Annotated in this window: 56 protein-coding genes, 1 tRNA gene, 1 rRNA gene and 1 pseudogene (2 of these 59 running past the window's edge); 34 read left to right on the top strand and 25 right to left on the bottom strand. The window is 67.7% G+C overall.

Annotated elements, in window-relative coordinates; genetic code table 11:
- Positions 1-255: ribosomal RNA gene (locus CTP10_RS15935) — 16S ribosomal RNA — on the bottom strand; it reaches 1,279 nt to the left of the window's first position.
- Between the two features lie 633 nt (positions 256-888).
- Here CTP10_RS15935 and CTP10_RS15940 point away from each other — a divergent pair.
- The 4 genes from CTP10_RS15940 (at position 889) to CTP10_RS15955 (ending at position 5,567) form a co-directional block, all read left to right on the top strand.
- Positions 889-1,275: a DUF488 domain-containing protein gene (locus tag CTP10_RS15940; protein WP_116320124.1), complete on the top strand. Its 387-nt coding sequence runs from the start codon at positions 889-891 to the stop codon at positions 1,273-1,275.
- Positions 1,276-1,332: 57 nt separating this feature from the next.
- On the top strand, positions 1,333-2,577 hold the full coding sequence (locus CTP10_RS15945) for a nucleoside recognition domain-containing protein (protein WP_116319908.1): 1,245 nt from the start codon (positions 1,333-1,335) through the stop codon (positions 2,575-2,577).
- A 390-nt stretch (positions 2,578-2,967) separates the two neighbouring features.
- Positions 2,968-5,109 (top strand): FUSC family protein, encoded by a 2,142-nt coding sequence (locus CTP10_RS15950; protein ID WP_116319909.1) that lies wholly within the window; start codon positions 2,968-2,970, stop codon positions 5,107-5,109.
- A 179-nt stretch (positions 5,110-5,288) separates the two neighbouring features.
- Positions 5,289-5,567, top strand: coding sequence for a DUF1488 domain-containing protein (locus CTP10_RS15955; RefSeq protein ID WP_029046679.1), 279 nt, complete (start codon positions 5,289-5,291; stop codon positions 5,565-5,567).
- A gap of 77 nt (positions 5,568-5,644) precedes the next feature.
- On the opposite strand, the gene CTP10_RS15960 is transcribed toward CTP10_RS15955, so the two are convergent.
- Positions 5,645-6,115, bottom strand: coding sequence for a universal stress protein (locus CTP10_RS15960; RefSeq protein ID WP_116319910.1), 471 nt, complete (start codon positions 6,113-6,115; stop codon positions 5,645-5,647).
- Between the two features lie 221 nt (positions 6,116-6,336).
- On the opposite strand from CTP10_RS15960, the gene paaA reads away from it, so the two are divergent.
- The 7 genes from paaA to CTP10_RS15995 all read left to right on the top strand — a co-directional run bounded on the left by paaA (position 6,337) and on the right by CTP10_RS15995 (position 11,906).
- Entirely contained in the window at positions 6,337-7,353 is a 1,017-nt protein-coding gene (gene paaA / locus CTP10_RS15965; protein ID WP_116319911.1) for a 1,2-phenylacetyl-CoA epoxidase subunit PaaA, read from the top strand.
- 41 nt (positions 7,354-7,394) lie between these two features.
- Positions 7,395-7,682, top strand: a complete 288-nt coding sequence (gene paaB / locus CTP10_RS15970) for a 1,2-phenylacetyl-CoA epoxidase subunit PaaB (protein WP_022536879.1) — start codon at positions 7,395-7,397, stop codon at positions 7,680-7,682.
- 12 nt (positions 7,683-7,694) lie between these two features.
- The gene (paaC, locus tag CTP10_RS15975; RefSeq protein ID WP_116319912.1) at positions 7,695-8,537 is read left to right on the top strand and encodes a 1,2-phenylacetyl-CoA epoxidase subunit PaaC; all 843 of its coding nucleotides are present in this window, start codon (positions 7,695-7,697) and stop codon (positions 8,535-8,537) included.
- Between the two features lie 31 nt (positions 8,538-8,568).
- Positions 8,569-9,129 (top strand): 1,2-phenylacetyl-CoA epoxidase subunit PaaD, encoded by a 561-nt coding sequence (paaD, locus tag CTP10_RS15980; protein WP_116319913.1) that lies wholly within the window; start codon positions 8,569-8,571, stop codon positions 9,127-9,129.
- Positions 9,130-9,156: 27 nt separating this feature from the next.
- Positions 9,157-10,245: a 1,2-phenylacetyl-CoA epoxidase subunit PaaE gene (gene paaE, locus CTP10_RS15985; RefSeq protein ID WP_116319914.1), complete on the top strand. Its 1,089-nt coding sequence runs from the start codon at positions 9,157-9,159 to the stop codon at positions 10,243-10,245.
- Between the two features lie 225 nt (positions 10,246-10,470).
- On the top strand, positions 10,471-11,265 hold the full coding sequence (locus tag CTP10_RS15990) for a DUF1835 domain-containing protein (RefSeq protein ID WP_116319915.1): 795 nt from the start codon (positions 10,471-10,473) through the stop codon (positions 11,263-11,265).
- A gap of 23 nt (positions 11,266-11,288) precedes the next feature.
- Positions 11,289-11,906, top strand: a complete 618-nt coding sequence (locus CTP10_RS15995) for a TetR/AcrR family transcriptional regulator (protein ID WP_116319916.1) — start codon at positions 11,289-11,291, stop codon at positions 11,904-11,906.
- Between the two features lie 9 nt (positions 11,907-11,915).
- Here the strand turns inward: CTP10_RS15995 and kefC are convergent, their stop codons facing one another.
- Entirely contained in the window at positions 11,916-13,730 is a 1,815-nt protein-coding gene (gene kefC / locus CTP10_RS16000) for a glutathione-regulated potassium-efflux system protein KefC (RefSeq protein WP_116319917.1), read from the bottom strand.
- Entirely contained in the window at positions 13,727-14,281 is a 555-nt protein-coding gene (gene kefF, locus CTP10_RS16005) for a glutathione-regulated potassium-efflux system oxidoreductase KefF (RefSeq protein ID WP_199414595.1), read from the bottom strand. The genes kefC and kefF overlap by 4 nt, the downstream gene beginning before the upstream one ends.
- 333 nt (positions 14,282-14,614) lie before the next feature.
- On the opposite strand from kefF, the gene CTP10_RS16010 reads away from it, so the two are divergent.
- Complete coding sequence (locus tag CTP10_RS16010) at positions 14,615-15,313, top strand: GNAT family N-acetyltransferase (RefSeq protein ID WP_116319919.1); 699 nt, start codon at positions 14,615-14,617, stop codon at positions 15,311-15,313.
- A 97-nt stretch (positions 15,314-15,410) separates the two neighbouring features.
- On the opposite strand, the gene CTP10_RS16015 is transcribed toward CTP10_RS16010, so the two are convergent.
- The 5 genes from CTP10_RS16015 to CTP10_RS16035 all read right to left on the bottom strand — a co-directional run bounded on the left by CTP10_RS16015 (position 15,411) and on the right by CTP10_RS16035 (position 19,649).
- Positions 15,411-15,905: an Lrp/AsnC family transcriptional regulator gene (locus CTP10_RS16015; RefSeq protein ID WP_010813460.1), complete on the bottom strand. Its 495-nt coding sequence runs from the start codon at positions 15,903-15,905 to the stop codon at positions 15,411-15,413.
- Positions 15,906-16,322: 417 nt separating this feature from the next.
- On the bottom strand, positions 16,323-16,922 hold the full coding sequence (locus CTP10_RS16020) for an EF-hand domain-containing protein (protein ID WP_116319920.1): 600 nt from the start codon (positions 16,920-16,922) through the stop codon (positions 16,323-16,325).
- A 154-nt stretch (positions 16,923-17,076) separates the two neighbouring features.
- Positions 17,077-17,787: a type II secretion system protein N gene (locus CTP10_RS16025; protein ID WP_116319921.1), complete on the bottom strand. Its 711-nt coding sequence runs from the start codon at positions 17,785-17,787 to the stop codon at positions 17,077-17,079.
- Between the two features lie 93 nt (positions 17,788-17,880).
- The gene (locus CTP10_RS16030; protein WP_116319922.1) at positions 17,881-19,101 is read right to left on the bottom strand and encodes a globin domain-containing protein; all 1,221 of its coding nucleotides are present in this window, start codon (positions 19,099-19,101) and stop codon (positions 17,881-17,883) included.
- Positions 19,102-19,196: 95 nt separating this feature from the next.
- Entirely contained in the window at positions 19,197-19,649 is a 453-nt protein-coding gene (locus CTP10_RS16035; protein ID WP_116319923.1) for an RrF2 family transcriptional regulator, read from the bottom strand.
- 206 nt (positions 19,650-19,855) lie between these two features.
- On the opposite strand from CTP10_RS16035, the gene gspG reads away from it, so the two are divergent.
- The 11 genes from gspG (at position 19,856) to gspF (ending at position 31,525) form a co-directional block, all read left to right on the top strand.
- Positions 19,856-20,329, top strand: a complete 474-nt coding sequence (gene gspG, locus CTP10_RS16040) for a type II secretion system major pseudopilin GspG (RefSeq protein ID WP_116319924.1) — start codon at positions 19,856-19,858, stop codon at positions 20,327-20,329.
- A gap of 31 nt (positions 20,330-20,360) precedes the next feature.
- Positions 20,361-20,858: a prepilin-type N-terminal cleavage/methylation domain-containing protein gene (locus CTP10_RS16045; RefSeq protein ID WP_116319925.1), complete on the top strand. Its 498-nt coding sequence runs from the start codon at positions 20,361-20,363 to the stop codon at positions 20,856-20,858.
- Positions 20,855-21,262 (top strand): type II secretion system minor pseudopilin GspI, encoded by a 408-nt coding sequence (gene gspI / locus CTP10_RS16050; protein ID WP_116319926.1) that lies wholly within the window; start codon positions 20,855-20,857, stop codon positions 21,260-21,262. Before CTP10_RS16045 ends, gspI begins: the two co-directional genes overlap by 4 nt.
- Positions 21,240-21,947: a PulJ/GspJ family protein gene (locus tag CTP10_RS16055; protein WP_116319927.1), complete on the top strand. Its 708-nt coding sequence runs from the start codon at positions 21,240-21,242 to the stop codon at positions 21,945-21,947. Before gspI ends, CTP10_RS16055 begins: the two co-directional genes overlap by 23 nt.
- Positions 21,944-22,972 (top strand): type II secretion system minor pseudopilin GspK, encoded by a 1,029-nt coding sequence (gene gspK, locus CTP10_RS16060; RefSeq protein WP_116319928.1) that lies wholly within the window; start codon positions 21,944-21,946, stop codon positions 22,970-22,972. Before CTP10_RS16055 ends, gspK begins: the two co-directional genes overlap by 4 nt.
- Positions 22,973-23,302: 330 nt before the next feature.
- Positions 23,303-24,784, top strand: coding sequence for a type II secretion system protein GspL (gspL, locus tag CTP10_RS16065; protein WP_116319929.1), 1,482 nt, complete (start codon positions 23,303-23,305; stop codon positions 24,782-24,784).
- A 19-nt stretch (positions 24,785-24,803) separates the two neighbouring features.
- A complete protein-coding gene (locus CTP10_RS16070; protein WP_116319930.1) occupies positions 24,804-25,412 on the top strand; it encodes a type II secretion system protein M in 609 nt (202 codons plus the stop codon).
- Positions 25,412-26,251: a type II secretion system protein N gene (gene gspN, locus CTP10_RS16075; protein ID WP_116319931.1), complete on the top strand. Its 840-nt coding sequence runs from the start codon at positions 25,412-25,414 to the stop codon at positions 26,249-26,251. The genes CTP10_RS16070 and gspN overlap by 1 nt, the downstream gene beginning before the upstream one ends.
- Positions 26,252-26,285: 34 nt before the next feature.
- Positions 26,286-28,742 (top strand): type II secretion system secretin GspD, encoded by a 2,457-nt coding sequence (gspD, locus tag CTP10_RS16080; protein WP_116319932.1) that lies wholly within the window; start codon positions 26,286-26,288, stop codon positions 28,740-28,742.
- A gap of 8 nt (positions 28,743-28,750) precedes the next feature.
- Positions 28,751-30,292, top strand: a complete 1,542-nt coding sequence (gene gspE, locus CTP10_RS16085; protein ID WP_116319933.1) for a type II secretion system ATPase GspE — start codon at positions 28,751-28,753, stop codon at positions 30,290-30,292.
- Positions 30,293-30,307: 15 nt separating this feature from the next.
- Complete coding sequence (gspF, locus tag CTP10_RS16090; RefSeq protein ID WP_116319934.1) at positions 30,308-31,525, top strand: type II secretion system inner membrane protein GspF; 1,218 nt, start codon at positions 30,308-30,310, stop codon at positions 31,523-31,525.
- Positions 31,526-31,621: 96 nt separating this feature from the next.
- On the opposite strand, the gene CTP10_RS16095 is transcribed toward gspF, so the two are convergent.
- Positions 31,622-32,989, bottom strand: a complete 1,368-nt coding sequence (locus CTP10_RS16095; RefSeq protein WP_116320125.1) for an NYN domain-containing protein — start codon at positions 32,987-32,989, stop codon at positions 31,622-31,624.
- 339 nt (positions 32,990-33,328) lie between these two features.
- On the opposite strand from CTP10_RS16095, the gene CTP10_RS16100 reads away from it, so the two are divergent.
- On the top strand, positions 33,329-36,934 hold the full coding sequence (locus CTP10_RS16100; protein WP_116319935.1) for an indolepyruvate ferredoxin oxidoreductase family protein: 3,606 nt from the start codon (positions 33,329-33,331) through the stop codon (positions 36,932-36,934).
- Between the two features lie 66 nt (positions 36,935-37,000).
- On the opposite strand, the gene CTP10_RS16105 is transcribed toward CTP10_RS16100, so the two are convergent.
- Positions 37,001-37,612: an HD domain-containing protein gene (locus CTP10_RS16105; protein ID WP_116319936.1), complete on the bottom strand. Its 612-nt coding sequence runs from the start codon at positions 37,610-37,612 to the stop codon at positions 37,001-37,003.
- 139 nt (positions 37,613-37,751) lie between these two features.
- Here CTP10_RS16105 and CTP10_RS16110 point away from each other — a divergent pair, with 139 nt between their 5' ends.
- The 5 genes from CTP10_RS16110 to CTP10_RS16130 all read left to right on the top strand — a co-directional run bounded on the left by CTP10_RS16110 (position 37,752) and on the right by CTP10_RS16130 (position 41,692).
- On the top strand, positions 37,752-38,171 hold the full coding sequence (locus CTP10_RS16110; protein WP_116319937.1) for a GNAT family acetyltransferase: 420 nt from the start codon (positions 37,752-37,754) through the stop codon (positions 38,169-38,171).
- A gap of 30 nt (positions 38,172-38,201) precedes the next feature.
- Positions 38,202-38,552, top strand: coding sequence for a GFA family protein (locus CTP10_RS16115; RefSeq protein ID WP_116319938.1), 351 nt, complete (start codon positions 38,202-38,204; stop codon positions 38,550-38,552).
- 8 nt (positions 38,553-38,560) lie between these two features.
- Positions 38,561-38,989 carry a VOC family protein gene (locus CTP10_RS16120; protein ID WP_116319939.1) on the top strand — a complete coding sequence of 143 codons (429 nt, stop codon included), beginning with the start codon at positions 38,561-38,563 and terminating at the stop codon, positions 38,987-38,989.
- A gap of 97 nt (positions 38,990-39,086) precedes the next feature.
- The gene (locus CTP10_RS16125) at positions 39,087-40,385 is read left to right on the top strand and encodes an MFS transporter (RefSeq protein WP_116319940.1); all 1,299 of its coding nucleotides are present in this window, start codon (positions 39,087-39,089) and stop codon (positions 40,383-40,385) included.
- Positions 40,386-40,471: 86 nt separating this feature from the next.
- Positions 40,472-41,692, top strand: coding sequence for an MFS transporter (locus tag CTP10_RS16130; RefSeq protein ID WP_116319941.1), 1,221 nt, complete (start codon positions 40,472-40,474; stop codon positions 41,690-41,692).
- 18 nt (positions 41,693-41,710) lie between these two features.
- On the opposite strand, the gene CTP10_RS16135 is transcribed toward CTP10_RS16130, so the two are convergent.
- On the bottom strand, positions 41,711-42,604 hold the full coding sequence (locus CTP10_RS16135; RefSeq protein ID WP_116319942.1) for a DODA-type extradiol aromatic ring-opening family dioxygenase: 894 nt from the start codon (positions 42,602-42,604) through the stop codon (positions 41,711-41,713).
- Positions 42,605-42,874: 270 nt separating this feature from the next.
- Here CTP10_RS16135 and CTP10_RS16140 point away from each other — a divergent pair, with 270 nt between their 5' ends.
- Both CTP10_RS16140 and CTP10_RS16145 read left to right on the top strand, forming a co-directional pair.
- Positions 42,875-43,231: a hypothetical protein gene (locus tag CTP10_RS16140; RefSeq protein ID WP_199414596.1), complete on the top strand. Its 357-nt coding sequence runs from the start codon at positions 42,875-42,877 to the stop codon at positions 43,229-43,231.
- A 139-nt stretch (positions 43,232-43,370) separates the two neighbouring features.
- Entirely contained in the window at positions 43,371-44,372 is a 1,002-nt protein-coding gene (locus tag CTP10_RS16145) for a hypothetical protein (protein WP_233528146.1), read from the top strand.
- Positions 44,373-44,395: 23 nt separating this feature from the next.
- Here the strand turns inward: CTP10_RS16145 and CTP10_RS16150 are convergent, their stop codons facing one another.
- The gene (locus tag CTP10_RS16150; protein ID WP_116319943.1) at positions 44,396-44,752 is read right to left on the bottom strand and encodes a DUF2314 domain-containing protein; all 357 of its coding nucleotides are present in this window, start codon (positions 44,750-44,752) and stop codon (positions 44,396-44,398) included.
- A 114-nt stretch (positions 44,753-44,866) separates the two neighbouring features.
- Between CTP10_RS16150 and CTP10_RS16155 the strand changes: the two genes are divergently transcribed.
- A complete protein-coding gene (locus tag CTP10_RS16155) occupies positions 44,867-45,502 on the top strand; it encodes a DNA-3-methyladenine glycosylase I (protein WP_116319944.1) in 636 nt (211 codons plus the stop codon).
- Positions 45,503-45,867: 365 nt separating this feature from the next.
- Here the strand turns inward: CTP10_RS16155 and CTP10_RS16160 are convergent, their stop codons facing one another.
- Positions 45,868-46,875, bottom strand: a complete 1,008-nt coding sequence (locus tag CTP10_RS16160; RefSeq protein WP_116319945.1) for a cation diffusion facilitator family transporter — start codon at positions 46,873-46,875, stop codon at positions 45,868-45,870.
- Between the two features lie 36 nt (positions 46,876-46,911).
- Positions 46,912-47,049, bottom strand: a pseudogene (locus CTP10_RS16165) (MarR family transcriptional regulator); the annotation flags it as partial.
- A gap of 320 nt (positions 47,050-47,369) precedes the next feature.
- Between CTP10_RS16165 and CTP10_RS16170 the strand changes: the two are divergent.
- Together CTP10_RS16170 and CTP10_RS16175 are read left to right on the top strand one after the other, a co-directional pair.
- Positions 47,370-47,621: a hypothetical protein gene (locus CTP10_RS16170; RefSeq protein WP_116319946.1), complete on the top strand. Its 252-nt coding sequence runs from the start codon at positions 47,370-47,372 to the stop codon at positions 47,619-47,621.
- A gap of 240 nt (positions 47,622-47,861) precedes the next feature.
- The gene (locus CTP10_RS16175) at positions 47,862-48,272 is read left to right on the top strand and encodes a calcium-binding protein (RefSeq protein ID WP_233528147.1); all 411 of its coding nucleotides are present in this window, start codon (positions 47,862-47,864) and stop codon (positions 48,270-48,272) included.
- An 87-nt stretch (positions 48,273-48,359) separates the two neighbouring features.
- Here CTP10_RS16175 and CTP10_RS16180 read toward each other — a convergent pair.
- From CTP10_RS16180 to CTP10_RS16225, 10 genes are all read right to left on the bottom strand, one after another.
- Positions 48,360-48,435: transfer RNA gene (locus CTP10_RS16180), tRNA-Ala, on the bottom strand.
- 84 nt (positions 48,436-48,519) lie between these two features.
- The gene (soxB, locus tag CTP10_RS16185) at positions 48,520-50,241 is read right to left on the bottom strand and encodes a thiosulfohydrolase SoxB (RefSeq protein ID WP_116319947.1); all 1,722 of its coding nucleotides are present in this window, start codon (positions 50,239-50,241) and stop codon (positions 48,520-48,522) included.
- Positions 50,242-50,298: 57 nt separating this feature from the next.
- Positions 50,299-50,793: a TlpA disulfide reductase family protein gene (locus CTP10_RS16190; RefSeq protein WP_116319948.1), complete on the bottom strand. Its 495-nt coding sequence runs from the start codon at positions 50,791-50,793 to the stop codon at positions 50,299-50,301.
- A 5-nt stretch (positions 50,794-50,798) separates the two neighbouring features.
- Complete coding sequence (gene soxX, locus CTP10_RS16195; protein WP_116319949.1) at positions 50,799-51,461, bottom strand: sulfur oxidation c-type cytochrome SoxX; 663 nt, start codon at positions 51,459-51,461, stop codon at positions 50,799-50,801.
- Positions 51,462-51,480: 19 nt separating this feature from the next.
- Positions 51,481-52,308, bottom strand: coding sequence for a sulfur oxidation c-type cytochrome SoxA (gene soxA / locus CTP10_RS16200; protein WP_116319950.1), 828 nt, complete (start codon positions 52,306-52,308; stop codon positions 51,481-51,483).
- A 78-nt stretch (positions 52,309-52,386) separates the two neighbouring features.
- Positions 52,387-52,851 (bottom strand): DsrE family protein, encoded by a 465-nt coding sequence (locus CTP10_RS16205; protein WP_116319951.1) that lies wholly within the window; start codon positions 52,849-52,851, stop codon positions 52,387-52,389.
- Between the two features lie 112 nt (positions 52,852-52,963).
- Positions 52,964-53,275 carry a thiosulfate oxidation carrier complex protein SoxZ gene (gene soxZ / locus CTP10_RS16210; protein WP_116319952.1) on the bottom strand — a complete coding sequence of 104 codons (312 nt, stop codon included), beginning with the start codon at positions 53,273-53,275 and terminating at the stop codon, positions 52,964-52,966.
- A 58-nt stretch (positions 53,276-53,333) separates the two neighbouring features.
- Entirely contained in the window at positions 53,334-53,789 is a 456-nt protein-coding gene (soxY, locus tag CTP10_RS16215; RefSeq protein ID WP_063240926.1) for a thiosulfate oxidation carrier protein SoxY, read from the bottom strand.
- Positions 53,790-53,986: 197 nt separating this feature from the next.
- Positions 53,987-54,313, bottom strand: a complete 327-nt coding sequence (locus CTP10_RS16220; protein ID WP_035826540.1) for a c-type cytochrome — start codon at positions 54,311-54,313, stop codon at positions 53,987-53,989.
- 127 nt (positions 54,314-54,440) lie between these two features.
- Positions 54,441-55,233, bottom strand: the 3' portion of a protein-coding gene (locus CTP10_RS16225; RefSeq protein WP_116319953.1) for a c-type cytochrome. The gene runs 257 nt beyond the window's last position; 793 of the gene's 1,050 nt are visible here — the last part of the coding sequence; its start codon lies off the right edge, out of view — the gene reads right to left on this strand; its stop codon occupies positions 54,441-54,443.

Raw genomic sequence — 55,233 nt, forward strand, 5'->3', positions numbered from 1 at the left:
CCCACCAACTAGCTAATCAGACATCGGCCGCTCCTGTCGCGCGAGGCCGTTACCGGTCCCCCGCTTTCACCCTCAGGTCGTATGCGGTATTAGCTAATCTTTCGACTAGTTATCCCCCACGACAGGGCACGTTCCGATGTATTACTCACCCGTTCGCCACTCGCCACCAGGCCGAAGCCCGTGCTGCCGTTCGACTTGCATGTGTAAGGCATGCCGCCAGCGTTCAATCTGAGCCAGGATCAAACTCTTCAGTTCAATCTCTGTGTGGAAGCCTCGCGGCTCCCTCGCTCTTTCGAGCGGTCGCTCACTCTCAGAAAACTGACTGACCAGATCCGAAGACCCAGTCACGTTTTGCTGTGCGAGCACTGTATAACTTGTGAAGCAGCACCGTCCGAAGACAGTGGCGTCCGCTACCCAGCGCCCACACTTATCGGTTGTTTGTTTGTTAAAGAACTTCGCTCACCGGCTTTGCCGTTCAGCGCGCTGCGTTGTCTGCAGCAGAGAAACGAGATTATGCAGAGCTTTCTTCGTTTCGTCAACCGTTTCAGCAAGCTTTTTTTGCTGCGGTCAGCGCTGCAAACTTCGCTGCGCCAACCTCCCGGTCGACCCCGCAACCCTTGCCAGTGCTGCCTTGCAGCGCCGCGTTGTGTTGCGAGGGGGCGAATATTAAGCGACGCCAACGGGCTTGGCAAGGGGTTTCGGGAAATAATTCGAATCGACCGTATAAGCGGTGAAAGCGGCGCTGCCAAGGGCGGCAGCCGATGCTGCCTCCTCCTATATATGGATGTCACAGAAAGGTGCAGATGTTTGTCATGCACGACCCGTTGATTCATGATCTGGGCTTCAGCCTCGCGCAGCCGCGCAGGCAAGCCGGACTGCGGGATCTCCATGACCATCCGAATCGTAAGACTGGGAACGCCACGCGCAAGCGACGAAGGCCTGCGTATCGGTACTGTGCGCCGGCCACCACGCGGCGTGCCAAAGTCCGAGTTCGCCAGCCGTGACTATTACGATGTCTGGTACCCCGCCCTGTCTCCTACCCCAGAGTTGGTCTCGCAGGCGCAGGGCGCTACGGACGACAAGGCATGGCGGGCATTCGTCCGGCATTTCCGCAAGGAAATGGCCGATCCGGAGCCAAGCCGCACGCTCGACCTGCTGGCTGCGCTTTCGCACCAGACCAATTTCTCACTCGGCTGCTATTGCGAAGAAGAGGCGCACTGCCACAGGTCGGTGCTGCGCGAACTGCTGGCCGAGCGCGGCGCCAAGATCGCCTGATCCGCCCTTGCCTGGCGGGAGACTTTCCCGCTTTGACCTTTTCGTTTGCGCAATCCGATGGCCCTGAACGTTGTCTGGCTCGGCTTTTTCCTGGTTTCCTTTGTCGCCGCATGCATCCGGCTCGCCAGTGGCGACCTGACCGTCTTCCCTGCCATGCTGGCGAGCCTGTTCGACAGTGCCCGCACGGCCTTCGAGATCGCGCTTGGGCTGGCGGGGGTGATGAGCTTGTGGCTTGGCATCATGCGCATCGGCGAACGCGCCGGGGTCGTCGATGCCTTTGCGCGGCTGGTGAATCCGTTGCTGCGGCATTTCTTTCCCGGCGTGCCGCAGGGCCATCCGGCGCAAGGCGCCATGATGATGAATGTGTCGGCTAACCTGCTCGGTCTGGATAACGCGGCGACGCCGCTTGGCCTGAATGCCATGCGCGAGCTGCAGACGCTGAACCGTCGCCCGGACGTGGCCACCGACGCGCAAATCATGTTCATCGTGCTGAATACAGCTGGGCTGACATTGATCCCGACTTCGGTCATCGCGATCCGTCAGGCGATTGCCGTCAAGCAAGGGCTGGTGGGCTTCAATGCGGCGGACATCTTCCTGCCGACGCTGCTGGCCACCGGTGGCTCGTGCCTTGCCGGTCTGCTGGCTGTCGCCTGGGTACAGCGGCTCAATCTGCTGCGGCCCGCCGTGCTGGTCGCATTCAGCATGGTTGCGGCGGCGCTCGCCGGCATGTTTGCCTGGCTGAAGCATGCGCCGCCCGAGCAAGTGGGCAGCGTGACAGCATTGGCCGGCGCAGGCTTTATCCTGTCGCTGATCACGCTGTTCCTGGTCTGCGGCGCACTGCGACGGGTCAACGTCTACGAAGCCTTTATCGATGGCGCCAAGGAAGGATTTGGCGTGGCGGTGCAGATCATTCCTTATCTGGTCGCCATCCTGGTCGCGATCGGATTGTTCCGGGCGACCGGCTGCATGGACGTGCTGATGGGCTGGCTGACGCTGGGATTTGCGCATCTCGGCATCAATACGGATTTCGTACCCGCCTTGCCGGTCGGCCTGATGAAGATCCTGTCAGGTGCCGGTGCGCGCGGGCTGATGGTCGATGTGATGACGACTTATGGGGTCGACTCATTCCAGGGACGCCTTGCCGCCATCATCCAGGGCTCGACCGAAACCACTTTCTATGTGTTGGCGGTCTACTTCGGCAGCATCAATGTGCGAAATACCCGGCACGCGCTTGGTTGCGCGCTGGTGGCAGATGCCGCGGGCATCTTTTGTGCCGTTGGCGCCGCATATCTGTTCCGCTAGAAGCTACGATTCGATCCTTGTTGTATGCACACAACATCATTGTGCGTATCACCAGACATTGACACATTGCACTTGGTGCGACGCAACAAACCATGTAATATGAAGTCTGTCTCCTCCACCACCTCGGTGGATTCCAACCCACGCACAACCTGCGTGGGTTTTTTTTGCCCTGAGCCCGGGCCACTGCAACAATCGTTGCGCAAGAAGCGCTGCGCCGGCTTGCTCGCTGTGCACCGCGCACCACTAGAGCCCGGTTGGCGCCCCTGAACAGGGCATCACATGACTGGGCCCTCCTGCTTTTCCGCTTTTGTTGCGACGCAGCAATCCGTGTCGTAGAGTGGCAACACGAAGGTCATGCCAACCAGGCGTACCCGTCCTGTCCAGCTTCGCATGTCGCCCGCCGCCTCCCTGATCCGCTACTGGCCAGAACCCGCGCTGCTCCGGCGCGGGCTTATCTATGCGCTCTCGTTCCTCGCGCTTGCCGGCGTCGGCTGGCTTACCGGCGACCAGGGCTATCTCTGGTCGGCCACCGCGTCGATCTGGACTTGTCTGGCAGACCGGCAAGGCACCGCATCCGCACGGCTGTCGAGCCTCGGCGCAGTCGGTATTGGCGGCGCGTTGGCCAGCGCGTTGGGCACGGTCGTGGCGCCGACCCCCTGGCTGGCCTTGCCGGTGGTCATGGCGGCCGGCCTGGCCGCAGGACTGGCCGAAATCCGCGGCACGGCGACCGCCCTGGCAGCCAAGCTGCTCTATGTAGTGCTGGTCGCCGCCTGCCTGCAGCCGGGCGCAGTCGGTGATCTGGCGCCGCTGGCCCTGCTCAGCGGATTGGACTATCTCCGCGGCGGCATGTTTGCCTGCCTGGTTTGCCTGGCGCTGATCCCGTCCGAACGCGATGAGCGGCCGCGACGCGAAGTGCTAGCCGCCTATGAGGCGTTGGTACGGTTCGCCGCCGTGCTTGCGGACAGTGCGCAAGGGCACGATCTGGCCGCCTGCAAGCAGGATCTGCGCAACCGGATCGAGGCTGCCCGCGAGGCGATCGAAGCGCGCCGCAGCCTGCGCGACGCCACCCAGCTGCTGCACCACAGCTATGCCCTCGGCATCGCCGACGCCCTCTTCGCAATGCTCATCGTGGCAGGCGAATTGCGAGACCGTGCCGGCCCTGGCGGCCATGGGCTACCGCTGCGCCATATTGCGCGCAGCGTGGCCGACGCCCGCGACCAGGTCAGGGAAGCCCTGGCGCGGCATGCGCCCGACCTGCCCGCCTTGAGCGCCGCGCTGCGCCATGACCTGCACAGGCTGACTGCGCCAGGTGCCAATGCCGGGGCCCCGCCGTCATACCAATCCGCCGTGTCGGCACTGGCCCGCTACCCCGCCTTTGAGGCCTGGCGCGCTGCCTTCGCGTGGCCGCGGCGCGGCGCGGGTCACGGCGCCGCGCGCTTGCTGGGCAGCGTGGCGGATCACCTGGCACGCGATGCTGTCGCGGCCCGCCATGCATTGCGCCTGGCGCTGGCCGGCAGCCTCTGCCTGATGCCGGCGCAGTTGTGGCAGCTCGACCACGGCTATTGGGTCGCCGTCACGGTGATCATGGTGCTGAGCCCGCGCCTGCAGACTACGCGCCAGGTGTCGCTGAAGCGCTTTGCCGGATCACTGGCGGGTGCGCTGTGCGCCTGCGTGATCGGCCTGTTCCACCCAGCGCCGGCCATCGCCCTTGGCATCAGCGCCGTTTTTCTTGCCGGGGCCTATGCCAACCGGCTGGCCGGCCAGCCTGGCGCGTTCGCGTTTTGCCTGACGCCGGCCGTCATCCTGTTCTCCTGGATGGGCGCGCCAATGCTCGACAGCAGCCACTTTGCGGCGCTGCGCGGCATCGACACGGCTGTCGGCTGCCTGATCGCACTGGCCACCTACTATGTGCTGGCGCCGCGCGTGGAAATGTCGCGCGTGTTCCGCCATGCGGTCGATGCCGTGACGGTCAACGCCGTCTACCTGCGCGCCGCGCTTGCCGCTGCGCGTGTGGCAGAGGGCAAAGCCACCCCCGGCGCGGCGCGCCTGGAGGCCTTGCGCATCGCCGCCGGCCGTGCCTCGAGCCGTGCCGAGCACACGCTGGAGCAGTCCGCCGGCGCGCTGGCAACTGCCCATGGGCACTCCTACCGGCAGGCCCATGCCACGGCGCGACGCATGGCGGCGCTGGCTGGCGTGGTGCGGGCCGGGATCGAATCCGGCGCGTTCGCCCTGCCAGCGAGCGCCGGGTCGCGCGCGCTGATGGCCTGGCTGGAGGCAAGACTGGCGGAACTGGCGATACGGCCTGGCAGCACGGGCGACGCGGTAGCTGCGGGCGATGCCAGCGACGGAAAAAGGCCCGAAGCGCCGCCAGGGCCGGAAGCCACACCCGGCGCCATCGATGTATTCCTGGCCGAGCAGGCCGACTATGCCCGCGCGCATATCGCCGCCGCGCATGCCGCGGTGGCCGGCCTGCGCGTGCTCGGGACAACGGCCCGCAAGCCGGTGGGACGCTGGCGCGTACGCCGTAGCTGACCTGCGTGGCTGACCCGAGCCATTGCATGGAAAAGCCGGCGTCCACGCCGATTTGCAGTTTTTGACGCCCCTTTTACCGCCCCTTTTGCCCCCCTTTACGAACCCGTTACTGACCCTTTACGGCAGGCCGCAATGACCTAGAATGATTGAATACGTCCGTCGCCAGCACGAGGCACGCCATGCCTGAGATCACGTTCCCTCGCAGCGTCCCGACCTACTGCGCAGCCAGCCTCACGCTGTCCTGCCCCGCTACGGTCAATGGCAGTCCGACTCAGTATTCCGTCACCGCGGAAGCCCTTGAGGCCCACTTCGGTGCGCGCTCGCCGCGCGAGGAAGACCTGGTTGCCGCCTTCACCAGCAATCGCCAGCGCATCGAAAGCCTCGCCGAAAGCCTGTTCGAGCTGACGCAGGCGCGGGAGATCGTGCTGCGCAGCGGCCATTTCCGTTTCGCGGGCTGAGCGGCCGGCTGGCCAGCCGCCGCGATTCCACAGCATCCACGCCGAGACGCCGGGCCAGCCCGGCGTCTTGCGCATGCTCAGTCGGCCCTGGCTTCGCCGCGCACCAGCAGCACCGGCGTGGTCGACTGCCGGATCACCGCTTCCGCCACGCTGCCCAGTACCAGCCGGCGCACGCCGCGCCGCCCATGCGTGCCGATAACGAGCAGATCCGCACCCCACTGGCGCGCGGCTTCGTTGATCGACGCGCCGATATCGCCGGGCACCGGCGCCTGGCTGACCAGTCTGGTTTCATGCGGCACGCCGGCCGCGGACAGTTGCTGCGCGGCGTCCTGCAACGCGCGCTGGCCGCTTTCCTCGAATGCCTTCTGCAACTGGCTCGGATCGTAGTAGCCAACGTCGAACATCGGCGTACCCGTATCGACGACATAAAGCGCCAGCACCGTGGCGCCGCCTGGCGCCGCTACGCGGATGGCTTCGGCCAGTGCCAGTCCGGACGTGCTGCTGCCATCCACCGCCACCACGATCTTGCTATATGCCGCGCTTGCCATTTGCGTTACCTCCGTAGACAAAGGGAATAAGGGGTCGGACGACTGGAGGCCGTCCGCCTTCGATACTACACATGCGCAGTCCGTCACGTGGCGCTGACTCCGGCAACAGTCCATGCAAACCCGTCGCGCTTAAATTGACCGACCGGTCGGCTTATATATAATAGGGCCAGCCGCCGTGCCAACGGTCCCCCACCGGCTGCGGCCCCGCCAGAGGAGGCGCTATGTACACCCAAAGCCTGGATGTTCCCGGCCACGCTGACTCCGCTCTAAGCGCCGCCCCCCAGGACGACAACGTCCGCCAGGCCGCTTTCGACGCCCGTATGGCTGCAGACGGCAAGATCGAACCGCAGGACTGGATGCCGGCGGCCTACCGCAAGACACTGGTACGGCAGATTTCCCAGCACGCGCACTCCGAGATCGTCGGCATGCTGCCTGAGGGCAACTGGATCAGCCGCGCGCCGTCCCTCAAGCGCAAGGCGATCCTGCTGGCCAAGGTGCAGGACGAAGGCGGCCACGGCCTGTACCTGTACTCCGCGGCCGAAACGCTGGATGCCTCGCGCGACGATCTGGTCGACGCGCTGCACAGCGGCAAGGCCAAGTATTCGTCGATCTTCAACTACCCGACGCTGACCTGGGCCGACGTTGGCGTGATCGGCTGGCTGGTGGACGGCGCGGCGATCATGAACCAGATCCCGCTGTGCCGCTGCTCCTACGGCCCGTATGCGCGCGCCATGATCCGCATCTGCAAGGAAGAGTCGTTCCACCAACGCCAGGGCTTCGACGCGCTGCTGGCGATGATGCGCGGCACCGACGCCCAGCGCGAGATGGTGCAGGACGCGGTCAACCGCTGGTGGTTCCCGGTGCTGATGATGTTCGGCCCGCCCGATGCGGCCTCGACCAACAGCGCGCAGACCATGGCCTGGGGCATCAAGCGCATCTCGAATGACGACCTGCGCCAGAAGTTCGTCGATGCCACGGTGGAACAGGCACGGGTGCTGGGCGTGACCCTGCCCGACCCGGGACTGCAATGGAACGCCGAGCGCGCCCACTATGACTACAGCCCGCTGGACTGGAACGAGTTCTGGCGCGTGATCAACGGCGACGGTCCGTGCAACAAGGAGCGCCTGAAAACGCGCGTCAAGGCGCACGAGGACGGCGCCTGGGTCCGCGAAGCCGCTTTGGCCCACGCCGCCAAGGTGGCCGAACGCGAAGCGGGCGAGCGCCGCACGGCTGCCTGACCCCACGCCGCAGCCCGCGCGCAAGGATCGAGGAGAGAACGATGAATCGCAAGGAATGGCCGCTGTGGGAAGTATTCGTGCGCAGCAAGCAAGGCCTGGAACACAAGCATTGCGGCAGCCTGCACGCCGCCGACGCGCAGCAAGCGCTGCACATGGCGCGCGATGTCTACACGCGGCGCCAGGAAGGCGTGTCGATCTGGGTGGTGCCGTCCGCTGCCATCACGGCGAGCGTGCCGGAGGAAAAGCCGGAACTGTTCGACCCCATGGCCGACAAGATCTACCGGCATCCGACGTTCTACCAGCTGCCCGACGAAGTCAACCACATGTAAGGGCCACGCACGATGACCGCGTCCCCGCAACCCGCCTCCCTGGATCACCTGCCGCCGGCACGCACCGCCGCGCTGCGCTACATGCTGCGCCTCGCCGACAATGCGCTGGTCCTTGGCCAGCGCAATGCCGAGTGGTGCGGCCACGGCCCGGTGCTGGAAGAAGACATTGCGCTGGCCAACATCAGCCTCGACCTGATCGGCCAGGCGCGCCTGCTTTACGGCCGCGCCGGCGAACTGGAAGGCGAGCTGACCGGCCTGCCGCGCCATGAAGATGACTATGCCTACTGGCGCGCCGAGCGCGACTTCCGCAACTGGACGCTGGCGGAACTGCCCCACCGCGGCCCGCTGGCCGGCAATGCCGCGGCGGAGCGCGACTACGCCGTCACCATCGTGCGCAACTTCCTGTACGGCGCGCTGATGGTCGAGTTGTGGGAAGCGCTGCAGTCCAGCAGCGATGCGCAGCTTGCCGCCATCGCCGCCAAGTCGGTCAAGGAGGCGCGCTACCACCTGCACCATGCCGCCGGCTGGGTGGTGCGCCTGGGCGACGGCACCGAGGCGTCGCACGCACGCATGCAGCGCGCCCTGGACCACCTGCTGCCCTATATGAATGAGTGCTTTGCCGAAGACCCGATGGAAGCCGAGGCCGCGGCGCAGGGCATTGGCGTCGTCACCGCCTCGCTACGGGCGGCCTGGGACGCGACCGTGGCCGAAACCCTGCAAGCCGCGACACTGGCGCTGCCGGCTGCGACCAGCTTTGTCTCGACCGGCAAGCTCGGCGTCCATTCCGAGCACATGAGCTACCTGCTGGGCGAGATGCAGGGGCTGGCGCGGGCCCATCCGGGCGCGCAATGGTAAGCGCCCGCTTCGCCGCAAAGGACTGTCCGGCATGAACGTCACCACCCTGCTCCACTCAGCGAAAGCTGCCGCCGATGCACGCGTCGAGCAGGCATGGGCGGCGCTGGAAGCGGTTCCCGACCCGGAGATCCCGGTGGTTTCGATCCGCGGCCTCGGCATCCTGCGCGGAATCGCCGCCGATGCCGACGGCACGCTGGAGGTGACGGTTACACCCACCTACTCCGGTTGCCCGGCGATGTCTCAGATCGCCGAGGACATCGGCCAGGCGCTCGACGCCGCCGGCCTGGCGCCGTGGCGCCTGCGCACGGTACTGGCGCCGGCGTGGACCACCGACTGGATCACCCCCGCCGCGCGTGAACGCTTGCGCGAATTCGGCATCGCGCCGCCCGGCCAGTGCGGCGCGCCGGCGGCGGCACAACCGTTGCGCTTCGTCCCGCGTGCCGCGCGCGCCGGCGCCCCGGACCGCGTCGCCTGCCCGCGCTGTGGCAGCGTGCATACGCAGGAAATCTCGCGCTTCGCCTCGACGGCTTGCAAGGCGCTGTACCGCTGCCTGGACTGCCGCGAACCGTTCGACTATTTCAAACCCTACTGAGCCCCGCCGGGCCGAAGCCACGCTGCCATGACCCCACAGTTCCACCCGCTGCGCGTGGCGCAGGTACGCCCCGAGACTGCCGACACCATCTCGATCGCGTTCGAGGTGCCGGAAACGCTGCGCGACGCCTACCGCTTTACCCAGGGCCAGTTCCTGACGCTGAAGGCGCCGGTCGATGGCAAGGATTTGCGGCGCTCGTATTCGATCTGCTCGGCGGTGCAGGACTATGACGCACAAGGCGAATTGCGCGTGGCGGTGAAGCTGGTCGAGGACGGGCTGTTTTCCTCCCATCTCCACGACTCCATCGCACCCGGCCAGGTGATCGACGTCATGACGCCCGACGGCCGCTTCCACGTGCCGCTTGAGCCGGCCGCGGCGCGCCACTATGTCGCCTTCGCCGCGGGCAGCGGCATCACGCCGGTGCTGTCGCTGATCCGCACCACGCTGCCGGCCGAGCCGCGCAGCCGCTTCACGCTGGTCTACGGCAACCGCAATGTGGACAGCATCATCTTTTCCGAGACGCTGGAAGACCTGAAGAACCAATACCTGTCGCGTTTCACGCTATATCACGTGCTGTCGCGCCAGCCGCAGGAGGTGGACCTGCTGCACGGCCGCCTCGACCATGCCCGCGTGACCGCCTTCCTCGAAGCGCTGATTCCGGTGGACGACATCGACGCGGCCTTTGTCTGCGGGCCGGCCTCCATGATCGACGAGGCCGAGGCGGCACTGCGCGACGCCGGCGTGGATCCGCACCGCATCCACGCCGAGCGCTTCGGCGTGCCACTCGCACGGGCCAAGCCGAAGCCTGCCCATACCAGCACTGACCATGCGGGGACCGCCGAGCTGGTGGTAGTGCTCGACGGCAAGCAGCACAGCATGCGCCTGCCGATGGAAGACGCCAACGTGCTCGATACCGCGCTGGCCGCCGGGCTCGACCTGCCGTATGCGTGCAAAGGCGGCGTCTGTTGCACCTGCCGCGCCAAGGTGCTGGAAGGCCAGGTCGAGATGGAGAAGAACTACACGCTCGAGCCGTGGGAGATGGAAAAGGGCTTCGTGCTCACCTGCCAGGCGCGCGCGCTGACGCCGCGGGTAGTGGTCAGCTACGACGAACGCTGATCCAGGTACGCGGCCGCGGGCGCCGCGTACGGGTGCCGACACTCGCCGCCATTGGCCAGGCCTGGCCGTGATTAAAATGGCGGCAGGCCGGGCAGCGGCCTGGCGCGATGCTTGCGGGGGCGGTAAACAACGGCAGCGCATGGCGGTACATGGCGGCGCATGCCGCCTGTCGCGCGGGCGCCGCGCGGTGCCAGCTAACCGTCCCACCCATATACAATCACGGCCATGCAATATATCCATGTCGTCAACGGTGATGTAGCAGGCACGACCCTGCGCCAGGCGCTGGCCCAGGCCGCGCGGCCGGACCCTGTCGTGGTGCTGCGCGACGACCTGGCCGTAGGGCCGCTGGCCGACATCGACAGCACCGGGCTGATCCGTTCCGGCTTCTGGCAGCGGGTCGCCCCGCGCACCGACATCGATTTCGCTGCCGAGATGCGCCAGGCGCTGGACCAGCTCCAGGCGCTGCGCCAGGACGACATGGAAGTGGCCATCTGGCACGGCCAGAGCGCGGCCGACCAGCTGATGCTACGCCGGGTGGTGTTCCACCTGTACCAGGCGCCGCAACGGATCAATGAAGTGGCGATGGACCTGCGCGAGCTGGAGATGTCCGCGCAAGGCAACCTGGCCGCGATCGGCATGTATTCGCCGGCGCGGCTGGCGCGGCGCTTCTCCACGATCGCGCCGGTTTCCGTGCTGCGGCTGGGCCGGCTCGGCTACGAGTGGCAGCAGAACGTCAAGGAAAATGCCGACGTACGCCTGTGGAAGGGCAACACGCTGGTTCCCGCCGCCTACCACACCATCGACGACATCATCATGGATCGCGCGCCGGCCGAATGGACGCCAGCGGCGCAAGTGGTCGGCAGCGTGATGGGCGCGATCGAAGGCCTGCTGGCCAGCGACTGGTTCGTATTCTGGCGCTGCCGCGAGCTGATCGCCACCGGCCAGATGGTGCTGCGCGGCAACTCCGACTCGCTCGAGACCTGCGAGCTGCGCCGCCACGCCGGCGGTGGCGGCGAGTAACCCCGCGAGTAATTCCGATACACATGGCCCGTACCAAGGCACCCGATTTCGAGGCGCAGCGCGAACAGATCCTGGATCTGGCCGCCGCCGCCTTTGCCAACAGCAGCTACCCCAGCACCTCGATGGCCGACCTGGCCGCGGCCTGTGGCACGTCCAAGGCGCGGCTCTACCATTATTACGAGAGCAAGGAAGCGATCCTGTTCGACCTGCTGGACCGCTACACGCGGCGCCTGATGCTGCTGGTCACCGAGGTGGAAGCCGACGCCGAGCGCCGTGGCCTGACCGACAAGGAGGCGTTCGCCAACCTGATCCGCGCCTTCCTGGCCGAGTACGAAACCTCGCAGACACGCCATGTTGCGCTGATCAACGACGTCAAGTTCCTGGCGGAAGGCCAGCGCGACGTGATCCTGGGCCGCGAGCGCGACGTGGTGGCGGCCTTTTCGCGCCTGCTGCGCCGGGCCTACCCGGAGCGCGTCACGCGCGATAACCAGACCGCGCTGACCATGACCGTGTTCGGCATGATCAACTGGACCTTCACCTGGCTCAAGCCGGGAGGTCGGCTGTCGTACGCCGACTTTGCCGAGACCGTGCTCGACCTCCTCGAGGGCGGGCTGCCGGGCCGCGCCGCCACAGCCCGCTGACGAGGGCGGTCAGTCCCACCCCGCCTCTTCGCGCTGCCGGCGCTGCTCGCGGTCCTGCCGGAACATTTCCTCCAGCTCATCGCGGGCCTGGCGCGCCAGCGAGACCAGCTTCTTCTGGTCGGTGTAGTGCGGGTAAAAGCGGTCGATCGCCTGGATGTTGTGCCGGCGGAAGCGCAGCGCCACGTTGCGCGCCTCGGCCGGGTCGAAGCCCAGCCCTTCCAGCACGCGCCGTCCCATCGTCAGCGAGCCCTCGAACATCTCGCGCTCGAACAATTGCACGCCGCGGTCCTTGAGCTGGTAGATGTGCGACACATGACGCGCCCGCGCATAGATCTGCAACGCCGGGAAGCGCTCGCGTACCCGGTCGATCAGTTGCAGGCTGTCATCCATGCCGTCGATCGCCACCACCAGGATGCGCGCGCGGGCGATACCTGCAGCTTCAAGCAGGTCGAGCCGCGTGGCATCGCCATAGAAGATCTTGAAGCCGTACTGGCGCAGGAACTCGATCTGGTCCGGATCGTGGTCGAGCACCGTGACACCAATGCCCTGGCTGTACAGCAGCCGCCCGATGATCTGGCCGAAACGGCCAAAGCCGGCGATCAGCACCGGATTGTCCTGCGGCGTGATGGCATCGTCCGGACGCGCCCTGGCGCGGCCCAGCCGCGGCGCTACCAACTGGTCGTAGGCCAGCAGCAGCAACGGCGTGGCCACCATCGACAGCGCCACCACCAGTACCAGCAAGGCCTCGGTCTCGCGCGGCAGCAGGCCAGCGCCGCCGGCCACGCCGAACACCACGAAGGCAAACTCGCCGCCCTGCGAGATCAACAGCGCGAACAGCAGCCGCTGGCCACGCGCAATGGCGAATTCTCGCGCCAGCAGCATCAGCACCGCGGTCTTGGCGACGACGAAGGCCGCCACCAGTCCGAGCACCAGCCAGGGCGAGCGCGCCAGCACGGCAAAGTCGATCGACATGCCGACCGCCATGAAGAACAGGCCCAGCAGCAACCCCTTGAACGGCTCCAGGTCGGCCTCCAGCGCATGGCGGTATTCCGAATCGGCCAGCAGCACGCCGGCGAGGAAGGTCCCCAGCGCCATCGACAATCCGACTGCATCCATCATCAGCGCGATGCCGACCACCAGCAGTAACGCAAACGCGGTGAACATCTCGCGCATGTCGGTGCGCGCGATAAAGCGCAGCGCCGGCCGAACCAGGTAGCGGCCGCCGACCACCACCGCTCCGATCACCGCCACCGCCTTCACCCCGGCCATCCAGCCGGCGGCGCCCGCGCCGGCACCTTCGGCGCCCTCGACGGCGAGCAGCGGCAACAGCGCGATCATCGGGATGGCGGCAATGTCCTGGAACAGCAGGATGCCGAAGCTGGCCGCGCCGGCCGGCGTGCCGAACAGGTTGCGCTCGGTCAGCGTCGCCAGCGCAATGGCAGTGGACGAGAGCGCCAGGCCCAGGCCCGCGACCAGCGCCACCTGCCACGACGCGCCCGCCAGCGCTGCCGCCCCGCCGATCACCAGCGCGCACGCGGCGAGTTGCGCGCCACCGTAGCCGAAGATGCTCCGGCGCAATGCCCACAGCTTGCGCGGCTCCAGTTCCAGCCCGATGACGAACATCATCAGCACCACGCCGAATTCGGAGAAATGCAGGATCGACTCGACATTGGTGACCAGGCGCAGCGCAAACGGGCCGATCGCCGCCCCCGCCAGCAGGTAGCCCAGCACAGCGCCCAGGCCGCTGCGCCGCGCCAGCGGCACCGCCACCACCGCCGCGACCAGGAACACCAGCAGTGCAATCAGGAAGTCATGCTGGTTCATGCGCGCGCCTCCGCCGGATTGGCTTCGGCGCCCAGGCGCCCGCAGACGTGTGCGATATGGTCGGCCAGCGCCTGCGCGTCGGCATTGTCGGCGTCATGCAGCACCACCGGCGGCAGCCAGGTCATGCCGCACAAGAGCGCGGTCTGCTCCAGCGGCAACAGGAATTCGCCGATCGGATGGCCGTGGTTGCCGTCCGGGCCATAGGCATCGGCACTGCCGCCGGTGCTTACCACGGCCAGCAGCGACTTGCCGCGCAGCGCCGTGCCGCCGGGGCCGTAGGCCCATCCGTGTTCGAGCACCTCGTCCAGCCACAGCTTGAGCAGCGCCGGCACGCTGTACCAGCGCACCGGGAACTGCAACACGACGGTGTCCGCGACCGCCAGCACGCGCTGCTCGGCGACGACATCGATGTCGTAATCCACATAGAAGCGGTAGAGATCGCGTACCTGTACCTGCGGCAGCGAGGCCAGGGCGTCGGCCAGCGGCCGGTTGACGCGCGATCGGCTGGGCGTGGGATGCGCGTAGATCACTGCAATGGGAGACTCGGTCATCGAAGACGGGGCGGTTTGGCCAGGAAATGGGATGGCGGCGGGAGGAATGAGTCGGTTGCCGCGTTGCAACATATCCACAGTTGGTCACGCGCAACAATTCATCACATTTTTTTAGGCTATTGATTTTATTTGGTTTTTCAGAGTGCTGTGGTGCTGCACCCGGCTGCTGCGGCGCGGGAAGCTTACGCCAGACTGACAATTCCACTACAATACTTTCCACGCTGCATCAAGATGGTGTTTCCCCGAACCCTGCACCGAGGCAGGGAAAAGTGGCTGGCAAAACACCAAGGCAGTGCCTATTTTTATCTGTGACCACACCAGGAAGGATTTAACGTGAACCCGCTCGAACTGAGCAAGGCTGTCGGCGCACTGACCGACGAAGATCTGCGCAAAGCAGCTGCAGCGACGCAGGCCGCCCACCGCGCCACCGTTCTGGTGCGCGAACTGGCCGCCCATCACCGCTCGCGCCTGCTGAAGCATTTCCTCGCCCTGGGTGAGGACGATCGCCTGCTCCGTTTCGGCCAGTCGGTGGGTGACCACGTGATCGAAGCCTACGTGGACAGCATCGACTTCGACCACGATTCCGTGTTCGGCGTCTACGACGACAAGCTCGAGCTGGTCGGCGTGGGCCACTTCGCCAACCTGCGCGACAACGCCCAGGGCCGCGTGGCGGAGTTCGGCGTGTCGGTGTCGCGCAGCGCCCGCGGCCGTGGCATCGGCAGCGCGCTGTTCGAGCGTGCGGCTATTCATGGCCGCAATACCAACGTGCGCACGCTGTACATGCACTGCCTGTCGCGCAACGCGGCGATGATGCATATCGCCAAGAAGGCCGGCATGAAGGTCCAGTATGCCTACGGCGAGGCCGACGCGTACCTGGAACTGCCGCCCGCCGACACTGCCAGCCGCCTGACCGAGGCGCTGGACGAGCAGCTGGCCGACCTGGACTACGCGGTGCGCCGCAACCTGCGCGACGCGCGTCGCTTCGGCCTGCGCTTCTGGCGCAGCATGGTGCCGCAGAAGCACACTGCATAAGCACAGCGTGTAAGCGGGCTTTTCGCCAGCTTCGCCGCCCACGGCCACAACGGCGCATCGCAACGATGCGCCGTTTTTGCATGCTCCCCCTTACCGCTCAGGCTGCGCCGCCGACCGGCAGCGCCGTGGTGTCCTTGATGCTTTCCAGCGCAAAGCTCGAGCGCACGTCGATCACCGACGGATGGGCCAGCAGCTGCTCCTGCATGAAGCGCGCGAAATGCTCCATGTCCTCGACATAGACCTTGAGCAGCAGGTCCATCTCGCCGGTCATGGCGTGGCATGCCGCCACCTCGGGCCACACCGCGATGGAGGCGCGGAACAGATCCAGCGGCGCCTTGCCCTTGGGCGCGCCGCCATGCTTCTCCAGCCGGACATTGATATAGGCCAGCAGGCCAAGCCCGATCTTGTTCGGCTCCAGCAATGCCGCGTACTGCCGGATTACGCCGATCTCCTCCAGCCGCCGGATGCGGCGCAGGCAGGGGCTGGGCGACAGGTTGACGCGCTCGGCCACCTCCAGGTTGGTCAACCGGCCGTTGGTCTGCAGCACTTCCAGGATCTTCCGGTCGATCTTGTCCAACTCCACCTTGCTCACGATATTGTTGCTCCGCAATATGTTTATTGGCAATTTTTTTGCGCAAATTTAGCAAGCCGTGCACAAATACGCAATTTTTTGTGTGATTGCGTCCGTTGCGGGCGGGATTCTGGCGAACCGGCAGCCTCTTCGGTCACTCGTGCTGCAGCCGGTCGGGCTGGGCAACCTGTCTGGTGGCACGGCCGCGGGGGTTGCGGTCGCGCCGCGCCGACCAGGGAAAGGCAAGGATGGTGCCAAGGCCCGGCCGGACAGGGAAGCGGCATTCTACGGGCGTTTGCCGCCGGGGTCAGATACTTCCTGGTCGACGCGCTGCCAATGCAGTCCCGGAGCGGACAAAACCAAAAGCGCGCGGCCCCGGGGCACGCGCGCTAAACAGCGGCTTCAGGCAGGGACGGCCATGGCCGTCCCGCCGCGGCATCAGCCTCCGCTACTGGACGGGGCACCTGGCGCAGACGGATTGGCCGGGGCCGGCTGGCTGCCCGGCGCACCCTGGCCGCGCTGGCCCCGGTGCTGGTGGTCGCGGTGCATCTTCTCCATGCCGGCGCGGATTTCATCGCGGGTCAGCTTGCCGTCGCGGTTGGCGTCGAGCTGGTCGAAGCGCTTGGCCAGGCGCGGCATGCCGGCATTGGCCTCGGCCTTGGTCAGGGCGCCGTCGCCGTTCTTGTCGGCTGCCTTGAATTTCTCGTCGAAGGCGGCCTGCATGCGGGCGTGACGCTCGGCCATGACGGCCTTGCGGTGCGCGTCCATCTCCGCCTTGTCGATCTTGCCGTCGCGGTTGGTGTCGAGCTTGTTGAAGTAGGCGTCGGCTTCCGCCTTGGAGATCGCGCCGTCGTTATCGGTGTCGACCGCCTTCATCCAGCCGCCGCCATGACCCATATGGTGGTGGTGGCCGTGGCCGGGCTTGCCGGCCGGCGCGGCGGGCGCGCTGGCCTGGGCGAAGGCACCTCCGGCGACCAGCAGGGCGGCCGAGGCGGCGAGGAATTGCTTCAGGATCTGCGGCTTGGAATTGCGTTGCATGTCTTGCTCCTTGTCAGCACGTTGGCATGTACGGATTAGAACGCAGACGATGCAGGGAAGTTGGTGCTTTTAATACGATGTTACCCGCCTCACAGAAAGGTTGGGGCGCCGTAAGGGAACGCAACGGAACGTGAATATTCGCGCCCGTGCCAGCTTAGTTCTTGGGGACCAGCATGCCGTCCTGGCTGGGCGGCGGCGCCATCATGGGCTGATGCTGGGCAGCCGGCTGTGCCTGGGGTTGAGACTGGACTTGCGGCTGCGGGGGCTGGCTTGTAGCCGGTAGCATCGGCTGGGCCGGCTGGCCGGCCATCGGGGTCATCGGAGCGGCCGGCGGCGGCATCGGCGTCGCCATCGGCGCGGCCGCGCCGGCGGGCGGCGTAGGCAGCGCGGGACCCGGCGCACCTGCGGCTGGTGCACGCGCGGCGCCCGCCTGCAGCGGCAATGCGATTTCCTGCCGCACGCCGCTGCGTTCGATCACCACGGAGCGCTGGCGGATCTCCACCAGCCGGATCTGCTGCGACAGTTCGGCTCCGGAGCGCACCGCCTTGGGCGGCCCGCCGTCCATCGACACGATCGCCGCGCCGGCGCCGCCGTCGACCTCAGCCACCACGCCAAGCAGTTGCACGTCGCGCGGACCGCCCTGAACCGAGCCGCCGAACAGCGTCGCCACGGCGCCGGTCTCGACCGCTTCGGTCTGCGCAACGCGCGCGCTCTGCGGCACCGGGAGGGTGCGCATCGCGCTGAAAGTCAGCGCCCAGTACGTGGCGAGCGCGCACAGCGCGACAAACAGCACCACGCTTGCCAGGCGCGGCAGCCACGGCGCGGCGGTATCGAAGCGAAGGACAGGCCGGAGGGAGAGTTGCACGGGAACGGTACCCCTGACGCAAATGAACGATCGCGCCAAGCCTACCAGAGCCACATGACACTGTCGCCATCACCGGCCCGTCCGGCGACGGACTCAGAGCAGGTGGTCGAGCAGGTCCGGGCCGAAGACTTCGCGGTCGATGTGCGCCACCGGCACGCCGGCGCTGACCACAGCATGCCGCTGCGCCTGCATGAAGCCCAGCGGCCCACACAGGTAGAAGCGGCCATCGATGAAGCGCTGCAGCGCCGGCTGGGCCAGCAACTCGGCCATCGGCATGGTGCCCGCGTGGTCGTAGTCGCGGCCGATGGCGTCGGCGGCCTCGGGGGCTTCATAGCTGATATGCGTCACCAGTTGCGGCAACCGCTCGCGTGCCCACTGCAGGTCGGCACGGTGCGCATGGTAGCGGCCATTGCGGGCCGCGTGGGCGAACAGGATCGGGCGCTGCGAGCCCTGGACGGCCAGCGTGCGCAGCACCGACAGCATTGGCGTGATGCCGATGCCGCCCGACAGCAGCACCAGCGGGCGATGGCCGTCGAGCGCCGGGGTGAAGTCACCAAATGGCGGGCTCACCTTCAGCTCGGTACCCTCCTGCGCGTTGGCATGCAGCCAGTTGGAGACGGCGCCGGCCGGCGTAGACTGGTCGCCGTCTTCGCGCTTGACCGAAATGCGCCAGGTCGGCAGGCCGGTCTCACCCGACAGCGAATACTGGCGCAACTGGCGCGTGCCGTCGTCGAGGTGCGCCTCGACGCTGACGTACTGGCCGGGACGGAAGTCGCGCAGCGGGCCACCGTCGGCAGCCGCCAGCGTCAGCGACACCACCTGCTCGCCCTGCGCTTCGCGGCGCATCACGCGCACCGCCGTCAAGTCGCCGGCGGCAACGCCGGTACGCTGGTACAGCCGCGCCTCGGCGGCGATCAGCTCTCCGGCCAGCAGCCAGTAGGCCTCATCCCAGGCGGCCAGCAGCGGCGACGTGGCGGCGTCGCCCAGCACCGCCTTGATCGCGCCCAGCAGGTGGCGGCCGACGATCGGATAGTGCGAGGGCGTCAGGCCCACTGCCGCATGCTTGTGCACGATGCGGTCGACCACCGGCGCCAGCGCCGCGCCATTGTCGATATTGGCGGCGTAGGCGAACACGGCCGACGCCAGCGATTGCTGCTGGCTGCCGTTGGCCTGGTTGCCCATATTGAACATCTGCGTGAGTTCAGGCCGGTCGGCGAACATCTCGCGGTAGAAATGGGTGGTGATGGCCAGGCCATGCTCGCGCAGCACCGGGACGCTCGCATCGATATAGGGGCGGGAAGCGGCGGACAGCATCAGGTAACACTCCGTTTAATTCATGCATGTTATATGCATGTTTTTTCGCACAATAAAACCGGCGCTCGTCGGCGCCTGCGCGGAACTCAGTCCACTCAGGCCGAACGCCGGTTCAGGAAATCGCGATGCAGCCGGATGATCGACTCGGCGGTCTTGCTGCCCGTGACATCGGCCAGCGTGACATCGTCCAGCGCGCGGTAGAACGCCTGCTCGGCCACGTCCAGGGCGCGCTTCAGGCGGCAGTTGCCGTTCAGCGCGCAGGGCGGGTTGTCGCAGTCGATGATGGCCTTGTGGCCTTCCAGCTCGCGCAGGATCGTGCCGATGGTCAGCTGTTCGGCACCCGGCCCCAGCTGCAGGCCGCCGTGGCGGCCGCGCGTGGCCGTGATCCAGCCCAGCTTCGACAACCGCGCCGCCACCTTGACCAGGTGGTTGTGCGAGATATCGAACTGCTGCCCCACTTCCGCAATGGTGATGGGCCGGCTGCCGTCGCCACGGGCGACGTACATCAGCAGGCGCAGTGCATAGTCGGAAAAGCGGGTCAGTTGCATCGTGGCGACATCTTAAAAAATATGCATTCAGGATGCAAGTTAAATCCGGGCGGGTGCACGAGCTGTGATTTGCATCGCACATTGCCGCGGCGCCGACGCCACCCCCATAAAACAGTCATGTGGCGCCGGTTATACTGACTGGCGAAACCGGCCCGCCGCCAGCCCGGCCGCGGGCCTAGCCATTCCAGCAACGAGGTTCACAGACGATGCGCATTTTCACTACCCGTTCCGCCAGCCCTGTCCGTTCCCGGCCCGCACGCGCCCGCCGCGCGCGCGGCTTCACCCTGATCGAGATCATGGTGGTGATCGTGATCCTTGGCGTGCTGGCGGCGCTGGTAGTGCCCAAGATCATGAGCCGTCCGGACGAAGCGCGCATCGTCGCGGCACGCCAGGATATCTCGTCAATCATGCAGGCGCTCAAGCTGTACCGGCTCGACAACAGCCGCTACCCGACCACCGAGCAAGGCCTGGCCGCGCTGGTGAGCAAGCCTACCACCGAGCCGGTGCCGAACAACTGGAAGGGCGGTGGCTACCTGGAGAAGCTGCCCAAGGATCCCTGGGGCCATCCGTACCAGTACCTGAACCCGGGCGTGCGCGGCGAGATCGACGTGTTCAGCTTCGGCGCCGACGGCCAGGCCGGCGGCAATGGCAACGACGCCGATATCGGCAACTGGGAATAAGTCCCGGCGCCCCCGCCCCCTTCCCTAAACCATGACCACGGCGCCGCGCCGCCGCGCGCCCTTGCGGCGCCGGGGCTTTACCCTGCTCGAGCTGCTGGTGGTCATGGTGATCGCCGGCATCGTGATCTCGCTGGTGGCGGTCAATGCCTCGCCCAACGAGCGCGGCCGCGTGCTGGATGACGGCCAGCGCATCGCACGGCTGTTCGAGCTGGCGCAGGAAGAAGCCCAGCTCGGCGCCCGCCCCCTCGCCTGGGAGGGCGACGCCAGCGGCTGGCGTTTCCTGGAGTCGACCCCGAACGGCTGGATCCCGATGCGCACCGACGTGTTCGCGCCGGGCCGGTGGCGCCTGGCGCTGGACCAGGTGGTGGTGGTCGAAGGCGGCCGCCCCACTGGCACCGGCGGCCCACTGCGGCTGGTATTCGGGCGCGAGCTGATCGATGCGCCGCAGCGGCTGGTGCTGGTGCGCGGCGACATCCGCGTTGACGTCACCGCTGACGGTAGCGGCCGTTACTTCGCCAGCTCGCCATGACCCGCGCCCCCTTGCACGGCCGCCGGCGCCGCGCCGGCTTTACGCTGATCGAGGTACTGGTCGCGCTGACCATCCTGGCGGTGGCGCTGACCGCCGCCATGCGCGCCATGGGCTCGATGGTCGATGCCGGCGTGGCGCTGCAGACCCGCATGCTGGCCGAATGGAGCGCCGAGAACCACCTGGCCGCGCTGCGGCTGTCCAAGACCTGGCCAGAGCCCGGCGTCAGCGGTTACGCGTGCCCACAGGGCGGCACGCCGCTGTATTGCGAGCAGTCGGTGTCGGGTACGCCCAATCCGGTCTTCCGCCGCGTCGAGATCGCGGTCTACCCGTCCGCCACCGACAAGTCCGTGCGGCTGGCGTGGCTGGTCACCATCGTTCCCAATGAAGCCCGCAACGTTCTCTGAGCGCAGGCGGCCGGGCCGGCACGCACGCGGCTTCACGCTGCTGGAGATGCTGGTCGCGATCACGCTGCTGGCGGTGATGGCAGTGATCGGCTGGCGCGCCCTCGACAGCCTGACGCGCAGCCGCGAGCGCCTGACCGACCACGATGCGCGCCTGGACGCGTTGAAGATTCTCTACGGCCAGTTCCAGTCCGACTGCGAGCACCTGGCCAACCCCACGCTGCTGCAGGGCAGCCCGGTCGAGGTCGGCCAGAACCGGCTGCTGCTGGTGCGCGACCGCCGCGACGAGGGGCAACCGCCCGCCTGGCAGGTACTCTCGTACCAGATCGACGGCAACACGCTGGTGCGGGTGGCCGCGCCGCCGGTGGCCGATCGGGCCGGGCTGCAGTCGGCACTGCTTGCGCTGCGCCAGGGCGGCAGCAATGCGGCGCAGGTGCGGCGCGTGCTGCCCGACATCGCCGGCATGAACGCGCGCGCCTGGGTGGAGCCAGCCGGCTGGCAGGCCGATACCGGCCGCATCCGCAATGTGCTGTTCGCCGGCAACGCCGCCAGCGCGGTCGAGGCCTCGGGCGTCGGCGCGGCGCAGCCGAATTCCGCGGTGCGCGCGGTCGAACTGACCGTGTTCGCCCGCATGGGCGACGGCGACGCGCCGCGGCAGTTCCAGAAGATCTGCATGACCGGGCTATGAGGCGCGCTCCCGTCCGTTCCCGCCCGGCTTTCGCGCGGCGCCGCGCCCGAGGCGCCGCCGTGGTCACGGCGCTGCTGATCGTGACGCTGGCCGTGGTGGTGGTGTCCGGCATGCTGTGGCGCCAGCAGGTGCAGATCCGCGCCATCGAGAACCAGCGGCTGCTGGCGCAGGCGACCTGGATCGAGCGCGCCGCGGTGGACTGGGCGCGGCTGATCCTGCGCGACGACCAGCGCCGCACCAACGTCGACCAGCTCGGCGAGCCCTGGGCGGTGCCGATCGCCGAAACCCGGCTGTCGGACTTCCTCGGCGCGTCGCTGCGCACCGACGTGGCGGGCGAAACCTCGTTTTTGTCGGGCCGCATCCTCGATGCGCAGGCCCGCTTCAACCTTGCCAACCTGGTGATCTGGACCGCTACCGCCGGCCAGGGACGCGCCGCTTCGGTCGATCCCGAGGCCCAGGCCGCCTACCGCCGCCTGCTGCAGACCGTGGGCCTGAACCCGCAGCTGGCCGAGTCCACGGCGCGCGTCATGCTGCAGGCAGCGCAAGGCGGCAGCGGCGACGGCCGCGCGGCGCCACGCCCGCTCGACAGCGTGCAGGGGTTGCTGTCCCTGCCCGGCTATACGCCGGAAATGGTCGCCGTGCTGGAACCGTTCGTCACCGTGCTGCCGGAGCGCACCCTGGTCAACGCCAACACCGCCGAGGCCGAGGTGCTGGCCGCCGTGATCGACAAGCTGCCGCTGGAGCGCGCCCGCGAACTGGTGCGCCAGCGCGACCGCGCCTATTTCAACAACATCGGCAACGTGCAGACCCAGCTGGCCGCCGTCGCGCCCCAGGCCGACAGCGCCAGCCTGGCCAACATGATCGACGTGCGCTCGCACTATTTCCTGGTCTACGGACTGGTTCGCCACGAACGCGCCAGCCGGCTGCAGGTGTCCCTGATCTTCCGCGGCGAGCCGCTGGGCGCCACCAATACGACGCGCGTAATCTGGATACAGGACGCCGACCGGTTGCCGGACCTGCGCTGAATGTCTGATACAAGACGCACGAAGCATGCATAGGCGGCGCGATGTGCAGGCGTTGGCAACCGGGGAGAATGGTATTGACGCGGTTTAGTCACACAGGCAAGGTATGCTGCGACGCTGGCGCGAGCGAGGCGCCACGCCGCCCGCCGCCAAGCGCGGCCGTGCACCGCTGCCTGCTGACCCGCCCGCGTCTCCGCGCGCAGCGGCAAGCCCGCGGCGCCGCGGCATGCCGGCTGCGGGGCAACCAAAAGGCTGGCCAAGGCGCAATCCACGCGGCAATGCGCCTTCCCGGGTTCTCCCATGTCCCGCCACTGACGCCAAGCTAAGGAAATCTTGAGCACCACCCTGTACGTCCGCCTGCCGCACCGGCCGCACGACCAGCCGCAACCCTGGCAATTCGGTGCCCTGCCGTTCGCGTTGGTACGCACCGGCGCCACTGCCGCCACCGACGCCGCACGGCGCGTGCCCGGCCGCACGGCGCCTGAAGTGTTGCGCGAAGGCCACGCCCGCATCGCCGACCTGCCCCCTGCCGAGCGCCTGGTGCTGATCCTGGCGGCCAGCGACGTACTGCTTACCACTGCCAGCGTGCCTCCGCTGCCGCCGGCACGTTTGAAACAGGCGCTGCCCAACCTGATCGAAGACGCGCTCGCCACCGACGCACAGCCCTGCCATATCGGCGTCGGCCCCGCGCTCGACGGCAGCGCCGCAATTCGCGGCCCGCGCCGGCGGCTGCTGATGGTGGCCGACCGCGCCTGGCTGCGGGCCGTGCTCGAAGCGTTTGCCGAACACCGCCATCGCCGCCGGCATGTGCTGGCGGCGCAGCTGTGCGTGCCGTTGGCAGCGGCAGCCGAGGCGCCTGCTCAAGCGCCGGGTACCGAACCGACGCTGCGCCCGGCGGAGGAAGCCGCACAGGACGAGCCGGCCACGCTGGTGGTCGAGGCTGACGCCAGCGCCCTGGCTGCCGGCGGCGGACTGCTCGGTAGTGCGACCGTCGGCGCCACCGAGCCAGCCCCTGCGCTGGCGCGCCAGTGGCAGCTGACCGTGCGCACCGGCGCACACGCCGGTTACGGCTTGCTGCTGGGGGACGACGCCCTTGGAGCCTGGCAGGCGCTGGCGCCCGACGGCATCTGGTACGCCGACGCCGATGCTGCCGCCGCGGCGCCGGTACCCGCATTGCATGGCGCCGCACCCGCCGGCTGGCCGCTGTGGATCGAGGGCGCGCAGGAATGCCTGCGCGAGCCGGCACTGGACCTGGCGCAGTTCGAGTTTGCGCAAGGCCGCGCCGACCGCTGGAACCTGGCGGCATGGCGCGTGCCGCTGGCGCTGCTGGCCGGCCTCGTGCTGGTGCAGGTGCTGGGCATGAACATCCACTGGCTGCTGCTGCGGAACGAACAGCAGCGCGTGGAAGCCGCGCAGCAGCAGACCCTGCGCAGCGCCTTCCCGCAGATCCCGACCATCCTGGACGCACCGTTGCAAATGCGCCGGCAGGTCGAGCAACTGCGCATCGCCAGCGGCCGCAGCACGCCGGAAGACTTCCTGCCGCTGGCAGACCGCTTTGCCCAGGCCGCGCGCCGCCTGCCCCCCGATGCGCTGCAGGCGCTGGAGTACCGCGGCCGCATGCTGGTGGTGACACTCAAACCGGGCACGGACATTGCCAGCCTCCGTACTGCCGCGCGCCAGGCCGGCCTGCAGATGGAAGAGGACAAGACCGGTGGCGCGGCCGGTAGCGCACCCGGCAGTGCGGCGGGCGGCGCGTTGGGTGGCGCCACGCCGGTGACGCCGGGCTCGCGCTGGACCGTCAGGCCGGGCCTGTGAGCGCGGCAGCACGATACGCATGGATGCCATGAAAGACTCCGCCCGAAACCAGACGCCACGCCCGGTCCGCTCCGCTGGCCCCACCGCGCTGCGCGCACGCGTGGCGCGGCTGCGCCCGAGCGTGCCGCAGGCGTGGCGGGAACGCTTCAACGCCTTCTGGTCGGCACGCAACCCGCGCGAACAGGCCATCCTGGCCGGCGGCGCCGCGGTGCTGGCGCTGGTGATCGGCTACACGCTGCTGTGGGAGCCGGCCGCTGAAGGCCGCCAGCGCCTGGCGCGCAGCCTGCCGCAGATGCGCGCCGACCTGGCCGAAATGGAAACGCTGGCGCAGGAAGCGCGCGGCCTCAAGGCCACGCCGGCACCGGCGCTGCGCGGCGACGCGCTGACGCAGGCACTGCAGGACAGCCTGGGCCAGCATGGCCTGAAGGCGACCCGGCTGGCCGCCGGTGCCGACAACAATGTCCAGGTGCAGCTCGACAAGGTGCCCTTCGGCGCGTTCAGCAGCTGGCTGCAGGACGTGCGCCAGCAGCAGCGCATGAAAGTGATCGATGCCCGCATCGTCTATGTCGGCGCCACGGCGCTGGTCAATGTCAGCGCGACCCTGCAGGGTCCGGGCGGCCGCAGCTGATGGTACGGTTGGAAACGCTAAGGCTGCCGCGCCGCAAGCTGCGCCAGCCGGGTGCGTGGCGGCGCCTGCGCTGGCTCGCGCTGGCAGTGGCGACCGCCGCGGTGACGGTGGTGGCGATGCTGCCGGCGGCGTGGATCGCCGAGCGCGTGGCCACGCAGACGCAGGGACGGGTGCTGCTGGCCGATGCCAGCGGCTCGATGTGGCACGGCAGCGCCACGCTGGCGCTGTCGGCCGGCGCCGGCAGCCAGACCGCCACGGTGCTGCCGGGGCGGCTGCAATGGACGCTGGCCTTCTGGCCACTGCTGGCCGGCACCGCGCGCGCGGTGGTAACGCACACAGAAGCCATGGCTGCGCCTGTGGCGATCACCGCGACGCCGGGCGGCTGGACCGTGCAGTCCGGGGCGATGCGGCTGCCGGCATCGCTGCTGGAAGGCATCGGCGCGCCGTTCAATACGCTGCGCCTGGATGGCCTGATGCGCGCGGACTGGTCGACGCTGCAGGGCCGCTTTGGCGGCCCGGATGGCAACGGCAATGGCAACCGCAACGGCATGATGCGCGGCCATGTCACGCTGCGCATCGAGCAGGTGTCGTCCGCGGTTAGCCGGCTGCGCCCGCTCGGCAGCTACCGCGCCGAGATCGACTGGAGCGGCGCCGGCAGCGGCAAGCTGCAACTGAGTACTATCGCCGGGCCGCTGCACGTGGAGGGCAGCGGCACACTAGGCCGGCAGGCGCGCTTCGAGGGCACCGCGCATGCCGAGCCCGATGCGGAAACGCAACTGACCAGCTTGCTGAGCCTGCTGGGACGACGAGACAACAACGTGACAAGGCTGCGCTTCTGATGCCAGGCAGCGCCAGGAGCATACGGAAATGACTATGACAAACCATGCCACCCGACCTGTTTTCCAGACCGCCTGCGCCCGCGCCGTGGCCCTGCTGTGCGGGCTCTCGCTGCTGGCGCCCGCGCCGCTGTGGGCCCAGCCTGGCGCGCCGGGCGCACGCGCCACGGGCACGCCGCCGGCCCCGCCGGACGTCACGCCGGCCAGCCGCGACCAGGTGGTCCTCAACTTCGTCAATGCCGACCTGGACTCGGTGATCAAGGCGGTCGGGCAGGCCACCGGCAAGAACTTCGTGATCGACCCGCGCGTGAAGGGCACGGTGAACCTGGTCACGGAGCAGCCGGTGTCGCGCGCGCAGGCGCTGCAGACGCTGGGCTCGGTGCTGCGCATGCAGGGCTACGCGATGGTGGAAAGCAACGGCTTCACCAAGGTCGTACCCGAGGCCGACGCCAAGCTGCAGGGCTCGCCCACGGTGATCGGCGCGGCGCCGAGCCGCGGCGACCAGGTGGTGACACAGGTGTTCCGGCTCAACTACGAGTCGGCCAACAACCTGGTGCCAGTGCTGCGGCCGATGATCGCGCCCAACAACACCATCACCGCCTACCCGGCCAACAACACGCTGGTCATTACCGACTACGCTGACAACCTGCGCCGGCTGGCGCGCATCATCGCCGCCATCGACGCGCCGGCCACCGGCGAGGTCGAACTGGTGCCGCTGCGCCATGCACTGGCCAGCGACACCGCGCTGGTATTGCAGAAGCTGCTGGACCCCGCGGCGGCGGGCGCTGCCGGCGGCGGTGCCGCGCCCGGCGCCGACGCCAGCCTGCGCACTTCGGTGGTAGCCGAGCCGCGCAGCAATGCGCTGATGATCCGCGCCTCCAGCCGCGCCCGGCTGCAGCAGGCACGCCAGCTGATCGAGAAGCTCGACCAGCCCTACGCCCGCCCCGGCAATATCTGGGTGGTGCCACTGAAGAATGCCGATGCGGTCAAGCTGGCCGCCACGCTGCGCGCCATCGTTGCCGCCGACAGCAGCTTTGCCTCCTCGACCCAGCCCGGCACCGGCGGTGCAGGCGGCGTGGGCGGCATCGGCGGCGCGGGTGGCATGACCAGTGTCGCCACGCCGGCCGGCGGCCAGTTCACCGGCGGCACCACCGGCACCCAGACCGGCATGCGCAGCGGCACCAGCGGCACCGGCGGCGGTGCCTATGGCAACTCGGCCTTTGCCGCGTCGTTCGGCACCAGCACGCAGCCGACCACCGGCGGCATCATCCAGGCCGATCCGTCGACCAACTCGCTCATCATCACCGCCAGCGAGCCGGTCTACCGCAACCTGCGCGGCGTGATCGAAGACCTCGACGCGCGCCGGGCGCAGGTCTATATCGAATCGATGATCGTAGAGGTCACCGCCACGCAGGCGAGCGAACTCGGCATCCAGTGGCAGGGCCTCATCAGTTCCTCGAGCGGCAACAACAACGTCTTTGCCGGCACCAACTTCGGCTCCGGCGGGCAGAACATCCTGAACCTGACGCTGGCCGGTGCGCTGTTCGACACCAACCGCACCGCCGGTATCGCCGCGGCGCAGGGGCTGGTGCAGGACGTGGGCGGCCTGAACCTTGGCATCGTCAACAAGGCGATGGGACTGGGCGCGCTGCTGCGCGCGCTGGGCAGCAACGGCAGCGTCAACCTGCTGTCCACGCCGAACCTGATCACGCTGGAGAACGAGGAAGCCAAGATCCTGATCGGCCAGAACATCCCGATCACCACCGGCTCGTATGCGCAGACCGGCGGCGCGGCCTCGGTGACGCCGTTCCAGACCTTCGACCGCAAGGACGTCGGCATCACGCTGCGCGTGAAGCCGCAGATCACCGATGGCGGGCTGGTCAAGATGCAGATCTTCCAGGAGTCGTCGTCGGTGGTGGCTGGCACGCTGACGCAGGTGCAGGGCCCGACCACCAATGTGCGCTCGATCGAGACCAATGTGCTGGTCGACGATGGCCAGATCATCGTGCTCGGCGGCCTGATCGAGGACTCGTATGGCGACGGCGTGCAGAAAGTGCCGCTGCTGGGCGACATCCCGCTGATCGGCGGCCTGTTCCGCTACGAGAACAAGAACCGCTCCAAGACCAACCTGCTGGTGTTCCTGCGCCCGTATGTGATGCGCACGGCAGGCGCCGCCGACCGCCTGACCGCGGACCGCTACGACTATATGCGCGCGCAGCAGCAGGGCTTTGTATCGCCTAACATCATGGTGCGCGACACCAACACGCCGCTGCTGCCGCCGGCCGACGCGCCGAGCACGCCGTTCGTCGATCCGCGCGCGAACGGCCCGGTAGCAACGCCGCTGCCGCTGCCGCAAACGCTGCCGCAGAATCCGCAGAACCCGCAGCAGCCCGGCTTGCCGGCACAGCCGCAACCGGTGCCGCCGCCCGCGGCCGTGCAGCAGCCGCTGAGCCAGCGCGGCGAAGCCGTCACGCCGGGCGCTGTCCAGAACTGAGGCCTGCCATGGCGAGCGAAGTCCAGACCCCTCCCCTCGATACCCTCGAACCGCCCTCGCCGATGGCGGCGCGGCTGGTTTCGTACGGCTTTGCGCGCGAAGCGCCGCTGCTGATCGCGCACCAGCGCCCGGACGGCCTGGAGGTATGGGTCAGCCGCGCCACCTCGCCAACCGCACTGGCGGAAATCGCCCGGGTGCACGGCGCGCTGCGGCTGCGCGTGCTGGAGCCCGAGGCGCTCGAGCTCGCCATGTCCGACGCCTATAACCGCCAGGACGGCAGCGCCGCGCAGGTGGTCGGCGAAGTCGAGGGCGAGGTCGACCTGTCGCGCCTGATGCAGGACATCCCGGCGGTGGAAGACCTGCTCGAATCCGAGGACGACGCGCCGATCATCCGCATGATCAACGCGCTGCTGACGCAGGCGGCGCGCGAAGGCGCATCGGACATCCACATCGAGCCGTTCGAGTCGTCGTCGGTGGTGCGCTTCCGCGTCGACGGCACGCTGCGCGACGTGGTGCGGCCCAAGAAGGCATTGCATGGCGCGCTGATCTCGCGCATCAAGATCATGGCGCAGCTCGACATCGCCGAGAAGCGCCTGCCGCAGGACGGCCGCATCACGCTGCGCGTGGGCGGCCGGCCGGTGGATGTGCGCGTGTCGACGCTGCCGACCGGCCACGGCGAACGCGCGGTGCTGCGCCTGCTGGACAAGGAAGCGGGCCGGCTCGACCTGGCCAGGCTCGGCATGGCGCCCGACACCCTGCGCGGCTTCGACCACCTGATCCGCCAGCCTCACGGCATCGTGCTGGTGACGGGGCCGACCGGCTCGGGCAAGACCACGACGCTGTATGCGGCACTGTCGCGGCTGGACGCGCGCACCACCAACATCATGACGGTGGAAGACCCGATCGAATACGACCTCGACGGCATTGGCCAGACCCAGGTCAACCCGCGCATCGACATGACCTTCGGCAAGGCCCTGCGTGCAATCCTGCGCCAGGACCCGGACGTGGTGATGATCGGCGAAATCCGTGACCTGGAAACCGCACAGATCGCGGTGCAGGCCTCGCTGACCGGCCACCTGGTGCTGGCGACGCTGCACACCAACGACTCGGCCTCGGCGGTGACGCGGCTGGTCGACATGGGGATCGAGCCGTTCCTGCTGTCGTCGTCGCTGCTGGGCGTGCTGGCGCAGCGGCTGGTACGGCGGCTGTGCCCGCACTGCAAGCGCGAGGAAGTGATCGAGCTGCCCGAGGGAATGGCTGCGGTCGATGCCGAAGCGCTGCAGGCGCAGGGCAAGCCGCTGCAGCACGTGTGGCATCCGGTCGGCTGCGACAAGTGCGGACAGTCGGGCTACCAGGGCCGCATGGGCGTGTACGAGCTTCTGACCGTCGGCGACGAGATCCGCACCATGATCCACCGGCAGGCGCCGGAATCGGAGATCAAGCAGGTGGCGCTGGCGCATGGCATGCACACCATGCGCGGCGACGCGCAGCGCTGGATCGACAGCGGCGCGACCTCGCTTGAGGAAGTGTTGCGCGTGACGCGCGACTAAGGCGGAGCCCAACGGATGCCAGCCTTCCGCTATGAAGCCGCCGACGCCGCCGGCAAGACCGACCGCGGCGTCATCGAGGCCGACAGCCCGCGCCAGGCACGCTCGCAACTGCGCGCGCGCGGGCTGACGCCGCTGACCGTCGATGCGCTGGCCGGTGCCGGCCTGGCGCCGCGCAGCGGCAGCCAGCTGTTCGCGCGCAAGCTGTCGACGCAGGAGCAGGCGCTCTTCACGCGCCAGCTTGCGAGCCTGATCGTGGCCGGCCTGCCGCTGGACGAAGCGCTGGGCGCGCTGGCCGACCAGGCCGAACGACCGTATGTGCATGAACTGCTGGCCGGCATCCGCGCCGAGGTGATGGGCGGCAGCTCGCTGTCGGTGGCGCTGGCGCAGAATCCGCGCGACTTTCCGGATATCTACCGCGCGCTGGTTTCGGCCGGCGAGCATTCGGGCCATCTCGGGCTGGTGCTGGAGCGGCTGGCGGGCTATATCGAGTCGCGCAATACGCTGACGTCGAAGATCCGGCTTGCGTTCACCTATCCGGCGATCGTCACGGTGGTGGCATTCGCGATCGTGATCTTCCTGCTGTCATACGTGGTGCCGCAGGTGGTGAGCGTGTTCGCCAATACCAAGCAGAAGCTGCCGACGCTGACCATCGTCATGCTGTGGCTGTCGGACTTCGTGCGTAACTGGTGGTGGGCCGCGCTGGCGTTCATCGCCGTGGTTGCACTAGTGATCCGCAGCTTGCTCAAGCAACCCGCGGTGCGGCTGGAATGGCACCGCTGGCTGCTGACCGCCCCGCTGTTGGGCAAGCTGATTCGTGGCTATAACACCGCACGCTTTGCCGGCACGCTGGCGATCCTGGTGTCTGCCGGCGTGCCGATCCTGCGCAGCCTGCAGGCGGCCGGCGAGACGCTGACTAACGACGCGCTGCGCGCCAACGTGGAAGACGCCAACATGCGCGTACGCGAAGGGGCTTCGCTGGCGCGCGCGCTGGCGGCGCAGAACCAGTTTCCGCCGGTGCTGGTGCATCTGATCCGATCTGGCGAGGCAACCGGCAACCTGCCGGTGATGCTCGACCGCGCCGCGCAGGGCGAGGCACAGGAACTGGAAAGGCGCACGCTGTTTCTGACCAGCTTGCTGGAGCCGCTGCTGATCCTGACGATGGGGGTGGTGGTACTGCTGATCGTGCTGGCGGTGTTGATGCCGATTATCGAGATCAATCAGCTGGTGCGGTAGGCGGTGATACGGCAGTGGCGCCTGCATTGCCTGACGCCGCTCGCGTAGGCTCCGTTCTCCCGCATGCGGGAGAGCGGAGCCTACCGGCGCGGTGCGTTATTCAGTGGCCGGTTCGGCCTTCTTGCCAGGCCGCTTGCGGGGCTTACGCGCCGGCGCCGGCGCAGGCGCTGCTTCGACAACCACTTCCTGCTGAGCCGGCGCCTCGGGCTCCGCCGCCGTCGCCACCGTCGCCGACAACACCGTCGTCCCTGGTGCCGAGAACACCGATTGATCGATCGGCCAAGGTGTCTCGCTCAACGTCACATCAGGACGACGCGCCGCGCGCTTGCGTGCCGTGCGGCCCTTGGTGGCAGGCTCGGGTTGCGGCGCTTCTTCTGGCACCGATGCCGCGGCCGGTTCCGGCTCCACCACGTCGGCGGCAACGAATGGCATTTCGGGCTCGGGTTCGCGGACTGGCTCCGGCTCCGGTGCCACTACCGGTGGCACTACCGGTGCCACTACCGGCTGCACAATGACCGGAGCGGGCGGTTCTGCCGGCACAGGTGCCGGCTGTGGTTGCCGGCGCGGCTCCTGCTGCACAGCCTGCTGAACCTGGCGCTGCTGCGGTTGTTGCTGCTGGGCCTGCTGCTGGGCCTGCTGCTGGGCCTGCTGCTGGGCCTGCTGCTGGCCGCGGCCATCGCCCTCGCCACCGCCCTTGCCGCGCTTCTTCAGCCGGATCCAGATGGTCTTGTTGTTGCCGCCGTTACGCGTCTCGACCTCGAACAGGCCAGTGGCCGCCACCAGTTCCGATAGCTTGCCGTAGCCATAGTTGCGCGAGTCGAATTCCGGCGCCTGCTTGGCAATGTGGTTGCCCATGCTGCCCAGCGTCAGCCAGCCGTCTTCATCAGACACCGCCTGCGCCGCATTCTGCAGCAGGCGCACCAGGCGAGAATCCTGGCGCAGTTCGCCGGTGCTGCGCTTGCGCGTGGGCGCGGCGGCCCCATCGACCCCTTCGGCGCCTTCGGTATCTGCATCGGCGCGCAGCACGTCCGAGTAGATGAACTTGTCGCAGGCGGTGACGAACGGCTTGGGCGTCTTGCGCTCGCCGAAGCCGTACACGGTCAGACCCTGCTCGCGGATGCGCGAGGCTAGCCGGGTGAAGTCGCTGTCGCTGGAAACGATGCAGAAACCGTCGAAGCGCCCGGTGTACAGCAGGTCCATGGCGTCGATGATCATGGCGCTGTCGGTGGCGTTCTTGCCGACGGTGTAGCGGAACTGCTGGATCGGCTGGATTGAATGCGACAGCAGCCGCTCCTTCCAGCCGGCCAGGTTGGGCCGGGTCCAGTCGCCGTAGATGCGCTTGACTGCCGCGACGCCGTACTTGGCGACTTCGGCCAGCAGGCCTTCGACGATGGCGGGCGCCGCGTTGTCGGCGTCGATCAGCACGGCCAGGGTCGCGGTGCCCTGGCGGGGGGAATTGGTCATGTTCGGGTATTCGCTGGTTTGCCCGTGCATGAGACGGGCAATCGGAAATCAGGTTGCACCAGGCTGGCGCGGCAGATGTGGTGCATCGAAGACCGCGGAGCGGCATCGCCGGCGTTCTCGATGCAACGCAGTGTACACGCGAACCCCCATCCGTACGGGAAAACACGGTTGCCACGGGCACGTTTCGTGCTGCGCTGCAAGGTACCGCCGACCGCACGGCGGTGCTACCATCCCGCGCAGAGACACAGCCGCCCAACGCCTCCACAAGAGGCCGCGAGGCGATTGCCCACAACTGCAGGTGTCGGTGATCCCGACAACACGCCCCATAGAGGAGCACCTATGAATGCCCCCCTGACCCCTCCGGTCAGCGACGCCATCCGCCGCGCGCTCGAAAACGTTTCCCTCGACGACAAATACACGCTGGAGCGTGGCCGCATCTATATCAGCGGCACGCAGGCCCTGGTACGCCTGCCGATGCTGCAGCAGGAGCGCGACCGCGTTGCCGGCCTGAATACCGCCGGCTTTATCTCCGGCTACCGGGGCTCGCCGCTGGGCGCGTTGGACCTGTCGCTGTGGAAGGCCAAGAAGCACCTCGCCGCGCACAACATCGTGTTCCAGGCGGGCCTCAACGAGGACCTGGCCGCAACCTCGGTGTGGGGGTCGCAGCAGGTGAACATGTATCCGGATGCCAGGTTCGATGGCGTGTTCGGCATGTGGTACGGCAAGGGGCCGGGCGTGGACCGCACCGGTGACGTGTTCAAGCACGCCAACTCGGCTGGCTCGTCGAAGCACGGCGGCGTGCTGGTGCTGGCGGGCGACGACCACTCGGCCAAGTCCTCGACGCTGGCGCACCAGTCCGAGCACATCTTCAAGGCCTGCGGCCTGCCGGTGCTGTATCCGTCGAACGTGCAGGAGTATCTGGACTACGGCCTGCACGGCTGGGCCATGAGCCGCTACTCCGGGCTATGGGTGGCGATGAAGTGCGTGACCGACGTGGTGGAATCGTCGGCCTCGGTCGAGTTGGACCCGCACCGCGTGCAGATCGTGCTGCCGGACGACTTCATCATGCCGCCGGGCGGCCTGAACATCCGCTGGCCGGATCCGCCGCTGGAACAGGAAGCGCGCCTGCTCGACTACAAGTGGTACGCGGGCCTGGCCTATGTGCGCGCCAACAAGATCGATCGCATCGAGATCAATTCGCCGCACGCGCGCTTCGGCATCATGACCGGCGGCAAGGCCTACCTGGACACGCGCCAGGCGCTGGCCGACCTGGGCCTGGACGATGCCACCTGCGCGCAGATCGGCATCCGCCTGTACAAGGTCGGCTGCGTCTGGCCGCTGGAAGCGCATGGCGCGCGCGCGTTTGCCGAGGGCCTGCAGGAAATCCTGGTGGTCGAAGAGAAGCGCCAGATCATGGAGTACGCGCTCAAGGAAGAGCTGTACAACTGGCGCGATGACGTGCGCCCGAAGGTCTACGGCAAGTTCGACGAAAAGGACAACGCGGGCGGCGAATGGTCGATCCCGCAGAGCAACTGGCTGCTGCCGGCGCATTATGAGCTGTCGCCGTCGATCATCGCCAAGGCCATCGCCACGCGGCTGGACAAGTTCGAGCTGCCGATGGACGTGCGCGCGCGCATCACCGCGCGCCTGGCCATCATCGAGGCCAAGGAAAAGGCCTTGGCCACGCCGCGCGTGGTTGGGCAGGAAAAGGCGGAGCGCAAGCCATGGTTCTGTTCGGGCTGTCCGCACAACACCTCGACCAACGTGCCCGAGGGCTCGCGCGCGCTGGCCGGCATCGGCTGCCACTACATGACGGTGTGGATGGACCGCAGTACCAGCACCTTCAGCCAGATGGGCGGTGAAGGCGTGGCGTGGATCGGGCAGGCACCGTTCGCGGGCGACAAGCATGTGTTCGCCAACCTGGGCGACGGCACGTACTTCCATTCTGGCCTGCTGGCGATCCGCGCGTCGATCTCCGCGGGCGTGAACATCACCTACAAGATCCTGTACAACGATGCGGTGGCGATGACCGGCGGGCAGCCGGTGGACGGCCAGCTGTCGGTGCAGGACATCGCCTGGCAGGTGCACAGCGAGGGCGCGAAGAAGATCGTCATCGTCACCGACCAGCCAGAGAAGTACAACGCGGCGATCAAGCTGCCCCAGGGCATCGACATCCATCACCGCGACCAGCTGGACAGCGTGCAGCGCGAACTGCGCGAAGTGCCGGGCTGCACCATCCTGATCTACGACCAGACCTGCGCCACGGAAAAGCGCCGCCGCCGCAAGCGCGGCACGATGGAGGACCCGGCGCGCCGCGTCTTCATCAATGACACGGTGTGCGAAGGCTGCGGCGATTGCTCGGTCAAGTCGAACTGTTTGTCGGTAGAGCCGCTTGAGACGGATTTCGGCACCAAGCGCCAGATCAACCAGTCGTCGTGCAACAAGGACTTCTCGTGCCTGAACGGCTTCTGCCCGAGCTTTGTCTCGGCCGAAGGCGCACAGGTGCGCAAGCCCGAGCAGCACGGCGTGTCGATGGACAGCCTGCCGGCGCTGCCTGCGCCTGAGCTGCCGGCGATTCGCCGCGCGTATGGCATCCTCGTGACCGGCGTCGGCGGCACCGGCGTGGTGACCATCGGTGGCCTGCTGGGGATGGCGGCGCACCTGGAAAACAAGGGCGTGACCGTGCTCGACATGGCGGGCCTGGCGCAGAAAGGCGGCGCGGTGCTGTCGCACGTGCAACTGGCCGCGCGCCCCGATGACCTGCACGCAACGCGCATCGCGATGGGCGAGGCGGACCTGGTGATCGGCTGCGATGCCATCGTGTCGGCCACCGACGAAGTCATCTCCAAGACGCAAGCCGGCCGCACGCGCGCCGTGGTCAACACCGCCCAGACGCCAACCGCCGAGTTCATCAAGAACCCGAAGTGGCAGTTCCCGGGGCTGTCGGCGGAACAGGACGTGCGCAACGCCGTCGGCGAGAAGTGCGACTTCATCAACGCCAGCGGCCTGGCCGTGGCGCTGCTGGGCGATGCCATCTACACCAACCCGCTGGTGCTGGGCTACGCCTGGCAAAAGGGCTGGATCCCCCTGACGCTGCAGGCGCTGGAGCGCGCCATCGAACTCAACGGCGTGGCCATCGAGAAGAACAAGGCCGCGTTCGACTGGGGCCGGCACATGGCGCACGATCCGGAGCACGTGCTGTCGCTGACCGGCAAGCTGCAGACCACCGCGGAAGGCGCGGAAGTGGTCAAGCTGCCGACCTCGACCGGCGCGATGCTGGAGAAGCTGGTCGCCCGCCGCATGGAACACCTGACGGCCTACCAGGACGCCGGCTACGCGCGCACCTACCGCGAAGCGATCGACCGCGTGCGCACGGCCGAAAGCGCGTTGGCCGGCAGCGGCAAGCCACTGCCGCTGACCGAAGCCGCGGCACGCAACCTGGCCAAGCTGATGGCGTACAAGGACGAGTACGAGGTGGCGCGCCTTTATACCGATCCCGTCTTCCTCGACAAGCTGCGCGCGCAGTTCGAAGGCGAACCGGGCAAGGACTACCAGCTCAATTTCTGGCTGGCGCCGCCGACAACGGCCAAGCGCGACGACAAGGGGCACCTGGTCAAGCGCAGATTCGGCCCATCAACCATGACGCTGTTCCGCGTGCTGGCGAAGATGAAGGGGCTGCGCGGCGGCATGTTCGATGTCTTCGGCAAGACCGAGGAACGCCGCACCGAGCGCGCGCTGATCGGCGAATACCGCGCCTTGCTGGATGAACTGGTGGCGGGGCTGAATGCTGCCAACCACGACACCGCCGTCGCGCTGGCCAACCTTCCGGACGATATCCGGGGCTTCGGGCACGTGAAGGAAAACAACCTGAAGGCGGTGCGCGGGCGCTGGGCGAAACTGCTCGAGCAGTTCAGGCATCCTGAGACGGCGCAGCGCGCGGCGTAACGCGCTGTTCCTTCCCTCTCCCGCTTGCGGGAGAGGGAACACAATCGGTCCGCTCGTGGCGCCGCCCTACGGCTGCGCCAACTCCTTCTCGCCCGGCTTCACATACATCGAATTCTTCGGCTGCGACAGCACCCGCCGCACCATCGGCTCGAAGAACGATAAGGGCAGCGTGTCGTAGTCCGTCATGAACGCTGCCGCATCGTACTTGCGGCAGAACTCGGCCGTGCGCTCGAACAGCTCCGGCTGATTGCGATACTGCTCGCGCAGGTTGCGATCCAGCCCGAGGTGATGGAAGAAGTAGTAGCCCTGGAACACGCCATGCTTTTCCACCATCCACAAATTCTCGGCACTGACGAACGGCTTCAGAATCGCCGCCGCGATATCGGGATGGTTGAAGCTGCCAAGCGTATCGCCGATATCGTGCAGCAGCGCGCAGACCACGTATTCCTCATCCTGCCCGTCCCGGTGCGCGAGCGTCGCGGTCTGCAGCGAATGCGTGAGCCGGTCCACCGGAAAGCCGCCGCAATCGCCATCGAGCAGCCGCAGGTGCGCCAGCACGCGGTCCGGCAGCGCCCGCGCATACGGCATGAACTCGGCGGAAATGGCCGCCCAGTCCTCGCGGGTGCCGTGTTCCATATGGCTGAAGCTCGCGCGCGCAGGCGCATGGGTGTCGCTCATGCTGGGTCTCCTGTTGTGGGGGCGTGTGCGGGGGCCGCACATCCGCTCGTCATGTTGTGCGGGCATTGTGGCATCCGTAGCGGCGCTACACTGTCAAAAAGCTAACAATGTGCCGGCATATTGCAGCGCACCACCGTCCATGCTGATCCGTCCCTTCCGTCCTGAAGACGAACCCTGCGTCATTGACTTGTGGCAGGCCTACGGCCTGACCCGTCCGTGGAACGACCCGCGGCGCGATATCGCGCGCAAGCTCACCGAGCAACCCGAACTGTTCCTTGTCGGTGAAGCCGACGGGCAGCCCGTGGCCACTGCGATGGTGGGGTTCGACGGCCACCGCGGCTGGGTCTACTATGTGGCCGTACATCCCGAGCTGCAGGGCCGCGGCTACGGCCGCGTGCTGATGGCGCATGCCGAGCAGTTGCTGATCGAACGCGGCTGCCCCAAGATCAACCTGCTGGTGCGCACGGGCAACCGCGCGGTGATCGATTTCTACGGCAAGCTGGGCTACGCGCCCGACGAAGCGGTCAGCCTGGGCAAGCGGCTGATCCCGGATATCTAGCAGCAACAGACTGAGGATCAAGGAGACGACATGACGTTCCACGGAAGCTGCCACTGCGGCAACATTGCCTTCGAGGTCGAGGCCGAAAGCATCCCGAGCGTGATCCGCTGCAATTGCTCGATCTGCCGCCGGCGCGGCCACCTGCTGTGGTTCGTGCCGCGCGCGACGTTCAAGCTGGAAACGCCGGAGAGCAATGCGTCGACCTACCGCTTCAACACCATGAAGATCGCGCACCGCTTCTGTCCGGTGTGCGGCTGCGGCCCGTACGCGGATGGCCAGGACAAGGACGGCAGGCCGATGGCAGGCGTGAACGTGCGCTGCCTGGACGATGTCGACCTGGACAGCCTGAAGGTCATCGACTACGACGGCCTGCACCACTGACGCGCGCCATGTTCCGCATCCTCGATCTCGACCACCTGGTGCTGCGCACCGCCGACGTGGACACGCTGCGACGCTTCTATGTCGACGTGCTGGGCTGCAGCGTCGAGCGCGAACAGCCTGACTTCGGCCTGACGCAACTGCGCGCGGGCAGCGCGCTGATCGACCTGGTCTCGCTGGACGGCCCGCTCGGCCGTGCCGGCGGCGCGGGCCCGGGCGCCGAGGGTCGCAACCTCGACCATTTCTGCCTGCGCATCGAACCGTTCGACGAGCCCGCGCTGCGCGCGTGGCTGGCCCGGCACGACGTGCAGGCCAGCGACGTGGCGCAGCGCTTCGGTGCCGAGGGCAAGGGCCCGTCGCTCTACATCAGCGACCCGGACGGCAACGTGGTCGAACTGAAAGGCCCGCCTGCACCAGCATCGGCGATGACCGCACAGTAAGCGGCGCACCGTCGCGCAGCGTGCGCGCAGGATCGCTACAATTTGCCACTGGTCCCGCGCGCCGCCAGCCATGGCGACTCCCCCGCCGGGGCCCGCCATGACAACGCTAGAAGCCAGCTCCGATCCGGACGCCGCCAGTACCGCCGATTCTTCCGCAGACGCCAGCCCGGCACGCGCCGGACCCGCGCAGCCAGCCACGCCGCCGCGCCGGCTGGTCTGGGTCCTCGGCCTGACCGAGACCATCTCCTGGGGCACGCTGTTCTTCGCCTTCACCGTCTTCATCGAGCCGATGATCCGCACCACGGGCTGGTCCAGGCCATTCCTGGCGGGCGGCTATTCGCTGGGGTTGCTGGTGTGGGCAATGTGCTCGTTCGCGGTGGGCCGGCTGCTGGACCGCGCGCCGGCGCGCAGGGTGATGGGCGCGGGTTCGGTGCTTGCCGGCCTGGGGCTGCTGCTGTGGGCATGGTCGCCCTCCCCCGCCATGTTCCTGCTGATGTGGGTGCCGATCGGGCTGGCGATGGCCACCACGCTGTACGAGCCAGCCTTCGTGGTGCTGCGCCAGGCCTATGGCGACCAGTACCAGAAGCCGATCATGGCGGTCACGCTGATGGCCGGCTTCGCCAGCACGATCTTCGTGCCGCTGGCGCAATGGCTGGTGCTGCATGTCGGCTGGCGGCCCACGCTGGTTGGCTTCGCGCTGCTGAACCTGCTGGTCTGCGCGCCGCTGCACGCGCGCATGCGCTATGCCATGCATCCCACCTACACTGGCACGCCGACCGCCGGTGCCGACGCGGGCAGCGCCGGCATCGCGCGCACCACGCTGCGCCAGCCGGTGTTCTGGGCCGTGGTGCTGGCCTTCACCGCGACCGCCGTGGTGGCCTCGCTGCTGGGCGCGCACCTGATCCCGATGCTGACCGAGAAAGGCCTGCCGGTGTCGCAGCAACTGGCGGTGGCGGCGCTGATCGGCCCGGCGCAGGTGGTGGGCCGCATGCTGATGATGCGGGCGGCGGTGCGCCACCCGGTGCGGCTGTCGCTGCCGGTCTACCTGCTGATGAGCATGGGGCTGCTGTGCTTCGCGCTCGGCCACGGCGCCTGGCTGATGGTGGCCGCGGTGCTCTACGGCTGCGCCAACGGCGTCAACACGATGCTGCGGGCGATGGCCATGCCCGAACTGATCTCGCGCCACCACTACGCCACGCTGAACGGCCTGATGATGACACCGGTGCTGCTGATGCAGGCCGCCGCGCCGTGGCTGGGCGCGCTGATGTGGCGGGCGGCGGGCGGCTACTGGCTGATGCTGTGGGTGATGCTGGCGCTGGCGCTGGGCGCGCTGCTGGCGTTCGGCTACGCGCTGCACCGGCGCGGGCTGCTGCGCCTGGCGGATACCGCGCCGTAGCGCCGCCAGGCCCCGGTCGCCCGGATGCACGACAATAGGGGCTTTTGCGGCCGCGCCGACGGCGCCGGCCGCGCCCCCGCATCACGATGTCAGACTCCAACTCGCCACCCGGCACCGCCCCGCTCGCCATCGCCGCCCCATCCACGCCGGGCGCGCTCGCGCGCGCCACACGCGGCACCATGGCGCTGTTTTTCGTCAACGGCGCCACCTTTGCCACCTGGGGCGTCCATATCCCCACCATCAAGGCGCGTTTCGGCCTGTCCGACGCGATGCTGTCGCTGGCGATGCTCGCTGTCGCCGGCGGCGCCCTCCTGGCAATGGGGCCGGTCGGGCGCTGGGTCACCCGCGTCGGCAGCGCACGCACGGCGACAGCCAGCGGGCTGTTGTTCGCGCTGGCCACGGTGGCGATCCTGGCGATGCCTTCGTTCTGGTGGCTGCTGCCCGCGCTGGTGGTATTCGGCATCGCCAATGCCGGCTTCGACGTGGCCATGAACGCGCAGGCCGCCACCGTGGAGGCCAGCCGCCCGCGCCCGGTGATGTCGGCGCTGCACGGCATGTTCAGCCTCGGCGGCATGGCCGGCGCGGCCTTCGGCGGGCTGATGCTGTCGCTGGACGTGGCGCCGCTGGCGCACGCGGCGATGATGGCGGGCGTGACCGCGTTGGCTGCGCTCGCGGCCATGCCCGGCCTGCTGCCTGACCACCCGGTGATGCCTGGCGCCGGCCACCATCGCGACCACGCGGTGCGCGCGCTGTGGCTGCTGGGCCTGCTGGCGTTCCTGGGGCTGATCGGCGAAGGGGCGATGTACGACTGGACCAGCGTCTATATGCGCGATGTGACCGCGGCGCCAGCCGGGTGGATCAGCCTGGGCTACGCCGCCTTCTCCGGCGGGATGGCGTGCGGGCGCTTCGGCGGCGACCGCCTGCGCGCACGCCTGGGCGATGGCGCCACGCTGACCGGCAGCGCCTGGCTGGGCTTTGCCGGCATCGTGCTGGCGCTGATGGTGCCGCTGCCACTGGCGGCGCTGGTGGGTTTTACGCTGATGGGACTGGGCGCCGCCAACATGGTGCCGATCTTCTTCGTGGCCGCGTCGCGGCTGCCCGGCGTGGCACCGGCCGAGGCGATCTCGCGCGTGGCGCGCTTCGCCTACCTGGGGCTGCTGCTGGGCCCGGTGCTGATCGGCGGCGTGGCGCACCTGGCCGACCTGCGCGTCGGGCTGGCCGTGGTGGCACTGACCATGGGCTGGATTGCGCTGGCCGGCGCGCGCTCGGCGCGGCGCTACCTGCCGCCGCGCAGGGATGGGCGCTGAGCAGCGCCTGCAGAAAACTCAGGCTGCCGCACGCAATGGCGTGCCGGCGCCTAGTCCCTCGAACACAAAGCTGTCCATTGCCAGCACGCCGTAGGTGACCTCATCGGCCACGCAAGCCACGCTGGCCGGCGCTGGCATCGTACCTGCGGCGCCTGCGCTCCGCGGCCCCAGCGCGGCACCCAGCGCCACGTAGAACGGCAGCAGGTGCTCGTCGGTCGGGTGCGCGCGGCGGGCGTATGGGGCCTCGGCGCGGTAGTTGGCAATGCGGCCGGTGTCGCCGGTGGCCAGCGCCTCGTCCAGCGCGTCGCGCATCCAGCCGCGGAAGGCCTCGACATAGGGTTCGGCCTGCGGCCCGTGCTGGTCGGGGCGGGCGCCGCTGCCGAACACCTCCTGCAGGTTATGCGTGAAGCTGCCCGAAGCCAGCACCAGCACACCATCCTCGCGCAGAGGGGCCAGGGCACGGCCGATCTCGATCTGAATGGCGGGTGACAGGTACGGGTTCAGCGCCAGCTGCACCACCGGTACGTCAGCGTCCGGGAAGAAGTGCCGCATCGGCATCCAGGCGCCGTGGTCGAGCGGCCGCTCGTCGTCCTCGCCGACAAACCCCGCGCCTGGAATGGCAGCGGCCTCGACCAGCGCCTTGACGCGCGCGGCCAGCGCCGGCGAGCCCGGGGCATCGTAGCGCAGCGCATACAGCTCGCGCGGGAAGCCACCGAAGTCGTGCCACGCTTCCTGCCGCTCGCGGCTGCTCACCGCCAGCGTGCTGTAGATCCAGTGCGCCGACACCACCAGCACCGCGCGCGGCGGCTGCGCGCGCAGGCGCTCGCCAAGTGCGTCGAAGGCCGCGCCGGTGGGGCCGGGATCGATGGCTAGCATGGGGGAACCGTGCGAGATGAACAGTGCGGGAAGCATGGCGTCGGGTCTCATTGATCTGTGTACTTGCCATTGAGTTTGGCAAAGATCGGCCGCCGTCACGGCCCGCTTTTGCGCATCTTTCATGCAAAAAAACTGAACTGGCGCAGGTGAGGTGGGCTAGACCACACACCGCCCCAGACATGCCGGGACGCCGCCGGCGCCGCCACCCTATGATGCAGCCGAGGGGGCAAGCGCCGCGCCGGCATGCCTCTGCGCCAATGCATGACGCCGCCAGCACGCCTTGCGCGCCGGGTGGCCGGAGACATCGTGGTACCGAATCTGCTGCGCCGCACCGGGCGGCGCCTCCCCCTTCCAGCCCACTGGTGGCAGCCGGGCGTCTACGGCAGCGTGCCTGCGGTCGCGCTGTGGATCGCGGCGCGACTGCCTGCGCAATGGCTGTGGTCGCTCGCCGGCCAGCCGGATGCCGGCGAATGGCTGAACCAGGTGGGAGATACGGTGTTTGTTGCCGGCTGGGCCGGCAGCGCGCTGATGCTGTGGGTGACCCGCCACCGGCCCCCGCCGGCGGCCAGGACCGAAGTGGCGAATGTGGCGAACATGGCCAATGCGGCCGAAGCAGGCGATGCCGGCAGGCGGCAGACACCTCGCCGCCATCCGGCAGGCTGATCCTGGCCCCGCGCCCGATTCAATTCGTCGGCAACCCGATCTGAAAACTTTTGCGCAGTGCTCCCACGCCCGCCCGCGTGGCTAGAATGGCTGCTGCCTCGCGGCGCGCCGCGTAAGCCGTGTGCAAGGGGGAATGCCCATGTCCGTACGCCTGCTGACCGCCCGGCTTCGCGCCAGCCTGCGCCGCGCTGCCAGTTGGCGCGCCGTGGCGGCGACGCTCGGCTTGCTGGCCGCGGGTACCGCGCACGGCCAGGCCGGCAACGGGCTGCAGCTCGTAGGTGCCAACGTGCAGCGGCACGCCAACGCGGTGCTGTCGCTGATGGCGTATTCGGTGGTGCCTGACCTGACTTCCAGTTCGCTGTCCATCAACAACGCCAGCACCGACGATCCCGGCGTCGTCATGTCGCAGCTCGGCGGCGGCTTCACCATCAGCAAGTCGTTCCCCCTCTACCTCGAAGGCGCGATCGCCTACAGCCGCTACGATCCCACCTTCATTGCCAGCAACGGTACCGAATCGCGCGCCATCCCGACCCGCTGGAATACGTTCTCCGGCACCATCGGCATCGGCTGGGATTTCCCGATCACCGCCAACAAGGAGCTTGTGATCCGGCCGATCTTCAATTTCTCGCTGGGCAATGTCTCCAGTGACCTGTCGATCGGCAAGTTCGCGGTGGAACGCGTGACGGACCGCCAGATCAACTTCCTCGATGGCGGCAGCCTGAACGCGTACGGCCTGGGCGGCTCGTTGATGCTGGACTTGGAGCACTACCGCGAGAACTACGAGGTCGACGTCGAGCTGCGCTACACCAGCATCCACCTGCAAAGCTTCGGCGGCACGACCAGTTCAGTCACCGGCACGGCGACCGCGCAGACCGCCAACCTGTGGGCGCGCTGGCGGGCACCGACCGGCCTGTACGCGCTCGACCGGCCGGTGCGCTATGTGCTGGAGCTGTCGCATTCGCACTATTTCGGCAGCCAGGCAGGCATTCTCGGCTTCAACTACCTGACCACGCTTGGCACCGGGCTGGAGCTGGATACCAGTGCGCACGAGGTGTTCGTCACGCGGATACGGGCGGTGGTGCGCTATGTGTTCGGCAACAATGTGTCGGGGGTTTCACTGGGACTGGCGGCGAGCTTCTGACCCGCCCAGGGAGTTGGCTGCGCTCACTCCGCCTCATCCCCTTCCCGGTAGATATTGATCACATGCCTCGCCTCGAAGCAAAGCGGCATGCCCGGCGCCATATCCTCGGTGCAATACGGCTGGTTATCCAGTTCGCCGGTATAGAGGCTGCCCTCGCGCCCGGTCACGATCACCCACATCCGCTCGACATGGACCTCCTCGCTGTCGTCGTCGGCGGCGACCAGGATACGGAAGATCAGCTTGACCTGCTGGCCCGGCACCAGCGCTTCACGTTCCTCGCGGGGCGGAATCCAGAAGGTGTCGGGATGGGCGGCGGCAATGGGCTCGCCGTCGTCCAGCTCCCAGCCGTCTTCATCCAGGGTCGTCAATCGCATGTCCATTTTCAGCCTTCCGCAATGTCTCAGGTGCGGGCATGATCGCAGCAAATGCGGCGCGCCGCGAGCCAGTTGAGCGGCCGCCGCGCCGGATCCACCGAAATGGGAGAAAGGTTGCGCATGACAAGCAAGAAGGAAGCGCAGGCAGCCACGACAGCGCCGGTGCGCTGCGGCTGGTGCGGCACGCTGGAAGACTATTGCCACTACCACGACCACGAGTGGGGCTTCCCGGTCGCGGATGACCGGCGGCTGTTCGAGAAGCTGTGCCTGGAGGGTTTCCAGGCGGGCCTGAGCTGGCTGACGATCCTGCGCAAGCGCGAGGCCTTCCGCAAGGCCTTCGCCAACTTCGACATCGACAAGGTCGCCCGCTTCGGCGAGCGCGACATCCAGCGCCTGCTCGGCGATGCCGGCATCGTGCGCCACCGCGGCAAGATCGAGGCCGCCATCAACAACGCCCAGCGTGCGCGCGAACTACTGGAAACGGAATCGTCGCTGGCTGCCTATTTCTGGCGCTTCGAGCCGGATCCGGACAGCCGGCCCAAGGTGCTGACGCCCGAGGTGCTGCGCACCATGGCGGTCTCGCCCGAGTCGACGGCGCTGTCCAGGGACCTGAAGAAGCGCGGCTGGCGCTTTGTCGGGCCGACCACCATGTACGCGCTGATGCAGGCGATGGGCCTGGTTAACGACCACCAGGACGGCTGCTCGACGCGGGCGGAAGTGATACGGGCGCGCAAGGTGTTCAAGGTGCCGCGTTGACCAGCGTTAACGATGGTCCGCGCTCATCACGCGACGTATACGTCCGCCGCAAGGCGATGCATTGTTCAGCGCCTGACCGATGCGGTCGATGCAACGGTCCTTGTGATGGTTTTTATATTGTTTACATATGTAAACATAGTAGTAGTAGGTAAACCAGTCACTGCGCCGTGGATAAGTCACCTTTTCCCTTTCGCCTCAAGGACTTGCAAGAAAGATAACCACGGCGGCAGCACATGCGTATACGTGGATAGCCGGGCGCTTGCGTATACGTCCGCGACGGCGGCGCGATTGTTGTTCGTATACGTCCCACAGCGCACCCCCAGGCGGGACACAGCTTGTCCGGCGAGTTATCCCCAGGTGCGGGCCTAGATGTCCACAGCCGCCTGGCCGGCGGCGGCGGTTCTGGTGGAGGCCCCTGCGGCGTATGCGGGATTAACCTGCGCGGGATTAACCTGCGCGGGATCGACGTGCGTCATCACGTTGAGCACGTGATGGTGTTCGAGCGCGCGGCGCCGTGCCTCGACCGCGATCGCATGGCCCTGCGCCACGGTCAGGGTGCCGTCGATCTCCAGGTGCACGTCGACCAGCACCTGGTCGCCCATCTTGCGCGTACGCAGGTCATGCAGGCCCTGCACACCCGGCGTGCCGAGCAGGGTCGCCTCGATCGCTGCGACGGTTTCTTCGTCGGCGGCACGGTCCATCAGGTCGTTGAGCGCGTCCCAGCCGAAGCGCAGGCCCATGCGCGCCACCATCAGCCCGACCACGATCGCCGCCACCGGGTCCAGCAAGTGATAGCCGAGCAGGTTGCCGCCGATGCCCAGCGCCACCACCAGCGACGAGGCCGCGTCGGAACGCGCATGCCAGGCATTGGCGACCAGCATGCCGGAACGCACGCGCCGCGCCACCGCCAGCATGTAGCGGAACAGCAGTTCCTTGGCAACCAGCGTGGCCAGCGCCACCCACAGCGCCAGCGCCTGTACCGGCTGGGCGCCGCCGGGGTGCTGCAACTTGCCGACCGCGGCCCACAGCATGCCCGCGCCGACTGCCAGCAGCAGCCCGCCCAGCGCCAGCGACGCCGCGGTTTCGAAACGGAGGTGGCCGTACTGGTGGTCGCCGTCGGGATCCTTGCGGCTCTGCCAGGCGGCCAGCAGCACCACGAAGTCGGAGAGCAGGTCGGACAGTGAGTGCGCTGCGTCGGCCAGCAGCGCTTGCGAGCCGGCGAGCAGGCCTGCGGCGCCCTGCGCCGCAGTCAGCACGATATTGACCCCCACGCTGACCAGCGTGCAGCGCCGGCCCGCGCGGTGGCGCGCGTCGGCTTCGGCCGCGGTCGCGGCGGTGGTGTCGTCGGGCAGGCTGGCTGATTGGGATTGCATGGGTTCACGTCGCACGGGTCAGCGCTCCACCGCGGCCGCCAGGTAAGCCAGCGCGCGGCATTGCGTGCGCGTCAGGTCCAGCGTGGACTTCGGCAGGTCGTCGAAGCGCTTGCCGCAGAGCCGCCCGACATCGGTGACCAGGAAGCCAGAGCGTTTTTCGGATTCCGATTCCATCGCGCGACTATAGCCCAGGAAGGCACCCACGATGCCGACCGGGAGACGCGGGCGCCCCACTGGCGTTGCCGCCCTGCCCGGCCGTCATGCTGGCACGGGCCCGCTGTGGCAGGCCGGAGATCGCCAGCCGTGCTTGGTCACCGACGATATTTCCTCCATCGCGGCCAGCATGTGCCCTCTTTTGTAGCCGATCTTGCCGCACGGCGTGGCAGTTCCGACTGCAATCGTGCCGATTTCGTAACAGCGCTGGCGAAGTTCATGCGACGCTCTTACCGTAGTCAGTGACCGGCCTGCCGGTCACTGCAAGGAGGGCCTTTACGATGGCGATTCGGTCACTTGCCTCGCACAGCACGTCGCAACTGCGCCGCCTGGTCGGCCAGATGCAGGCGGAAGTCGATGCACTGGAACAACTGTCCACCTCCGATGCCGATGCGCAAAGCCGGCTCGGCTATGCCACTGCGCGGCTGCGCGACGGCATCGAGGCCGTGGAAGACGCGCTGCAGTCGCTGCGCGCGCTGCAACAAGTAAGGCCTTCGGCGATGAAAGCCCGGCGGCCGACGCGGGTGGCGTAGGACGGCGGGCTTTCATTGCCGAGGGCGTCCGACTTCGGCTCAGCCCGATTGACCGCCGACGGCGCATCCGGAACGCGTGCCCGTCTTGCGGCACGCCGCCATCAAACGATTCAATCGGCTTCAGAAAAGATTGAATTCTGCCGAACAGTCGCCGCTGCTAGAGTGCCCCTTGCCACCCGGGCCAGAAGCCAGGCCATCGACACGGGCCGGCTATTCCAAGACACAAGCGAGGAGACTTTGATGACGAAACGCGTACTGGTGACCGGCGCCCTGTTGACTGCCGTGTTCTTCGCCGGGCAGGCCGGCGCCCAGCAACAGCCGCAGGCACAACCGGCGCAACCGGCACAGCCCGCACAGCCCGCACAGCCCGCACAGCCCGCACAGCCCGCACAAGCGGCGCAGCCACGGAAGCCGATGACTGCCCAGGAGATGAAGGCGGCGTTTGCGGAAAAATTCAAGGCCGCCGATGCCGACCACGACGGCAAGCTGACCCGCCAGGAAGCCGAGGCCGGCATGCCCGAGGTGGCGAAGAACTTCGACAAGATCGACCGCAAGAAGACCGGCTATGTCACGCAGAAGCAGGTCGGCTCTTACGCTGTCGCCAGGGCCAAGCAGCGCAAGACGGCGCAGGATCCCAGTTCGCTGAACTGACGGCTGGCCCCGGTCTACTGGTGGGGGCCCAAAGCAAAACAACGCTCGGCATCGTGAGATGCCGAGCGTTGTTTTTGTATGGAATCCTGGTGGACCGAAGGAGGATCGAACTCCCGACCTCTGCATTGCGAACGCAGCGCTCTCCCAGCTGAGCTATCGGCCCGTCGCGAGGATTGTAGCCTACTTCGCCGGCCGCCTTCAATCCTCGGCGGCCACCATGAGGACGCCGCGCAACATCGCCGGCAAGTCAGGCGGCGATGCCGGGGTTGCCGTCCATGCCACGGACCGTGGGCAGGTTCAGCGGCCGTGCGCTGACTTCCTTCGTGCTGCGCAGCCACTGCGCCATCACGTCCCAGATGGGTGCGCCGCCGTTGTTGCGCGCCTCCTCGGCCACCGGCGCCCAGCCTGCCACCTTGTAGGTCTTGCCCACCTCCAGCGGCTTGCCGGCCAGGCGCATGGCGGTGATGCGCTTGCCCATGCCGGCGTTGGGATCGATGGTGTACTGCAGGCCGCCGACGCGCACCATGTCGCCGCCCTGCTGGTAGTACGGATCGGGGTTGAACAGGTTGTCGGCGACGTCTTCCAGGATGGTCTTGATGGTCTCGCCGCTCATCGCCGTCACGGTCGTGTACGGGTAGGTGATGGCGGTCTGGTCCATCAGGTGTTCCATGGTAATGGCCTGGCCCGGCAGCAGCGTGGTGCCCCAGCGAAAGCCCGGCGAGAACGCGATCTGCGCGCCCTGCACCTGCATCAGGCCGTCCAGGATCAGTTGGTCAAACGTGCCGTTGAAATTGCCGCGGCGGTACAGCACGCCACGGTTGACGGCGAGGACTTCGGACAGCTTCTGTTCATACGGCGCCCGTACCTGCTTGATGAGCGCGTCCATCGCCGGGTCGGCCGGCAGGTAGTTGGCGAACACCGGCAGCAGCCGGTAGCGGAAATCCGCCACCTTGCCGCCCTTCACGTCAAAATCCAGTACGCCCAGGAACTTGCCGTTGGAGCCGGCATTGGTCACCAGCGTGGTCCCGCCGGCGTTCTTCACCGCCACTGGCCTGGGCACGCCGTCATGGGTGTGGCCGCCGAGGATGGCGTCCAGCCCGCGCACGCGCGAGGCCAGCTTCAGGTCGACGTCCATGCCGTTGTGCGACAGCAGCACCACTGCCTGCGCGCCTTTGCCGCGCGCCTCGGCGATGACGTGCTGCAGGTTTTCTTCCTGGATGCCGAAGGTCCAGTCGGGCACGAAATAGCGCGGGTTGGCGATCGGCGTGTACGGAAAGGCCTGGCCGATGATGGCCACCGGCACGCCGTTGATCTCGCGGATCACGTAAGGATCGAACACCGGGTCGCCGAAGTCGTTGGTCTTGATGTTCTGCGCGAGGAAGGCAACCTTGCCCTTGAAGTCCTTGTCGACAATCTCCTTGACACGGTCTGCGCCGAGCGTCATTTCCCAGTGCGGAGTCATCACGTCGACGCCGAGCGCCAGCGCCGCATCGACCATGTCCTGCCCCTTGGTCCACAGCGCCGTGGCCGAGCCCTGCCAGGTATCGCCGCCATCGAGCAGCAGCGCGCCCGGCCGCCCCGCCTTGAGCCGCTTCACCAGCGTGGCCAGGTGCGCAAACCCGCCGACCTTGCCGTAGCGGCGCGCGGCCTCGTTGAAATCTAGATAGGTGAACGCATGCGCCTGCGGCGTGCCGGGGCGGATGCCGTAGTGGCGCAGCAACGCGTCACCGACCAGGTGCGGCGGCTTGCCGGCGTAGTCGCCGATGCCGAGGTTGACGTTGGGTTCGCGGAAATACACCGGCCGCAGCTGCGCGTGGCAGTCAGTGAAATGCAGCAGGTGGACGTTGCCGAAGCGCGGCACGTCGTACATCGACTCGGCGGCCTGCGCGGCGTGCGCGTCGTGGTGGGGGAAAGTCATGCCGCCGGCGCCGGCGATGGCCAGCACCTGCAGGAACTCGCGTCGGTTCATGTCTCTTCCTGTGGATAAGTGCGTGCCGGTGGGCGCGTGGCGTCCGGCATCGCATCGCTATGGCTTCGCGTAACGCTCCAGCGCGGCCACGTCGTCTTCGAGCATCTCGCCCACTTCCTTCTGCACCACGCGCCCGCGCGCGTCGATCACGTACAGCTCGGGCAGGCCTTTGCGCTTGCCGAACACGGCCTGCAGCGCGGCGGAATCCATCGTCGCCGGGAAGGTGTAGCCGCGCTTCTTCATGTAGTCGGCGGCTTCGCGCGGGTCCTTGTCGATGCTGATGGCCAGCACCTGCAGCGGCGTGCCGCGCGTGCGTTCGTACAGCTTCTGCAGGCGCGGGTTCTGCATCGCGCAGAACGGGCACCACGAGGCCCAGTATTCGACCACCAGCGGCTTGCCGGCCAGCGTTGCGGCGCGCAGCGTGCGGCCGTCGAGCGTCTGCACGTCGGGCAGGCGCACGGTGTCACCCACTTCCAGCGCGGCGGCGCCACCTGCGGCGCTGGCCAGGCCAGCGGCCAGCAGCCAGCGCAGCAGCACGGCACGCGCGCGCATCGGGCTTACTGGTTGACCGGCGAGGCCGGGTCGAGCAGCAGCGCCATCACGTCGCGGATCTGGGCTTCGGTCAGGATGCCCTTGTGGCCGAAGCGCGGCATGTTGGAGCAGGCGGAGTAGGCGTTCGAATCCCAGATCTTGCCCCAGGTGTACCTGACCACTTCCTGCGAGTTGCCGCGCAGCTTGCCGTACTGGTACAGCGACGGGCCGATATTGCCGAACGAGATCTCGGCCTTGGTCATCTGGTGGCAGGCGTAGCAGTTGCCGCCGTTGGTGCCGCCGACCTGGTCGGTGAACTGCATGCCGCGGCCGTTCTGGGCGACCTTCTCGCCTTCCTTCCAGTCACCGAGCCAGTTGCTGTCGGCGGGATATTTCACCTGCTTGAGCTCGGCGGCCTCGATCTTCTTCGCCAGCTTGTCCGGCACCTTGCTGCGGTCGGGGTACTGGCTGCAGGCCTGCTGCATGGTGTCCTGGTTCAGCACGCCTTCCACGGTGGCCGGGCCCCTGGAGGAAAACGAGTCCTCGATCAGGTGCTTCATGTCGGCGTTGCTGACGGCGGCGGGCTTGCCCTTGGCGGGGCGGGCCTTGGCGTTGTCCTGTGCGTGCGCACCGGTTGCCACCAGGGTAGCCAGCGCGGCGATGGCGAGCGCCTTGTATTGTCGTTGCATGTTGTCTCTCCCGTACTGGTCAGCGCTTCATCGCCGGGCCATCGTAGGTGCCGCCGTTGGCGTTCTTGGCCAGGAACATGGTCAGCGCGGTGATCACGTCCGAGCCATAGGCGGGTTCGGGAAAGCGTTGCTGGCGCAGGCAGTCGTACAGGCGGTGCTGCATCGAGCGGACCTCGCCCTGCGACACGCGGTAGGCGGGCCACGTGGTGTAGGCCGCCTGCGCGCCCTTGTCTGTCAACAGGTTGGGCAGGTCCTGCAGGCGGATGCGCTGGCCGTCGACCGCGTGGCAGGTGGCGCAGGCGAAGTCATAGGCGCCGCCGCGGTAGAAGAACATTTTCTGGCCGAGGGCGTAGGTGCGCTTCTCTTCCGGATGATTGAGCTGCACGTTCATCTTCACGCCGCGCGATTCGCCGGTCAGGTACGCAACCAGGCGCTCGATGTCGGACGGCTTGCCCGACGCGGAGAACGGATTCTTCGTCGCCTCTTCCCTGGTCAACCCCTGCAGCGTCGTGCGGCACCAGGCCAGCCGCTGCTCCAGGTCCATCACCTTGTCGGCGTCCTTGAAGTAGCGCGGCAGCTCGGCGTAGGCGCCCTTGGTCACGCCCGGGCCCTTGCCCAGGTCGCACTGTTCGAGCGAGACGTTCTTGGGGCCGGCCGGCTTTTTCCACAGTTCTTCGCCGGCGGCTTCCCACAGCTCGGCGGGATTGCCTTCGGCCAGCATCTGGCGGTACTTGGCGATTTCGTCGGCGGTGCTGCCCTGCGCATGCACGGCGGCGGCGCCGGCAACTGCCGCGGTGGCGGCCGTGGCCAGCGCGGCGCGCCGGACCAGGCTTCGGATCGATTTCATGGGGCTTCTCCTCGCGGCCGCGCCTTTCGGGACGGGCCGTTCTTCTCTTGTCTTGCCTTCAGACCGCGCCAGCCCGGCTCAGGGCTTGATATAGGCGTAGCCTTCCTCGGCCTGCAGGCGGGCAATCTCGACCACGCCAGCCTGTACCACCTTTGCTTCCATCAACAGCTGCGATTCGGTAATCCTGCGCGCGGTCAGCGTATTGCGGCACACGCGGAACTCCACGCCTTCTGCGGCCAGCGCGCCAACCGGGCTTTCGAAGCTGTTGCCGCGCGCATCCTTGGCGCCTTCGACCAGGAAATCGATGCCATAGCCGAACGCGACCACCACGATCCTGGTGCCGGGGGCGCCATTCAGGTGGTTGCGCAGGTTGCCCATCGCGCGCACGGCCTGGTCAATGCCTTCCGACAGCTGGTACACCACCTTCACGCGCCCGCCCTTGCCGGCACCGGCCGGCGCCGACTGGCCGGACTGTGCAGAGGCCCTGGCCGCCAGGCCGATGGCGGCCAGGGCCGCCGATGCTCGAATAAATGCTCGCCGCATAATGCTCCTTCCGTCCGGGTCCGTCCCGGCATTCCGCCCCGAACCTTAGCAGAGGACGGCGCGGCCTGCCGGCGACATCCCGGCCGTAACCCGGGACCAGGATCGGGCAGCGTCAGGCGATGGTCGCTTCGTCGGTGCGCTTGTCGCCCTTGTTGTCGACCCAGGTCACGGTGACCTTGTCGCCCTTGGCGCCGCCCTTGAACTTGAAGTTCAGGAACGGGTCCTTGGACACCGCCGGCCCGAACTGGGCGCGGAACACTTCCTTGCCCTTGCACTGTGTGGTCACGGTCTGGATATGCCAGGCCGGGATGACCTTGCCGGACGCATCCTTGCGCTGGCCGGTCTCCATGTCGTGCTTCATCAGGATCTTTACATCAACCACGCCGCCGTTCTCGGTGGCGCGTACGCGCATCGGGTCTGCCATGTGTTTCTCCGGTTGCAGTTGGCGGAAATCTTGGTTACGGGGATAAGGGGGGCCGGCCTCAGCCGCCGCAGCCGCCCAGCGTGACCTTGATTTCCTTCGATGCCACGTACCACTTGCCGCCGGCCTTGACCGCGGCGTGCACCACCGAGGTCTGGCCCATCTTCACGCGCGTGGAGACGAACGGCTCGGTGCCGGCCGGGATGATGAAATCGGCGGCCAGGGTATTGGGGTTCTTTTCCACCAGGATCGCGATCTGCTCGGTATCCGGGATGGTGCTGGTCACGGCCACCGGCACCACGGCGCCGTTCTCGGCGATGTCGGGGGCGTTAAAGGTGATGGCGGTGCTTTTCTCGGTGCCGCTGCCGCCAAGTGCCTTGATCACGTCGGCAACGCTCTTGCCGTCAAAGGCGGTCTTGTTCCATTCGGCCGCCTGCGCTTCGCTGATCAGGCCGGTGGCGGCCATCAGCGACAGGACAGCGGTGACCCGCAGCACTTCTCGTCGTTTCGAATTCATTTCTTATCTCTCCGGCTACTCCGTCCCAATCGGCTTGCGTCCGCTTTGGCGGTACTCGTTGGTGTGTCCTGCTTGTGTCGTGCTTGTGCCCTGCTTGCGGCCGGTACATTGCCGGCCGCTGGATCTGTCCAGGTCGGGTCGGCTTGCGCCGTCCGGCCCGTTGCATCGGTGGACTGCCCGCGCGGGGCGGTCAGGCTTTACTTGGCGGGCGCGCCTGCGAGCACCCACTCGACCACGGTCTTCAGGTCGGCGTCGCTGATGGCGGCGTTGGCCGGCATCGGCACCGGGCCCCAGACGCCCGAACCACCGCTCTTGACCTTCTTGCTCAGGGTCGCGAGGGCGTTCTTGTCGCCCTTGTACTTGGTGGCGACTTCCTTGTAGGAAGGACCGACCAGCTTCTTGTCGACCTGGTGGCAACCCATGCAGGCGTTCTTGTTGGCGATTTCCTGTGCCTTGGCGGCATCGACCGCGTGGGCCGATGCGGCGGCGCCCAGCATCAGCGCTGCGATGACAAACTGCTTCATTGTTAAGCTCTCCAAGCTCTGTAAAGCCGTGGGGACGGCAAAGGCCGCTCGGCGTACTGCAAGGACTGCAAGCTGCTTCGCGGCACACACCGGCCGCCGCCTCGGGGGCACTGCGGCGGCCAGCCCGCTATTTTGCCTCAAGAATCCACCCCACCATGGCATGGACGTCCGAATCGGGGATCTGCGGCTGCGGCGGCATCGGCACGCTGCCCCAGGCGCCCTGCCCGCCTGCCTTGACCTTCCTGGCCAGCGCGGCGTGCGCGTCCTGGCCCTTGTACTTGCCTGCGATATCCGCGAAGGACGGGCCGACCAGCTTCCGGTCCGTCGCATGGCAGGCCACGCACTGGTACTGGCTGGCCAGCCTGGCGCCAGCCGGCGCGGGCGCTGGAGCGGCGGATGCGGCACCCGCTGGCGCTGCGCCATGGGCCGCAACCCCGCGCACCGGGCCGAAGCCGCGCTGCTGCTGCGCCAGGTCGCCATGCGTGTCATGGGCATAGTCCGGCATCGCCGAGGCGATCGCGACCTGGCCAGCGCAGTCCTTCATGCAGGCGGTATTGCGCGTGTCCGGGCGGCCGCGTCCCGGCCACAAGCCGTGGTCGGTGGTCATGCCGTCGCGGTTGGGCATGCGCCGCTGCACGGTGGCGATATTGGCGTCGGACAACGTGAAGTCCGCCGGCACGATCTCGCCCAGGTTCAGCAGGTAGGCGGTGACGGCATAGACCTCGTTGACGGACAGGCTCTTGGGCGCGTTCCACGGCATGGCGCGGTGGATGTAGTCCCACAGCGTGCTGACCGTGCTGACCTTCATCAGTGTGGTGCGGTAGGGCTGGTTGCCGGTCATGGCGGCGACGCGGCCGCGCTTGATGTCCTCGGCCGTGGTGCCGCCGACGAGCGGCGTGAAGATCTCGTTGGACTCGCCG

The organism is Cupriavidus sp. P-10 (genome assembly GCF_003402535.2).
Taxonomy (GTDB): Bacteria; Pseudomonadota; Gammaproteobacteria; order Burkholderiales; family Burkholderiaceae; genus Cupriavidus.

Coding starts and splice junctions, on each gene's coding strand:
- paaC (WP_116319912.1), top strand. CDS start 7,695: ATGACCGCGTCCCCGCAACCCGCCTCCCTGGATCACCTGCCGCCGGCA.
- gspF (WP_116319934.1), top strand. CDS start 30,308: ATGCCAGCCTTCCGCTATGAAGCCGCCGACGCCGCCGGCAAGACCGAC.
- CTP10_RS16145 (WP_233528146.1), top strand. CDS start 43,371: ATGTCCGTACGCCTGCTGACCGCCCGGCTTCGCGCCAGCCTGCGCCGC.
- paaB (WP_022536879.1), top strand. CDS start 7,395: ATGAATCGCAAGGAATGGCCGCTGTGGGAAGTATTCGTGCGCAGCAAG.
- CTP10_RS15955 (WP_029046679.1), top strand. CDS start 5,289: ATGCCTGAGATCACGTTCCCTCGCAGCGTCCCGACCTACTGCGCAGCC.
- paaD (WP_116319913.1), top strand. CDS start 8,569: ATGAACGTCACCACCCTGCTCCACTCAGCGAAAGCTGCCGCCGATGCA.
- CTP10_RS15995 (WP_116319916.1), top strand. CDS start 11,289: ATGGCCCGTACCAAGGCACCCGATTTCGAGGCGCAGCGCGAACAGATC.
- gspI (WP_116319926.1), top strand. CDS start 20,855: ATGACCCGCGCCCCCTTGCACGGCCGCCGGCGCCGCGCCGGCTTTACG.
- CTP10_RS16175 (WP_233528147.1), top strand. CDS start 47,862: ATGACGAAACGCGTACTGGTGACCGGCGCCCTGTTGACTGCCGTGTTC.
- CTP10_RS16155 (WP_116319944.1), top strand. CDS start 44,867: ATGACAAGCAAGAAGGAAGCGCAGGCAGCCACGACAGCGCCGGTGCGC.
- soxY (WP_063240926.1), bottom strand. CDS start 53,789: ATGAATTCGAAACGACGAGAAGTGCTGCGGGTCACCGCTGTCCTGTCG.
- CTP10_RS16150 (WP_116319943.1), bottom strand. CDS start 44,752: ATGGACATGCGATTGACGACCCTGGATGAAGACGGCTGGGAGCTGGAC.
- CTP10_RS16160 (WP_116319945.1), bottom strand. CDS start 46,875: ATGCAATCCCAATCAGCCAGCCTGCCCGACGACACCACCGCCGCGACC.
- CTP10_RS16135 (WP_116319942.1), bottom strand. CDS start 42,604: ATGCTTCCCGCACTGTTCATCTCGCACGGTTCCCCCATGCTAGCCATC.
- gspK (WP_116319928.1), top strand. CDS start 21,944: ATGAGGCGCGCTCCCGTCCGTTCCCGCCCGGCTTTCGCGCGGCGCCGC.
- CTP10_RS16020 (WP_116319920.1), bottom strand. CDS start 16,922: ATGCAACGCAATTCCAAGCCGCAGATCCTGAAGCAATTCCTCGCCGCC.
- CTP10_RS16190 (WP_116319948.1), bottom strand. CDS start 50,793: ATGCGCGCGCGTGCCGTGCTGCTGCGCTGGCTGCTGGCCGCTGGCCTG.
- soxA (WP_116319950.1), bottom strand. CDS start 52,308: ATGAAATCGATCCGAAGCCTGGTCCGGCGCGCCGCGCTGGCCACGGCC.
- CTP10_RS16170 (WP_116319946.1), top strand. CDS start 47,370: ATGGCGATTCGGTCACTTGCCTCGCACAGCACGTCGCAACTGCGCCGC.
- CTP10_RS16220 (WP_035826540.1), bottom strand. CDS start 54,313: ATGAAGCAGTTTGTCATCGCAGCGCTGATGCTGGGCGCCGCCGCATCG.
- CTP10_RS16115 (WP_116319938.1), top strand. CDS start 38,202: ATGACGTTCCACGGAAGCTGCCACTGCGGCAACATTGCCTTCGAGGTC.
- gspE (WP_116319933.1), top strand. CDS start 28,751: ATGGCGAGCGAAGTCCAGACCCCTCCCCTCGATACCCTCGAACCGCCC.
- kefF (WP_199414595.1), bottom strand. CDS start 14,281: ATGACCGAGTCTCCCATTGCAGTGATCTACGCGCATCCCACGCCCAGC.
- gspD (WP_116319932.1), top strand. CDS start 26,286: ATGACAAACCATGCCACCCGACCTGTTTTCCAGACCGCCTGCGCCCGC.
- CTP10_RS16125 (WP_116319940.1), top strand. CDS start 39,087: ATGACAACGCTAGAAGCCAGCTCCGATCCGGACGCCGCCAGTACCGCC.
- CTP10_RS16045 (WP_116319925.1), top strand. CDS start 20,361: ATGACCACGGCGCCGCGCCGCCGCGCGCCCTTGCGGCGCCGGGGCTTT.
- CTP10_RS16070 (WP_116319930.1), top strand. CDS start 24,804: ATGGATGCCATGAAAGACTCCGCCCGAAACCAGACGCCACGCCCGGTC.
- gspG (WP_116319924.1), top strand. CDS start 19,856: ATGCGCATTTTCACTACCCGTTCCGCCAGCCCTGTCCGTTCCCGGCCC.
- CTP10_RS16030 (WP_116319922.1), bottom strand. CDS start 19,101: ATGCTGTCCGCCGCTTCCCGCCCCTATATCGATGCGAGCGTCCCGGTG.
- CTP10_RS16205 (WP_116319951.1), bottom strand. CDS start 52,851: ATGCGGCGAGCATTTATTCGAGCATCGGCGGCCCTGGCCGCCATCGGC.
- CTP10_RS15950 (WP_116319909.1), top strand. CDS start 2,968: ATGTCGCCCGCCGCCTCCCTGATCCGCTACTGGCCAGAACCCGCGCTG.
- CTP10_RS16095 (WP_116320125.1), bottom strand. CDS start 32,989: ATGACCAATTCCCCCCGCCAGGGCACCGCGACCCTGGCCGTGCTGATC.
- kefC (WP_116319917.1), bottom strand. CDS start 13,730: ATGAACCAGCATGACTTCCTGATTGCACTGCTGGTGTTCCTGGTCGCG.
- CTP10_RS16055 (WP_116319927.1), top strand. CDS start 21,240: ATGAAGCCCGCAACGTTCTCTGAGCGCAGGCGGCCGGGCCGGCACGCA.
- CTP10_RS15945 (WP_116319908.1), top strand. CDS start 1,333: ATGGCCCTGAACGTTGTCTGGCTCGGCTTTTTCCTGGTTTCCTTTGTC.
- CTP10_RS16035 (WP_116319923.1), bottom strand. CDS start 19,649: ATGCAACTGACCCGCTTTTCCGACTATGCACTGCGCCTGCTGATGTAC.
- CTP10_RS15940 (WP_116320124.1), top strand. CDS start 889: ATGACCATCCGAATCGTAAGACTGGGAACGCCACGCGCAAGCGACGAA.
- soxX (WP_116319949.1), bottom strand. CDS start 51,461: ATGCAACGACAATACAAGGCGCTCGCCATCGCCGCGCTGGCTACCCTG.
- paaA (WP_116319911.1), top strand. CDS start 6,337: ATGTACACCCAAAGCCTGGATGTTCCCGGCCACGCTGACTCCGCTCTA.
- soxB (WP_116319947.1), bottom strand. CDS start 50,241: ATGAACCGACGCGAGTTCCTGCAGGTGCTGGCCATCGCCGGCGCCGGC.
- CTP10_RS16130 (WP_116319941.1), top strand. CDS start 40,472: ATGTCAGACTCCAACTCGCCACCCGGCACCGCCCCGCTCGCCATCGCC.
- CTP10_RS16120 (WP_116319939.1), top strand. CDS start 38,561: ATGTTCCGCATCCTCGATCTCGACCACCTGGTGCTGCGCACCGCCGAC.
- CTP10_RS15960 (WP_116319910.1), bottom strand. CDS start 6,115: ATGGCAAGCGCGGCATATAGCAAGATCGTGGTGGCGGTGGATGGCAGC.
- CTP10_RS16100 (WP_116319935.1), top strand. CDS start 33,329: ATGAATGCCCCCCTGACCCCTCCGGTCAGCGACGCCATCCGCCGCGCG.
- CTP10_RS15990 (WP_116319915.1), top strand. CDS start 10,471: ATGCAATATATCCATGTCGTCAACGGTGATGTAGCAGGCACGACCCTG.
- CTP10_RS16110 (WP_116319937.1), top strand. CDS start 37,752: ATGCTGATCCGTCCCTTCCGTCCTGAAGACGAACCCTGCGTCATTGAC.
- gspN (WP_116319931.1), top strand. CDS start 25,412: ATGGTACGGTTGGAAACGCTAAGGCTGCCGCGCCGCAAGCTGCGCCAG.
- CTP10_RS16105 (WP_116319936.1), bottom strand. CDS start 37,612: ATGAGCGACACCCATGCGCCTGCGCGCGCGAGCTTCAGCCATATGGAA.
- paaE (WP_116319914.1), top strand. CDS start 9,157: ATGACCCCACAGTTCCACCCGCTGCGCGTGGCGCAGGTACGCCCCGAG.
- soxZ (WP_116319952.1), bottom strand. CDS start 53,275: ATGGCAGACCCGATGCGCGTACGCGCCACCGAGAACGGCGGCGTGGTT.